Here is a 56,565-nt window from a genome sequence, read left to right on the forward strand (position 1 = left end):
TGTTCGCGCTGAACATTCAGAGCGTGCCCTGGCCGATGGTGGTGGGTGGCCCATGCAGCGAAATAAAGGAGGAGGCCGCAGGCCGGGGGACATTCGCGGAAGGGGCCACCCGCCGCCAGCGGCCCACCACCCGGTATCACCCGTGGCACTCAGGCCCGTCGTTTCCAGAGCAGCAACAGCACGCCGGCCAGGATCACGACCACGGCACCCCACTCGAAACCGGTGACTGTTTCCCCGGCGATCAGCACGCCGAGCAGCATCGCAATCACCGGGTTGACGAGGGTGTAGCTCGAAGCCAGCGCGGCCGGTGCGCGCGCGAGCAGCACCATGTACGCGTTGAACGCGATCAGCGAGCCGAACACCACCAGGTAGAACCAGGCGGCCACCGCAAGCGGCTGCGGGGGCCAGACCAGCGTTTCGCCGGCCAGCGCGGAGAGCACCAGCAGCACCACGCCGCCACAGATCATCTCGCTGGCAAAACCCATCGCCCCAGTGGCGAGCGGCAAGCTGCGTTGGCTCAGCACGCTGCCGACCGACCAGCAGACGCAGGCCACGGCAATCGCCACCAATCCCTCGCGCGAGGCCTGGAAACCGCTGCCTTGCGTCAGCATCAATACGCCGGCGAGCCCGAGCGCGATGCCGACGGCTTCAGTCAGACGCGGCACCACGCCCCAGAACAGATTGAGCAGCGCGATCATCAACGGAATCACGGCGATGAAGGCAACCACCAGCCCCGAGCCGACCGTGACCTCCGCACTGGCTGTGCCACCCATGCCGCCACCCAGCATCAGCGCGCCGACGACGAATGCATTGCGCCACTGCAGCGCGCTTGGCCAGGCTGCACCGCGCCAGCGCATCCAGGCCGCCAGCAACACGCCGGCGAACACGAAGCGCGAGCCCATCTGCAGAAAGGGTGCGAAGCTCAGCAAGGCGTACTTGATCGCCAGATAAGTCGAGCCCCACACCACCCAGGTGGCGGCGAGACACAGAATGATGATCGGCGGCAGACGGGAACGCGCCGGACGCTGCGTGGCGGCACTGGAGGATGCGAGCGTGTTCATGAACTCGATGTTATGAAGGCGAGCACCGGTTTTCCATGGCTCTTTCATGGTTCTGGCGCCAGAATGCCTTTGATTCAAAGGAGTTTCATGGACACCACCTTGAACCCCGCGCTCGACGCGCACGACACCCGCATCCTGGCCGAACTGCAGGCCGATGCGCGCCTCACGATGGCCGAACTTGGCCGCCGCGTGCACCTGAGCCAGCCGGCCGTGACCGAGCGCGTGCGCAAGCTCGAAGCCTCGGGCGTGATCAGCGGCTACCGCGCCACCGTCGACCTGACCCGGCTGGGTTACGGCATCCGCGCCATCATCCGCGTCGGCCGGGCCGAGTACGCGCGGGTCGTCAAGCTGGTGCAGCAGACGCCCGAATGCGTCAATGCCTACAACGTGACCGGCGACGACAGCTGGGTGCTCGAGATCGCGGTGATCGACGTGGCGCACCTCGACGCCGTGGTGACGAAGTTCTGCATCCTCACCGAGACCGCGACCTCGATCATCCTGAACCCCGCGCGCGAGCACCAGCCGATGCTGCCGCCGCAGCGCGCGGACGTGAAGCCGCCGATCAGGAAGGTACTGAACGCATGAAGTGGCTCACCCCCAGGCTTCGCGCACTGCGTGTCGCTTCGCCAACCCCCTTCCGGGGGCAACACCTGTGGCCCGGCAAAGCCGGTTCCACGGTGTTCTGAATCAGATCAGGCCGAAGGCAACCGCGAACTGTTCAGAAGCGCAGCAAAAGCCTTCACTACCTCGGGCGGCGCCTGGACCATCTCGATCAGCACGCCCTCCCCCGCGATGGGGAATTCGTCATTCGCTTTCGGGTGCAGAAAGCAGATGTCGAAGCCGGCCGCGCCCTGGCGGATGCCACCCGGCGCAAAGCGCACGCCCTGCGCGGTGAGCCACTCGACCGCCCGCGGCAGGTCGTCGATCCACAGGCCGATGTGGTTGAGCGGCGTGGTGTGCACCGCGGGCTTTTTCTCGGGATCGAGCGGCTGCATCAGGTCGACCTCGACCTTGAACGGCCCGCTGCCGATGGCGCAGATGTCCTCGTCGACGTTCTCGCGCTCGCTGCGGAATGTGCCGGTCACTTCGAGCCCGAGCATGTCGACCCAGAGCTTCTGCAGGCGCAGCTTGTCGGGCCCGCCGATCGCGATCTGCTGAACGCCCAGCACCTTGAAAGGCCGCGTCATGCGCAGCGCTCCGGCCCGCTGGTTCGGCGGGCGTGCAGGCCCAGCTTGCGCAGCAGCTGCACGTCGGCTTCCACGTCGGGGTTGCCGGTCACGAGCAGCTTGTCGCCGTAGAAGATCGAATTGGCGCCGGCCATGAAACAAAGCGCCTGCACCGCCTCGCCCAGTTGCTGGCGGCCGGCCGACAGGCGCACGCGCGCGGTCGGCATCGTGATGCGGGCCACCGCGATCATGCGCACGAAGTCCAACGGGTCGATCGGCTCCGAATCGGCCAGCGGCGTGCCGGGCACGCGCACCAGGCTGTTGATCGGCACTGATTCCGGGTACGGGTCGAGGTTGGCCAGCTGCGCGATCAGCCCGGCGCGATGCACCGGCGCCTCGCCCATGCCGACGATGCCGCCGCAGCACACGCTGATGCCGGCCGCCCGCACCCGCGCGAGGGTGTCGAGCCGATCCTGGTAGGTGCGCGTGCTGACCACGTCGTCGTAGTACTCGGGGGCGGTGTCGAGGTTGTGGTTGTAGTAGTCGAGCCCCGCGGCCTTCAGCTGCGTCGCATGGTGCGACTCGAGCATGCCGAGCGTGGCGCAAGTCTGCAGGCCCAGCCCCTTGACCGCTTCGACCAGCACCGCGACCTTCTCGACATCGCGATCCTTCGGCGCGCGCCAGGCGGCACCCATGCAGAAGCGCGTGGCGCCGGCGTCCTTCGCGGCCTGCGCGGCGCGCACCACCTCGTCGACCTCCATGAGCTTTTGCGCCTGCACGCCGGTGTCGTACTCGGCCGCCTGCGGGCAATAGCCGCAGTTCTCGGGGCAGCCACCGGTCTTGACCGACAGCAGCGTGGCCAGCTCGATATCGCCCTCGGGGAAATGCGCGCGATGCACGGTCTGGGCCTCGAACAGCAGTTCGTTGAAGGGCTTGTCGAGCAGCGCCTGCACCGCCTCGACGGGCCAGCGGACTGGCGTTGCCGCAGGCGTCCTGGCGGGTCGATGCAGCGTCACCGGCACCGAAGCGGCGTCCGCGAACAAAAGATCATTTGCAATCTGCATATCAATAGTTCTTCATCGTTGGTCAGGCGCGAGCCTACACAAACTCCAAGATGATCTGGTCGACCGCGAGCGATTCGCCCTTGCCGGCCGAAATCTTGCCGACCACGCCGTCGTGCGCGGCGAACAGCACGTTCTCCATCTTCATCGCTTCGATCACTGCGAGTTTCTCGCCGGCCTGCACCTGCTGGCCCGGCTGCACGGCCACTTCGACCAGCAGGCCGGGCATCGGCGACATGAGGAACTTGCTCATGTCCGGCGGCGCCTTGTAGGGCATGAGCTTCTGCAGCCGCGCGCCGAGCGGCGACAGCACCATCGCCTCAATCTGCGTCCCGTTGTGCGATACGCGCAATGCCAGCGGATTCTTGCCGGCGCCGCGCTCGACCTGCGCGGTGAAGGGCTTGTCGTTGACGAAGCCTTCCACGCGCACGCTGCCGAGCTGCCCGTTGCTGCTGATCTGATAGCTGTTCGCGCCGACGCGGATTGCGCTGGCGCCCGAGTTGCCCTTGAAGTCGGTGACCGACACGGGCGTGTGCACATGCTCGCCACCGGCGCCCAGCGTGACCACCACGAACTGCTCGCCCACCTTGACGCCATGCCCGTTGAGCTGGCCGCTGATGCCCGAGGCGCGCGCGCGGTAGCGGCGGTGCATGTACGCGACCAGGGCGACCAGCAGGTCGGGATCGTCGTGCGGCACGTCTTCCGCACGGAAGCCCCGGCCGTAGTGCTCGGCGATGAAGCCGGTGTTGAAGTCGCCCGTGACGAACTTCGGATGCGCGAGCAGCGCCGCCTGGAACGGGATGTTGCTGCTGACGCCGCGGATCACGAAGCCGTTGAGCGCCTCGCGCATCATCGCAATGGCGTGCGCGCGGTCGCGTCCGTGCACGATGAGCTTGGCGATCATCGAGTCGTAGAACATCGGGATCTCGCCGCCGTCGTAGACGCCGGTGTCGACCCGCACGCCATAGAGGTGCTCGGTATCGGCCGAGAACATGGTTTCCTTCGGCGGCTGAAAGCGCGTGAGCCGGCCTGTCGAGGGCAGGAAGCTGCGGAACGGGTCTTCAGCATTGATGCGGCACTCGATCGCCCAGCCTTCGCGCTTCACCTCGGACTGCCGCAGCGGCAGCTTCTCGCCTGCGGCGACGCGGATCATGAGTTCGACCAGGTCGAGGCCGGTGATGCACTCGGTCACCGGATGCTCGACCTGCAGCCGCGTGTTCATCTCGAGAAAGTAGAAGCTCTGATCCTTGCCGACCACGAACTCCACGGTGCCGGCGCTCTGGTACTTCACGGCCTTGGCCAGTTGCACTGCCTGCTCGCCCATCGCGCGGCGCGTGGCCTCGCTGATGAACGGCGAAGGCGCCTCTTCGATCACCTTCTGGTGCCGGCGCTGGATCGAGCATTCGCGCTCGTTCAGGTAGATCACGTTGCCCTGCGAATCGCCCACCACCTGGATCTCGATGTGGCGCGGCTCGATCACGAATTTCTCGATGAACACGCGGTCATCGCCGAAGCTGTTGCGCGCTTCGTTGCGGCAGGCGGTGAAGCCCTCGAACGCTTCCTTGTCGTCGTGCGCCACGCGCAGGCCCTTACCGCCGCCGCCGGCCGAGGCCTTGATCATCACGGGGTAGCCGATGTCCCTGGCGATCTCGACGGCGCGCTCGGCCGTCTCGATGGCATCGTTCCAGCCCGGGATGGTGTTGACCTTGGCCTCGTTCGCCAGCTTCTTGGACGCGATCTTGTCGCCCATCGCCGCGATCGAATAGTGCTTGGGGCCGATGAAGACGATGCCCTCTTCCTCGACCTTGCGCGCGAAGGCCTCGTTCTCCGAGAGGAAGCCGTAGCCCGGGTGCACCGCCTCGGCGCCGGTCTGCTTGCAGGCCGCGATGATGCGGTCGGCCTGCAGGTAGCTCTCACGGCTCGGCGCGGCGCCGATGTGCACGGCCTCGTCGGCCAGCTCGACATGGCGCGCGTCCTTGTCGGCATCGGAATAGACGGTGACCGTGAGGATGCCCATCTTCTTCGCCGTCTTGATGACGCGGCAGGCGATCTCGCCGCGGTTGGCGATCAGGATTTTCTTGAACATGTTCTTGTTCTCCGTGCTCACAGGGGAATATTGCCGTGCTTGCGCCACGGGTTCTCGAGCTTCTTCTCGCGCAGCATCACCAGCGAGCGGCAGATGCGCTTGCGCGTCTCGCTCGGCAGGATCACATCGTCTATGTAGCCGCGCGTGCTGGCCACGTAGGGATTCGCGAAGCGCGCCTTGTACTCGGCCTCGCGCGCGGCCAGTTTTTCGGGGTCGTTCTTGTCTTCGCGGAAGATGATTTCCACTGCGCCCTTGGCGCCCATCACCGCGATCTCGGCGCGCGGCCAGGCCAGGTTGACATCCCCGCGCAGGTGCTTGGAGGCCATCACGTCGTAGGCGCCGCCATAGGCCTTGCGCGTGATCACCGTGATCTTCGGCACCGTGCACTCGGCATATGCGTAGAGCAGCTTGGCGCCGTGCTTGATGATGCCGCCGTATTCCTGCGAGGTACCGGGCATGAAGCCGGGCACGTCGACGAAAGTGATCACCGGAATGTTGAACGCATCGCAGAAGCGCACGAAGCGTGCCGCCTTGATCGACGACTTGATGTCGAGGCAACCGGCCAGCACCAGCGGCTGGTTGGCCACGATGCCGATGCTCTGCCCTTCCATGCGCGCGAAGCCGATCACGATGTTCTTCGCGTAGTCGGGCTGCAGCTCGAAGAACTCGCCGTCGTCGACCACCTTGCCGATCAGCTCCTTCATATCGTAGGGCTTGTTCGGGTTGTCGGGCACCAGCGTATCGAGCGAGAGATCGGCGCGGTCGGCCGGGTCGCCGCTCGGGCGCACCGGCGGCTTCTCGCGATTGTTGAGAGGCAGGTAGTTGTACAGGCGGCGCAGCATCATCAGCGCCTCGACATCGTTCTCGAAAGCCATGTCGGCCACGCCACTGCGGGTGGTGTGGGTCGAGGCACCGCCGAGCTCTTCGGCCGTCACGTCCTCGTGCGTCACGGTCTTCACCACCTCGGGCCCGGTGACGAACATGTAGCTGCTGTCCTTCACCATGAAGATGAAGTCGGTCATCGCGGGCGAATACACCGCGCCGCCAGCGCACGGGCCCATGATCATGCTGATCTGCGGCACCACGCCCGAGGCCATCACGTTGCGCTGGAACACCTCGGCATAGCCGCCGAGCGAGGCCACGCCCTCCTGGATGCGGGCACCGCCCGAGTCGTTGAGCCCGATCACCGGTGCGCCGACCTTCATGGCCTGGTCCATCACCTTGCAGATCTTCTCGGCGTGCGCTTCGCTCAAGGCGCCGCCGAACACGGTGAAGTCCTGGCTGAAGACGAACACCAGGCGGCCGTTGATCATGCCGTAGCCCGTCACCACGCCATCGCCGGGGATCTTCTGCTCGGCCATGCCGAAGTCCACCGAACGGTGCTCGACGAACATGTCCCACTCTTCGAAAGTGCCGTCGTCCAGCAGCAGTTCGAGCCGCTCGCGCGCCGTGAGCTTGCCCTTTTTGTGCTGCGCGTCGATGCGCTTCTGGCCACCGCCGAGACGCGCCTGGGCACGGCGCTTTTCAAGGACTTCGAGGATTTCTTTCATGGCGTTCCGTCAGGAGGTTGAATCGTGTGGGCAGCCTGCGCCGAGAGCAGGTTTCGCGCTGCGGTCGAGGCGGGCAGCTTGCCCGCCGCCACCTGGGCGATGGTTTGCGGCAGCAGTTCGCGCACCTGCGGGTGCTGGCGAAAGGCCTGCTTCAGTCCGGCATCGATGCGCTCCCACATCCAGGAGAGCGCCTGTTTTTCGCGGCGCGTGACAAGCTTGCCGTTGGCGCTTTGTAGCGCGCGGAACTCGGAAACCGAGGCCCAGAACGCATCGACGCCAGTGCCGAGCAGTGCGCTGAGCTGCATCACGCGCGGCAGCCAAAACCGCACTTCGGCTTCGGGCGAGCCGGGCGGCGCATGCGCCGCGTTCATCGCATGCGCGTGGGCCGGGTTGCCATGGTGGCCGAACAGCCGCAGGGCCGAAGTGATCTGCGCCTGCGCACGCGTCGCGGCCGCCATGTCGAGATCGGACTTGTTGATGACGACCAGGTCGGCCAGTTCCATCACACCCTTCTTGATCGCCTGCAGGTCGTCGCCGGCATTGGGCAACTGCATCAGCACGAACATGTCGGTCATGCCGGCCACCGCTGTTTCGCTCTGGCCGACGCCCACCGTTTCGACAATGACCACGTCATAGCCGGCCGCTTCGCAGACCAGCATCGCTTCGCGTGTTTTCTCGGCGACGCCACCGAGCGTGCCCGAGGACGGGCTGGGCCGGATGTAGGCGCGCTCGTGCACTGAGAGCTTTTCCATGCGCGTCTTGTCGCCGAGGATCGAGCCGCCCGACACGCTCGACGACGGGTCGATCGTGAGCACCGCGACGCGATGCCCTTTGTCGATGAGGAACAGGCCGAGCGCTTCTATGAAGGTCGATTTGCCGACACCAGGCACGCCGGAGATGCCCAGCCGGAACGAGTTGCCGGTGCGCGGCAACAGCGCCGTAAGCAGTTCGTCGGCCTGCGCGCGATGGTCGGCACGGGTGGATTCGAGCAGCGTGATGGCTTTGGCGATGGCGCGGCGCTGCACAATGGCGGTCGCGTCGAACAACGCGCGCTCCAATGCAGGCGTCGCCATCAACACACCGACTCCCTGGCGCGCCAGCGATAGTGCACGTCCACGCCTTCCCGGCCATCCCGCACCGGCTGGAACGAAAGCCGCGACCAAAGATCCTCCACGTCGGCCGTCCCGCTCAGGCCGCAACCGCCGCGCGAATCTGCTCCAGCACGTCCTTGGCGCTGGCAGGGATCGGCGTGCCCGGGCCGTAAATGCCCTTGACGCCGGCCTCGTACAGAAAGTCGTAGTCCTGTCGCGGAATCACGCCGCCGACGAACACGATGATGTCGTCTGCACCCTGCTTCTTGAGTTCCGCGATGATCGCCGGCACCAGTGTCTTGTGGCCGGCCGCGAGGGTGCTAACGCCGACCGCATGCACGTCGTTCTCGATCGCCTGGCGGGCGCACTCCTCGGGCGTCTGGAATAGCGGGCCCATGTCGACGTCGAAACCGAGGTCGGCAAACGCCGTGGCAACGACCTTCGCACCCCGGTCGTGCCCATCCTGGCCGAGCTTGGAGATCATCACGCGCGGACGGCGGCCCTGCTCTTCGGCAAAGGCGGCAATCTCGTGTTGCAGCGCTTCCCAGCCTTCGGCCGAGTCGTAGGCCGCGGCGTAGACGCCGGTGACCTTCTGCGTATCGGCGCGGTGGCGGCCATAGACCTTTTCGAGTGCGTCGCTGATCTCGCCGACCGTGGCGCGCAGGCGCACCGCGTCGATGCTGAGCGCCAGCAGATTGCCTTCACCGCTCTCGGCAGCGGCCGTCAGTGCATCGAGCGCGGCCTGGGTGGCTGCGGTGTCGCGCCTGGCGCGGATCGCCTCGAGCTTGGCGATCTGCCCATCGCGCACCTTCACGTTGTCGATCGACAGGCTGTCGATCGCGTCTTCAGTCTTGAGCTTGTACTTGTTGACGCCGACGATCACGTCGCGCCCCGAGTCGATGCGCGCCTGCTTGTCGGCCGCGGCCGCCTCGATCTTGAGCTTGGCCCAGCCGCTGTCGACCGCCTTGGTCATGCCGCCCATCGCCTCGACTTCTTCGATGATGGTCCAGGCCGCATCGGCCATGTCCTGCGTGAGCTTTTCCATCATGTAGCTGCCGGCCCAGGGGTCGATCACGCTGGTGATGTGGGTCTCCTCCTGGATGATGAGCTGCGTGTTGCGCGCGATGCGCGAGCTGAACTCTGTCGGCAGCGCAATGGCTTCGTCGAGAGCGTTGGTGTGCAGCGATTGCGTGCCGCCGAAAACCGCGGCCATCGCCTCGATGGTGGTGCGCACCACGTTGTTGTACGGATCCTGCTCGGTGAGCGACCAACCCGAGGTCTGGCAGTGCGTGCGCAGCATCAGGCTCTTGGGGTTCTTGGGATTGAAATCCTTCATGATTCGGCACCACAAGAGGCGCGCCGCGCGCATCTTGGCGACTTCGAGGTAGAAGTTCATGCCGATGGCCCAGAAGAACGAGAGCCGCCCGGCGAAGCCGTCAACGTCCAGGCCCTTGGCCAGCGCGGTCTTCACATATTCCCTGCCATCGGCCAGCGTGAAGGCCAGTTCCAGCGCCTGGTTGGCGCCGGCTTCCTGCATGTGATAGCCGCTGATGCTGATCGAATTGAACTTCGGCATCTTCTGTGCCGTGTATTCGATGATGTCGCCGATGATCCGCATGCTCGGCGCGGGCGGGAAGATGTAGGTGTTGCGGACCATGAACTCCTTGAGGATGTCGTTCTGTATGGTTCCGCTCAACTGGTCTTGCGCCACGCCCTGCTCTTCGCCCGCCACGATGTAGCCCGCCAGCACCGGCAACACGGCGCCGTTCATCGTCATCGACACCGAGACCTTGTCGAGCGGGATCTGGTCGAACAGGATCTTCATGTCCTCGACCGAGTCGATCGCCACGCCGGCCTTGCCGACGTCGCCGGTCACGCGCGGATGGTCGCTGTCGTAGCCGCGGTGGGTGGCCAGATCGAACGCAACCGACACGCCCTGCCCGCCGGCGGCCAGCGCCTTGCGATAGAACGCGTTCGACTCCTCGGCCGTCGAGAAGCCCGCGTATTGACGAATCGTCCACGGCCGCACCGCGTACATCGTGGCCTGCGGGCCGCGCAGGTAGGGCTCGAAGCCGGGCAGCGTGTCGGTGTACTTGAGGCCCTGCAGATCCGCCGCGGTGTACAGCGGCTTGACCGTGATGCCATCGGGCGTACGCCAGTTCAGCGCGTTCAGATCGCCGCCAGGCGCGGACTTGGCGGCAGCCTTGGCCCACGCGTCGAGGTCGGCCGTCTTGAAGGTGGGTTCGGGTGATGTGCTCATGTGCGCCGCCTGGATCGGATCGTCAGTAAGCTGCGAGTCTACCCGATCCATAATTATTAATTCAAACTCGATTCTTGCGGTACATTTCGCCCATGTCCGCCCTCACCCTCACCCCTCGCGCCCTTTATGAAGAGGTGGCCGAACTGCTGCGCCAGCGCATCTTCCAGCGCGAACTGGAGCCCGGCAGCTGGATCGACGAACTCAAGCTCGCCGAGGAATACGGTATCAGCCGCACGCCTCTGCGGGAAGCCCTCAAGGTGCTGGCGGCCGAGGGACTGGTGACGATGAAGGTGCGGCGCGGGGCCTACGTGACCGAGGTGTCAGAGAAGGATCTCTCGGATGTCTACCACCTGCTGAGCCTGCTCGAAAGCGATGCCGCCGGCGTGGTGGCGGAGCGCGCCAGCGCTGCGCAGCTCGACGAACTGAAGGCGCTGCATGCCGAACTCGAGGCCGCGGCCAGGCCGGGCCACGTGGACCGCGAACATTTCTTTGCGGTCAACGAACGCTTTCACATGCGATTGCTGGCCATCGCCGACAACCGCTGGCGCGACCAGATGGTGGCCGACCTGCGCAAGGTGATGAAGCTGAACCGCCACAACTCGCTGCTCAAGTCGGGCCGCATCAACGAGTCGCTGAAGGAGCACCGCGCGATCCTGGCGGCACTGGTCGAGAAGGACGCACCGACTGCCATGGCCCGCATGCGCGAGCATTTCAGGAGCGGCCTGGAGGCCGCGAACTAGGCTTCCTGCGCGACCGGCTCGTGCGCCAGCGCCATCACGGCATGTGCGTCCAGGCCCTTGAGCTTGTGGTCGCTCCATACCTGGCGCCAGCGCCGAGCGCCGGGCAATCCGTTGCGCAAGCCGAGCATGTGGCGCGCAATGTTCGACCAGGGCGTGCCGTGCTCGGCCGCCTCGCGGGCCATGTAGTCGCACATCTGCGCTTCGATGTCTTCGCGCGTGAGCTCGCGTGGCGCTTCGCCGAAGAACGCTGCGTCCCACCCGGCCAGCCACCAGGGGTTGTGGTACGCCTCGCGGCCGATCATCACGCCGTCGAGCAGGCGCAACTGGCCGTGCACCGTGTCCGCATCGGCAATACCGCCGTTGATCGAAAACCGCAACGCCGGAAAGTCGTGCTTCAGCCGGTGCACGAGCTCGTAGCGCAGCGGCGGCACTTCGCGGTTCTGCTTGGGCGACAGGCCCTTGAGCCAGGCATTGCGCGCATGCACGATGAAGGTCTTGCAACCCGCCTCGCTCACCGCGCCGACGAAGTCGCGCACGAACGCGTAGCTCTCGGTCTTGTCGATGCCGATGCGGTGCTTGACCGTGACCGGCACGCTCGCCGCGTCGACCATGGCCTTCACGCAATCGGCCACCAGTTGCGGCTCGGCCATGAGACAGGCGCCGAAGGCACCGCGCTGAACGCGCTCGCTCGGGCAACCGCAGTTGAGATTGATCTCGTCGTAGCCCCACGTCTGGCCCAGCTTTGCGCAATGCGCGAGATCGGCAGGCTCGCTGCCGCCCAGCTGCAGCGCAACCGGGTGCTCTTCGGCGTTGAAGCGCAGGTGCCGCGGCACGTCGCCATGCACCAGCGCGCCGGTCGTCACCATCTCGGTGTAGAGCAGCGCGCGGCGCGTGAGCAGGCGGTGGAAGTAGCGGCAGTGCCGGTCGGTCCAGTCCATCATCGGGGCGATGGAGACGCGGTCGGCGGCGGGCTTTGCCGGGGAATCGGGCATGGGAAGCAAAAAGGGCGAAGAGGCGCGCCCGTCGGCGACGGGCAGCCGCCTATTTTCGCCTACAGGCCGCCGAGGGAGGTGCGCAGGCCCGCATAGTCCGTGGGGCCGCTGACTTCCGGCGGATTGCCGGTGGCCGAGAGCCAGCCCGCAATGCTCGGCAGGCGCTTTTCGAAGTACAGCTGCAGCGGTGGCCAGTTGCCGTCGCCACCGTGCAGCTCGGTCAGCTCAAGCGCCTCGACCGCCAGCGAGCGCAGGCTGGTCACCATGGCGAGCGACCGGCCGTCAAGCAGCTGCAGGGTGATTTCGCGGCCTTGCGCCAGAATTTCTTCGAGGATGCGGCGGTTCACCTTGTAGTCGGCCCAACTGCGCTTGCCGCTGGCGTCGTTGAGTTTCCGAAAGGCCCAGTGCAGGTTCGACGCAAACGCCGCCGCGACCTGGGCCGCCTGCCGCTGCGCTTGGCGCGAAGCCTGTGCCTGCAGCCGCAGGCTCCAGCCGACCGCCAGCAGCACCCCGAAAACCTGAACCCACGCGGCCCATTCGCCTGCCGTGGTGGGCCGGAACCACCAGCCGACAGCTGCGAGACCGATTGCGATGGCGACCAGAGCCGTGAGTATCTTTTTTTCCATGTCGATTTTTCCCGGGCGCCGCCGCACGCGCTCAGCCGCGCGGACCGTTGGGGCCGAACATCCGGCGAATCGCGGCCACGCCCGCTACCAGCGCGTTCGCGTAGGTGGTGTACGGCTCGACAGCAGCCTCGAGCGGCAGGTAGGGCATTGACTCCTCGGCCGCCGCCGGCGCGTCGTTGTCGGCGCCTTCCATCAGCACCCAATAGAACTCGCCCTGCTCGAGCTCGTGCACGGTCAACGCAATATTTCGCAGCTGATTTGACGTGGAGTTGGACAAAACGGTGGTGAATAGATTGAAAGTAGGCCGATCCTATGCAGTCGTTTGCACAACGCCTAACCACAATTTCACGTTTAAGTCGAAATGTGACATTGCGTAAGAGAATAAACGTAAGTATTACACGAGACCGGTTATTTTCAGCAGCGCATGTGCACACCTTTTGTTGCTTCTCCTACAGCGCGTGCGATGCCGCAAGCCTAGGCTGGTGCGGTTAATCCCAGCAGAAGGAGCAGCACCATGAAGCAGTTCACACTCGACTCGCACATGCTCGCCACCTTTGGCGGCGCGTTCTACCCGACCGGCTATTCCATGGTGATGTTTCCGGATCGCGACAACGCCGAGCAGGTCGGCAAGCAACTGATCGCCAGCGACGTCAGCGCCGACGAGGTGTACCTGGTGCCTTCCGCAACAATCCTGGCCGAGATTGCGCCGACGGTCAGCCATGCCGACGACCCCCTGCCCTCCGCCGGCACCGAAGGCGCCACGGTGCGTGCCTACGCCAAGCTGGCCCGCGAAGGACACACGGGCCTGCTGGTCAAGACGCCGGACGCCAAGGTGGTCGAACGGATGATGGCGGTGGTGCGTACGGTGCCCTACTCGATGGCGCAGCGCTATCGCACGCTGGTGATCGAAGACCTTTGAGCAGGTTCGCCCGGTTCGCCCGGCTCAGGCCGCGTGGCTACCAGCACGCGGGGCCCGCGCGCGATGTGCGCCTGGCATTTTTCAAGATCGATGCCAACCTTTTCAGGTCGCCATCTTCTCGGTCTTCGCGTTGATGAGCTCCTCGGGCTCCTGCGCCTCGATCCAGGTCTCGTTGTCGAGGCCTGCGTGCAGCCGTTCCATGTCGAGCTCGTTCGTCCACTTGGCCACCACGAGCGTCGCGACGCCGTTGCCGATCAGATTGGTCAGCGCCCGGGCTTCCGACATGAAGCGGTCGATGCCGAGGATGAGCGCGAGGCCGGCCACCGGCACGTGGCCCACGGCGGACAGCGTGGCGGCCAGTACGATGAAGCCGCTGCCGGTGACGCCGGCGGCGCCCTTGGACGTGAGCAGCAGCACCGCGAGCAACGTGAGTTCCTGCGTGAAGGTCATCGGCGTATTGGTCGCCTGGGCAATGAACACGGCCGCCATCGTCAGGTAGATCGAGGTGCCGTCGAGGTTGAACGAGTAGCCGGTCGGGATCACCAGGCCGACACAGGTCTTCCTGGCGCCCAGGTTCTCCATCTTCTCCATCATGCGCGGCAGCACCGACTCGGACGACGAGGTGCCCAGCACGATCAGCAGCTCTTCCTTGATGTACTTGATGAACTTCCAGATGCTGAAGCCGTGGAAGCGCGCGATCGCGCCGAGCACCACGAAGATGAAGATCAGGCAGGTCAGGTAGAACACGCCCATCAGCTTGCCGAGCGAGAACAGCGAGCCCACGCCATATTTGCCGATCGTGAACGCCATCGCGCCGAAGGCGCCGATGGGCGCGAGCTTCATGATGTAGTTAACGATGGTGAAGAGCACATGGGAGCCCTTTTCGATCACGTCGAATATCAGCGTGCCGCGGCCGCCGAACTTGTGAAGCGCAAAGCCGAACAGCACCGCGATCAGCAGCACCTGCAGGATCTCGCCCTTGGCAAAAGCGTCGACCAGCGTGTTGGGAATGACGTGCAGCAGGAAGTCGACCGTGCCTTCCATCTTGCCGGGGCCGGTGTAGGCGGCGATCGACTTGGTGTCGATGCTGGCAGCATCGATGTTCATGCCGGCGCCGGGCTTGAGCAGGTTGACCAGAAGCAGGCCGACCACCAGCGCGATCGAGCTCACGACCTCGAAATACAGCAGCGCCAGGCCGCCGGTCTTGCCGACCTTCTTCATGTCTTCCATGCCGGCAATGCCGACCACGACGGTGCAGAAGATGATCGGCGCGATGATCATCTTGATGAGCTTGATGAAGCCGTCGCCGAGCGGCTTCATCATTTCGCCGACCGAGGGATAGAAGTAGCCGAGCAACACGCCAAGGATCACGGCGGTGATCACCTGCAAGTACAGCGATTTGTACAGTGGCGGCTTTGTCGTTGTTGGTGTTGTTGTAGCGGACATCGCGAGGTTTCCTGGAAAGTGCGTCGCGCCCGCCGAAGGGCGAGGTGTACGACCGGTGCACTGTAGGCGCCGTGGCACGCCGCGCGCATGTGGGTTTCCACAATCTCACGAGTGAAACGCCCATGAAAAAACCCGCCGAAGCGGGTCTTGTACTGACGGGAAGCTGACCCCTCTTCAGTGCATGTGCAAACCGCCGTTGACCGAGAAATCGGCACCGGTCGAGTAGCCGCCCTCGTCGGTGGCCAGCCACGAAATGATCGAAGCGATTTCGCTCGGCTTGCCCAGGCGCTTGACCGGAATGGTGGCGATGATCTTGTCGAGCACCTCCTGGCGGATCGCATTGACCATGTCGGTGCCGATATAGCCCGGGCTCACGGTGTTGACCGTCACGCCCTTGTTGGCCAGTTCCTGCGCCAGCGCCATCGTGAAGCCGTGCATGCCGGCCTTGGCAGCGGAGTAGTTGGTCTGGCCGGCCTGCCCCTTCGCGCCGTTGACCGAGCTGATGTTGATGATGCGGCCCCATCCCTTTTCGACCATGTCGCTAACCACCTGCTTGGTGACGTTGAACATGCTGTTGAGGTTGGTTTCGATCACCGCGCTCCAGTCTTCCGGAGACATCTTCAGGAACATGCGGTCGCGCGTGATGCCGGCGTTGTTGACCAGCACGTCGATGGTGCCGTGCTCGGCTTTGGATTTGGCGAATGCATCGACCGTCGAGGTCCAGTCGCCCACATTGCCGACCGACGCGAAAAACTCGTAGCCCTCGGCTTTTTGCTCGGCCAGCCACTTGGCGTGGTCACGGGTCGGGCCGCAGCCGGCGATCACCGTGAAACCGTCCTTGTGAAGCCTCTGACAGATCGCGGTACCGATGCCACCCATCCCTCCGGTGACATATGCGACTTTTTTGCTCATGAATTTTCCTTGGTTGTAGAGCCGTTCAGGCGCATGAACTGTACCGAAGAACGGCCTTCCGCCCGCTGAGGAAAACACTGACGCCAACGTGCAACCACCTGTCACAACGGCTTTCTATACTCCCCCGATACCATCGCCTCCGGCTCGTTCTGCGTGTTGCCCGGCCCTTCCGGCTTCCCACACCTGAGCGTGACCGACAAGATCACCTCCGGCCGGCCGGAGGTGCCAAGCTTCATGCAGGCGGGCATCAAGCAATGAAAATGGTTAGGCCATGGCACACCCTCCCATGAAACATGAAGCCGACTCACGCTACGCGATGTGGCGGCTCTTCGTCACGCTGCTGATCATGACGGTGGGCAGCAGCGGCATGTACGTGGTGTCGGTCATGCTGCCTGCGATACAGGCCGACTTCGGCATTGCGCGGGCCGAGGCCTCGCTCCCGTATACCCTGCTGATGATCGGCTTCGGCCTGGGCGGGGTGGTGATGGGCAAGCTGGCTGACCGCTACGGCGTGATGTGGCCGCTGCTGGCGGGCGCGGGGTGCGTGGGGCTGGGCTACATCGCGTCCAGCTTTGCCGGCAGCATCCTTGCGTTTTCGCTGGTGCAGGGCCTGCTCGTCGGGCTGGGCAGCGGCGCCGTGTTCGCGCCGCTGGTGGCCGACACCTCGCTCTGGTTCGTCAAGCGCCGCGGCATGGCGGTGGCCGTCTGCGCCAGCGGCAACTACGTCGCGGGGGCAGTGTGGCCGCCCATCGTCCAGCACTTCGTGGAGGTCGCCGGCTGGCGCGCGACCTACGTGGGCCTGGGGATCTTCTGCGGGCTCGCGATGGCGGGGCTGGCGCTCTTCATGCGCCCCCGGCCGCCGGCGGTGGTGATGGCGGCCGCCCCCGCCACCGCGGCCGGCCGCCGGGTGACGATGCCGACCCTGCGCCCATTCGGCCTGAGCCTCGGCGCGGCACAAGGCATGTTGTGCGTGGCCGGCGTGGCCTGCTGCGTGGCAATGTCGATGCCGCAGGTGCACATCGTCGCCTACTGCACCGATCTGGGCTACGGCGCGGCGCGGGGCGCGCAGATGCTGTCGCTGATGCTGGCCTGCGGCATCGCCAGCCGCCTGATCTCGGGCGCGATCTGCGACCGCATCGGCGGACTGCGCACGCTGCTGCTCGGCTCGGTGCTGCAATGCGTGGCCCTCTTCATGTTCCTGCCCTTCGACGGGCTGGTGCCGCTGTTCCTGGTGTCGGCGCTGTTCGGGCTGTTCCAGGGCGGCATCGTGCCCTCGTACGCGATTATCGTGCGCGAGCACTTCCCGCCGGCGGAAGCTGGCGCCCGCGTGGGCACCATCATCGGCTGCACCCTGCTGGGCATGGCGCTGGGCGGCTGGATGTCCGGCAAGGTGTTCGACCTGACCGGCAGCTACCACGCGGCCTTCATCAACGGCATCGCGTGGAACCTGTTGAACATGGCCATTGCGGTCACGCTGCTGGTGCGGGTGCAGCGGCGCATCGCCGGCAACGCCGTCGCGGCCGGCCGTTGAACGGGTTCAGGCCGGCCGCGCTCACTCGCTGGTCGACTTGAACTCCTCGGCCGCGATACCGAGTTTGCGCACCTTGTCGTGCAGCGTCTGCCTCGGGATGGAAAGTGCGCTGGCCGTCGCCGGCTGGTCGCCCTGGTGGCGGCGCAGTTCCTCGACGATCACGGCCCGCTCGAACGATTCGACCTGCTGCGGCAGCCCGCGCGGAAGACCGGCCAGCGCCTCGAAGTTTCCGCGGGTCTGCGTCAGGCGTTCGCCCAGCAGGCCGAGCACGAAGCGATCGGCCACGTTGCGCAATTCGCGCACGTTGCCCGGCCAGGCGTAGGCCATCAGGTCGGCCAGCTGGGCGCGGCTCGGTGCTGGTGCTGAACGTTCATAGCGGCTGGCCGCCAGCAAGGTGAAATGCTCGAACAGCAACGGGATGTCTTCACGGCGCTCGCGCAACGGCGGAAGCTCGATGAAGGCGACCCCGATCCGGTAGTACAGGTCGGCCCTGAACTTCTGCCGATCGCTCAGATCCTTGAGGTCGTCCTTGCTCGCCGCGACAACGCGGCAGTCGAACGAAATGGCCTTGTTCGAGCCGATGCGCTCCACGGTACGCTCCTGAAGGGCGCGCAAAAGCTTGATCTGCACCGCCATCGGCATGCTCTCGATTTCGTCGAGGAACAGGGTGCCGCCGTTTGCGTACTCGAACTTGCCCACCCGCATCCGGTTGGCGCTGGTGAAGGCCCCGGCCTCGTGCCCGAACAGCTCGCTCTCGGCCAGCGACTCGGGCAGGCCGCCGCAGTTGAGCGGCACGAAATGCTGTCGCCGGCGCTCGCTGTGGTCGTGCAGGCAGCGGGCGACGAGTTCCTTGCCGGTGCCGGTCTCGCCGTAGATCAGCACGTCCGCCGAGGTTTCCGCCAGCGTCATCACGGTGCGTCGAACCTGCTGCATCTGCGCGGAACGGCCGATCAGCACGGCCTGGATGCCGTGCCAGTTCTCGAGCGCATCGCGCAGCGAGCGCACCTGCAGCGTCAACCGCCGGCGCTCGATCGCATGGCGCACGATGGCGATCAGGCGCTCGGAGCTGAAGGGCTTCTCGATGAAGTCGTAGGCGCCTTCGCGCATGGCTTCCACGGCCATGGCGATGTGGCCGTGGCCGGTCACGAGGATCACGGGCAGCTCGGCATCGATGGAGCGCACCTCGCGCAGCCAGTCGGTGCCGCTGACACCCGGCAGACGCACGTCGCAGACCACGACCGTCGGTGCGCCGAAGCTGATATGGGCGCGCGCCCGTTCGACGCTCGGAAACGGTTCGACCTCGAAACCGGCCAGGGTCAGCGCCTGGGTCACGCTGAGACGGACGTCTGCGTCGTCTTCGACCAGCAGCACCCGAATGGCGGTTTTTTCGCTCACTTGTTGTTCACTCCTTATTCAATCCTGTCTCGCGGCAGCGGGCAGATCGATGACGAAGCACGCGCCGCCTTCGGGCTGGTTGGATGCACGCAGCGTACCGTCCATCGCCCGCACCAACTCGGCCGAGATCAGCAGGCCCAGGCCCAGCCCCGAGCCCGCCGGCTTGCTCGTGACGAAGGGCTCGAACAGGCGCGGCAGGATGTCGGCAGGGATTCCGGAACCAGTGTCGCTCACGGCCAGCAGCACGCGCCCATTTTGCGATCGCGCGGCGAGTCGCAGCGTGCGCCGTGGCGCCTGCTGCATGGCTTCGACAGCGTTTCTCATCAGGTTGACGAGCACGCTGCCCAGGGCCGCCTCCTCGGCCATGACGCCCAGCGTAGGAGGCTTCAGGTCGACCTCGACCGCAATGCCGTGCTCTTTCAGTGCCTCGGCGACGATGAGCTGTGCATCGGCAATGCTGCGCGCAAGCTGGATCGGCGCACGGGGTAGCTCGCTCTTGTGCGCAAAGGTCTTGAGTTGCGACGTCAGGCGCGCGAGACGATCCACCATGCCGCGGATGCGCTGCAGGTTGCCGCGCACGTCGTCAAGGCGATCGTGGTCGAGCAGGATGCCGGCGCTTTCGGACAGCGTGCGCATGGCCGTCAGCGGCTGGTTCAGCTCATGCACCACGCCCGCCGACATCTGGCCGAGCGCCGCCATCTTGCCGGCATGCACCAGCTCGCCCTGGGCCGCGCGCAGTTCCGCGGTGCGCGCGATCACGGTGGATTCGAGGCTGTCGTGCGCCGCCTGCAGCGCGGCCTGGTTGGCCAGCTTCTGCCGCTCGGCGCGGCGGCGCTGCCGCAGCGTGACGGCCACCAGCAGCAGCACCGCCATCGCCAGGGCTGCCGTGATGGCGCCATTGCGCGCCGCCACACGCAGCGGCGCCATCTCGTCGAGCACCACCAGTTGCCACGGCGCGCCCCGGAGCGAACGCGCCGAGGCGAGCTGATCGTGCCCGTCGAGCGCGACGACCTGCACGTCGCGGGCCAGGGCTTCCGTGCGGAGCCACTGCAGCGGCTGCAGGGCCGCTTCGCCATAGGGCCGGGAACGCAGCACCTCGGCGCGCTGCAGGCCGTCGAGCGGCAGCAGCGGCCGGAACTTCAGGTTCTCCCGCGTGGACAGGATCACCACGCCGCGCTGGTCGATCAGCAGCACGTCGCCCGGCAGCTTGCCCCAGGCGCGCTCGGTTTCCTCGAGGTTGACCTTGACGGCGACCACGCCGCGCGTGGGCTGGTCACGGCGCAGCGCATAGGAGAGGTAATAACCCGGCCGCCGGCTGGTGATGCCGACGCCGTAGAAGCGGCCGCGGCCCTGGCTCAACGCATCGATCACGTAGGGCCGGAACGACAGATCCTGGCCGACCGTGGTGCCGGGGCGATCCCAGTCGGACGCGGCCAGCGAGGTTCCCGCGCCATCGAGCACATAGAGCATCTCGGCGCCGGCCGCGGCGCCGACGCCGTCGAGGTAGCGGTTGACGGCATTGCGCAACCCCGCGTCGGTGGGCGCGCCGAGCAGCGCCGGAACGATCGGCGTCATCTCCAGCAGCGCGGGCAGGTAGTCGAAGCGGGCCAGGTCGGCGTCGAGTCCGGTCGCCAGCATGTCGAGCCGGTGGTCGGCCGCCTCGCGCAACCGCGCCAGCCCGGTCTGCATTGCCACCTGATGGCCGGCCAGCGCCACCAGGGCCACGAGGGCCAGCCCGCCGCACCAGCGCGGCAGGGCCCGCCAGCGGCTTGTTTTTTCAAAAGGCATGAGCCCGTTATTGCACAAGGCCGGGCGGGCCGCATCAGTGGGAGCCCGGTGGTGCGCAGGCAGGCTCAGCATTTGCTGCTCAGGCATAGCTCAGTTCACAGTCTTGCCGCGGAAGACCCGGTAAGAGAAGACGGTGTAGGCCATGATCGCCGGCACCGAGATGCACTGTCGCGGGCCTCGACCCGGAAGTCGGGATCTGGGCGTCCATCGTCGCATGTCAGCGCTTGGCGGCACCGCCCTGCTTCAATGCCTCGGACATGCCGATGAGCACGCCGCTGACCAGCGTCGAGTAGCTGTCGATCAGCGCCTGCGATGCACGCAGGCCCATCGCGCGTCCGTCGCGCATGCTCTTCTGCGCGTCTTCCATCAGACGCTCGATGGTTGCGGTGGCGCGCGCACCGGTGTCGGTGCCCTTGCCCTGCGCGGCCTTGAAAACACCGGCCCACGGCCCCTCCAGCGGCGCACCGGGGCCCGCACCGGCTGCCGTCGCCGCCTTGCGCACGGTGGCGAACAGCGCGTCTTCCATCTTCTCGATGTCGGCCACCGCCTTCTTGAGCTGCGTCTCGCGCAGGCTCACGCCCTGATCGACCAGCTGCTGCAGCGCGCGCTGGTTGGCCAGCACGGCCTGCTCCAGCGCACCGTCCATGCCGGCAAAGACCTTGCCGAGCAGGTTTTCCACGTCGGGCGCCGGCAGCGGGCTGCCCGCCGCACCGGCCGAGGCCGCCTTGGTGACCGAGCCCAGCACCTGCCGGATGTTCGCCAGCGTCAGCTCGCGGCCCTGCAGGGCCTTGAGCGTCGCTTCGTGCACCGTCTTGCGGATCGACTCGCCCTGCTTGGCCGAGGCTTCGGTGAATTTGTTGATCAGCGCGACCTGATCGATGCCGTTCTTGAGGATCATGATGGCTTGCTCATTGCATGTGCTGACCGCCGTTGATGGCGATGTTGGCACCGGTGACGAATGCCGCTTCTTCCGATGCGAGGTAGATGATCAGGCCCGCCACTTCCTCGGGCTTGCCGAGCCGGCCGACCGGGATGTGCGGCAGGATCTTGCTGTCCAGCACTTCCTTGGGGATCGCCGTGACCATCTTCGTGCCGATGTAGCCAGGCGAGATCGTGTTGACGGTAACGCCCTTCTTCGCCACCTCGAGCGCGAGTGCCTTGGTGAAACCGTGCACGCCGGCCTTGGCCGCGGAATAGTTGGTCTGGCCGAACGCGCCCTTGGAGCCGTTCACCGACGAGACATTGATGATGCGGCCCCAGCCGCGATCGACCATGCCGTCGGCGACCTGCTTGCTCATGTTGAACAGGCTGTCGAGGTTGGTGCGCAGCACGGCGTCCCAGTTGACGCGATCCATCTTCTTGAAGGTCATGTCGCGCGTGATGCCGGCGTTGTTGACCAGCACGTCGACCGGGCCCAGCTTCGCGACCACCGCGGCCACCGCCTGCGTGCACGATTCGTAGTCGGCCACGTCGCAGGGCACGGCCAGGATCTCGTAGCCGCGCCCCTTCATCTGCGCCACCCAGTCCGCATGCGTCTTGTTGCCCGGCGAGTAGGTCACCGCGAGCTTGTAGCCCGCGTCCACCATCTTGGTGGAGATCGTCTCGCCGAGGCCCCCCATGCCACCGGTGACCAGCACCACTTGCTGCTTGCCTTGTTGTTCGCTCATTGATGTGCTCCTCGTTGTGTGACAAAAAAACTGGTTCAGGCGCGTTCAACCGCTAGCGCCACGCCCATGCCGCCGCCGATGCAGAGCGACGCCAGGCCCTTGTTCGCGCCGCGGCGGCGCATCTCATGCAGCAGCGTCACCAGCACGCGGCAGCCCGAGGCCCCGATGGGGTGACCGATGGCGATGGCGCCACCGTTGACGTTGATCTTGCTGGTGTCCCAGTCCATCTCGCGGTTGACCGCGCAGGCCTGCGCCGCGAAGGCTTCGTTGATCTCCATGAGATCCAGGTCTTGCGCCTTCCAGCCGGCTTTCTTGAGGGCCAGTTGCGAGGCGGGCACTGGGCCCATGCCCATCAGCGACGGGTCGAGGCCGGCGGTCGCATAGGCGCGGATCGCGGCCAGCGGCTGCAGGCCGAGCGCAGCAGCCTTCCTGGCCGTCATCACCATCACGGCGGCAGCGCCGTCGTTCAGGCCCGAGGCGTTGCCGGCGGTCACGCCGCCGGCCTTGTCGAACGCCGGGCGCAGGCCGGCCAGGCCATCGGCATTGGTCTTGCGGTTAATAAACTCGTCTTTGTCGAAGACGATCGGGTCGCCCTTCTTCTGCGCAATGCTGAAGGGCAGGATCTCGTCGCCGAAGCGGCCGGCGTCCTGCGCCGCCGCGGCCTTCTCCTGGGAGGCCAGGGCCAGTGCGTCCTGCATGTCGCGCGTGATGCCGTACTTCTTGGCCACGTTCTCGGCCGTGATGCCCATGTGGTACTGGTTGTAGACGTCCCACAGGCCGTCCACGATCATCGTGTCCACCAGCTTCCAGTCGCCCATGCGCTGGCCGTTGCGCGAGTTCGGCAGCACGTGTGGCGCGGCGCTCATGTTCTCCTGGCCCCCGGCGATCACGATCTCGCTGTCACCCGTGGCAACCGCTTGCGCTGCAAGCATCACCGCCTTCAGGCCCGAGCCGCAGACGGCGTTGATGGTCAGGCCCGGCACGCCGATGGGCAGGCCGGCCTTGATTACGGTCTGGCGCGCCGGGTTCTGGCCCGCGCCGGCGGCCAGCACCTGGCCCATGATGACCTCGGAGACCGCATCACCCGGCACGCCGGCCCGGGCGAGCAGCCCCTTCACCACATGGGCGCCCAGGTCCACCGCCGAGGTACCGGCGAGCGCACCGCCGAACTTGCCCACCGCCGTGCGTTGGGCCGCCACAATCACGATATCGTCTGTCACGAGAGTCTCCTTGGGTTGCGAATGAAATGGCAGGCTGCACGGCTCAGTGCAGCTTGACGTGGGGTTCGGTGCGCCGCGTGATCAGGCGTGCGAGCGTGTCGAGCGCGACCTTGACGAAGCCGTGCAATGCCAGCTCGTGCATCTTGTAGAGCGAGATGTACATCAGGCGCGCGAAGCTGCCTTCGATCATCAGGTTGCCGCCGATCAGGCCGCCCATCATGTTGCCCACGGTGCTGAATTCGCCGAGCGACACGAGCGATCCGAAGTCGCGGTAGCGGTAGTTCTTGAGCGGCTTGCCGGCCATGCGGCGCCGGATCTGCATCGCGACGTGCGAAGCCTGCTGGTGGGCCGCCTGCGCGCGCGGCGGCACGAAGCCACCCTTGCCGTCATTGGCCTCGGGCCAGGCGCACTGCGCACAGTCGCCCATGGCAAAGATGTCCGGGTCGCGCGTCGTCTGCAAGGTCGGCAGCACCACCAGCTGGTTGCTGCGGTTGGTTTCCAGCCCCGCGATCTCCTTCAGCAAGTCGGGCGCCTTGACCCCGGCAGCCCACACCACCAGCTCGGCTGGCAAGGTTCTGCCGTCGGCCAGGCGCACGCCTTCGGGCAGAACCTCGGCCACCTTGGCCGAGGTGTGGACATCCACGCCGAGCTTGCGCAGCAGCGCTTCGGTCGCTGCCGACATGCGCGGTGGCAGCGCCGGCAACACGCGATCCGCGGCCTCGATGACGCTGACCTGGATGTCCTTCTCGGCATCCACGCGATCCAGCCCGTAGGCCACGACCTCGCGCGTGGTGCGGTGCAGCTCGGCGGCCAGTTCGACACCGGTGGCGCCGGCACCGATGATCGCCACATGCAACTGCTCCGGCCGCAACGGCGTGGTCTGGGCATGCGCGCGGATGCAGGCATTGACCATGCGCGCGTGAAAGCGCTGCGCGTCCACCTTCGATTCGAGCCTGAGCGCGTGGTCGCGCACGCCGGGCGTGCCGAAATCGTTGCTCAGGCTGCCAACTGAAACCACCAGCGTGTCGTAGGCGAAGGAGCGCGCGGGGGTGACCAGCCGGCCTTCGTCGTCCAGATAGGGCGCCACGTGCACTTCGCGCCGCTCGCGGTCGATCGCCGTCAGCTCGCCAAGCCGGAACCGGAAACGGTGCCAGTGCGCCTGGGCGAGGTAGTCGACTTCGTGCGCGCTCATGTCCATGCTGCCGGAGGCGATCTCGTGCAGCTTCGGCTTCCACACGTGCGTGCGGTTCTTGTCGATCAGCGTGATGTCCGCCTCGCCGTGCTTGCCCAGCGAATCGCCGAGGCGCGTGGCGAGCTCCAGCCCGCCGGCGCCGCCGCCGACGATGACGACCTGGTGCTTCGAATCAGGGTTGCGCATGGTGGGTGCGGCGCCGGAACGAAGGGATGACGGCGGTCAGCGGGCCGAACCGGCGGGCATGTGCGCCTCGGTCGCGTCGAGCACCTCTTCGGGCTCGTCCGCTTCGGCCGAGGTCTCCTGGTTCAGGTGCCGGTTCATGCGGTCGGTGTCGAGGTCGCCGGTCCACTTGGCCACCACGAGCGTCGCGACGCCGTTGCCGATCAGGTTGGTGAGCGCGCGCGCCTCCGACATGAAGCGGTCGATGCCCAGGATCAGCGCGAGGCCGGCCACCGGCACATGGCCCACGGCCGACAGCGTGGCCGCCAGCACAATGAAGCCGCTGCCCGTCACGCCGGCCGCACCCTTCGAGGTCAGCAGCAGCACCAGCAGCAGCGTGAGCTGCTGGCCGAGCGTCATGTCGGTGTTGGTAGCCTGCGCGATGAACACGGCCGCCATCGTCAGGTAGATCGAGGTGCCGTCGAGGTTGAACGAATAGCCCGTGGGCACCACCAGGCCGACCACCGACTTCTTGGCGCCCAGGTTCTCCAGCTTGGCCATCATGCGCGGCAGCACTGACTCCGACGACGAGGTGCCCAGCACGATCAGCAGCTCTTCCTTGATGTACTTGATGAACTTCCAGATCGAGAAGCCGTGAGCCCTCGCTATCCCGCCCAGAATGACAAAAATGAACAGCAGGCAGGTGAGGTAGAAGGTGGCCATCAGCTGGCCGAGCTGCAGCAGCGAGCTCACGCCGTACTTGCCTATGGTGAAGGCCATGGCACCGAAGGCGCCGATCGGCGCGACCTTCATGATGTAGCCCACGATCACGAAGAGCACATGCGAGCCCTTCTCGATCACGTCGAACACCAGCGTGCCGCGGCCGCCGAACTTGTGCAGCGCGAAGCCGAACATCACGGCGATCAGCAGCACCTGCAGGATCTCGCCCTTGGCGAAGGCGTCGACCACCGTGTTCGGGATCACGTTGAGCAGGAAGTCTGTGGTGCTCTGCATCTTGCCGGGGCCGGTGTAGGCCGCGATGCTCTTGGTGTCGAGCTGGCTCACGTCCACGTTCATGCCCGCGCCGGGCCGCACGATGTTGATGATCACCAGCCCGACGACGAGAGCGATCGAGCTCACGATCTCGAAGTACAGCAGGGCCAGGCCGCCGGTCTTGCCGACCTTCTTCATGTCTTCCATGCCGGCAATGCCGACCACGACGGTGCAGAAGATGATCGGCGCGATGATCATCTTGATCAGCTTGATAAAGCCGTCTCCCAGCGGTTTCATCGCCGCGCCGGTGTCGGGGTAGAAATGCCCCAGCAGGACGCCGATGACGATCGCCGTGATGACCTGGAAGTACAGGGACTTGTAAAAGGGCTTGGCTACGGGTTGGTGGTCCACGGGTGTCTCCTAGAAAATTTCAGACGCCGGCGGCTTGCGCCTGCCGGTCGGCGTGGTAACTCGACCGCACGAGCGGTCCGCAGGCGGCATGGGCAAAGCCCATGGCGTGCGCCTGCTGCGCAAGGGTTTCGAACTGCTCGGGTGCGACGTAGCGCTCCACCGGCAGGTTGCCGGGGCGCGGCTGCAGGTACTGGCCGACGGTGAGCATGTCCACGCCGTGGCGGCGCAGGTCGCGCATCACGTCGAGCACTTCGTCGTCGGTTTCGCCCAGGCCCAGCATCAGGCCGGACTTGGTGGGCACCGCGGGGCAGCGCGCGCGGAACGACTGCAGCAACTGCAGCGAGTGCAGGTAGTCGGCGCCAGGGCGTGCCTGGCGGTACAGGCGCGGCACCGTCTCGAGGTTGTGGTTCATCACGTCGGGCGGATCGGCCGCCAGGATGTCGAGCGCCACCTCGGCGCGGCCGCGGAAGTCGGGCACCAGCACTTCGATCTGCGTGCCGGGCGACTGCGCGCGCACCGCGCGGATGCATGCGGCGAAGTGCGCCGCGCCGCCGTCGCGCAGGTCGTCGCGGTCGACGCTGGTGATCACCACGTACTTCAGGCGCAGCCGCGCCACGGTGTCGGCCAGGTGCTGCGCCTCCTGCGGATCAGGCGGCTGCGGGCGGCCGTGGGCCACGTCGCAGAACGGACAGCGGCGCGTGCAGAGGTCGCCCAGCACCATGAAGGTGGCCGTCCCCTTGCTGAAGCATTCGCCTATGTTCGGGCACGAAGCCTCTTCGCACACGGTGTGCAGGCTGGCCTCGCGCAGCGTGCGCTTGACTTCGCGGAAGCTCTCGCTCTGCGAGACGCGCACGCGGATCCAGCCGGGCTTTGGCAGTGCCGGGCCCGCCTCGGCCACGCGGATCGGGATCCGGCGCGTCTTGGCGGCGCCGCGCTGCGGGCCGTGGAGCACTGCGGTGTCGTTCATGGCCGTGCCTTCGTCAGGCCGCGTTGCGCTGCGAGTTGGCATCGACCACCGCCAGCGCGGTCATGTTGACGATGCGGCGCACCGTGGACGACGGCGTGAGGATGTGCACCGAGCGTGCCGCGCCCAGCAGGATGCCGCCCACCGTGATGCCGCTGCCGGCCGCCATGCGCAGCAGGTTGTACGAGATGTTGGCCGCATCGACGTTGGGCATGATGAGCACGTTGGCTTCGGTCTGCAGCGCCGAGTCCGGGAACTCGTGGTCGAGGATCGACTTGGACAGCGCCGCGTCGCCGCGCATCTCGCCTTCCACCGCGAGCTGAGGATCGCTCGCCTTGATGAGCGCGAGCGCCTCGCGCATCTTCACGGCCGAGGCCGCGTCGGAGGCGCCGAAGTTCGAGTGCGACAAGAGCGCCACGCTCGGCGTCACGCCGAAGCGGCGCACCTCTTCGGCCGCGAGCAGCGTGATCTCGGCGATCTGCGCCGCGTCGGGGTCGCGGTTGACGTGCGTGTCACAGATGAAGAGCTGGCGGCCCGGCAGCATCAGCATCTGCATGGCGGCCATGGTCCTTGCGCCGGCGCGCAGGCCGATCACGTCGCGCACATGGCGCAGGTGGTCGCCGTAGCCGCCGAGCGTGCCGCACAGCATGGCGTCGGCACGGCCCTGGCGCACCAGCATCGCCGCGAGCAGCGTGCCGCGGCTGCGCATCTCGGTCTGCGCCACAAGGCGCGATACGCCGTCGCGGCGCTTGAGCTGGTAGTAGGCCTCGGCCGCATCGCCGTGGACGGCAGGGTCGAGCAGGTCGACAGCTTCGCAATCGGTGCCGAGCGTGAGGCGCAAGCCGAACTGGGAGATGCGCTCGGCGATCACGTCGGGACGCCCGAGCAGGAGCGGCCGTGCGAGGCCTTCGTCGACCACCACCTGCGCGGCGCGCAGCACGCGCTCGTCCTCGCCTTCGGCATAGACCACGCGCTTGGGCGACTGCTTGGCCGCCGCGAACAGCGGCTGCATGCTGCTGCCCGACTGGTAGACGAACTGCGACAGGCGCTGCCGGTAGGCCGGCATGTCGGCAATCGGCCGGGTCGCCACGCCGCTGTCCACCGCGGCCTGGGCGACGGCGGGCGCGACTGCCTCGATCAGGCGCGGGTCGAAGGGCTTGGGAATCAGGTAGTCACGCCCGAAGCGCAGGCCGACGGCGCCATAGGCCTGGGCCACGACTTCGGGGATCTCGGCATGCGCGAGCTCGGCGATGGCACGTACTGCGGCGAGCTTCATCTCTTCGTTGATGGTGGTGGCGCCGACATCGAGCGCACCGCGGAAGATGAACGGAAAGCACAGCACGTTGTTGACCTGGTTCGGGTAGTCCGACCGGCCGGTGCCGAGGATGGCGTCGGGGCGCACCGCCAGCGCGTCTTCCGGCAGGATCTCCGGCGTCGGATTGGCCATGGCCAGGATGATCGGATCGCGCGCCATCTCCTTGACCATCTCCGGCTTGAGCACCCCGCCGGCCGAGAGGCCGAGGAAGATGTCGGCCCCGCCGATGACATCGGCGAGCTTGCGCGCTGGCGTGTCCTGCGCATAGCGGGCCTTGTTCGGATCCATCTGCTCCTTGCGGCCGGTGTAGACCACGCCCAGGCTGTCGGACACGAAAATATTGCGCATCGGCAGGCCGAGGCTGACGATCAGATCCAGGCAGGCCAGGGCCGCGGCGCCGGCACCCGAGGCCACCAGCTTGACCTCGCCAATGTCCTTCTTCACATGCCGCAGCGCGTTGAGGATGGCGGCCGCCGCGACGATGGCGGTGCCGTGCTGGTCGTCATGGAACACCGGAATCTTCATGCGCTCGCGCAGCTTCTTCTCGATGTAGAAGCACTCGGGCGCCTTGATGTCTTCGAGGTTGATGCCGCCGAAGGTGGGCTCCATCCGCGCGATGGTGTCGATCAGCGCGTCCGGATCGTTCTCGTCGAGCTCTATATCGAAGACGTCGATGCCGGCGAACTTCTTGAACAGGCAACCCTTGCCCTCCATCACGGGCTTGCCGGCCAGCGGGCCGATGTTGCCCAGGCCCAGCACCGCCGTGCCGTTGGTGATCACGGCCACGAGGTTAGCGCGCGAGGTGAGGTTCATCGCCTCCGCCGGGTCGCGCACGATCTCCATGCACGCGTCGGCCACGCCGGGCGAGTACGCGAGCGCGAGGTCGCGCTGCGTGGCCATCGGCTTGGTCGGGTTCACCGAGATCTTGCCGGGCGTCGGGTAGCGGTGGTAGTCGAGTGCGGCTTCGCGCAGGTTGTCGGACATGGGTTGTCTCCGTGTTTTTTGGTTGTCAGTGGCATCCGGCTCGGCGCGGGGATTCAGTGAAGGCGATGGCGCACGCATCGCCCAGCCACTCGTGCAGTCCGCACGACAGCGCCTGCGGCTGGTCTGCGTGCACCCAGTGGCCGGCATCGGCGATGCGCTCCAGCTGCGCACCGGGGAAGCACGCCCGGATGCCGGCCAGCGAGTCGGGCCGCACGTAATCGGAATCCGCGCCGGCGAGGAACAGCGCCGGGCCGTCATAACTCTCCTGCCGCAACGCCGCGGGAAACCCGCAGAGCTCGCGCATGCACACGGCGGTGGCCAGCAGGTTGAGCCGCCAGTCGAAGCGGTCGCCCTGGCGCCGCAGGTTCTGCATCAGGAAGTCGACCGGCGCCTCGGGGCTGAGGCTGTCCGCCAGGGCCTGGCGGATTTCGCGGCGCCGGGTCGCTGCCGCCAGATCCAGACCGCGCATGGCAGACACGTAGGACGAGAACTGGTCCGCATAGTCCTCGGGCGCAATGTCGATCACCGCGACACCGCCGACGGACTGTGGATGGCCGAGCGCCAGGGCCATCGCGGTCTTGCCGCCCATGCTGTGGCCGATCACGAACGGCTGCTGCAGTTGCTCGCGTTCGATCAACGCCGCCACGTCGAGCGCCATCTCGGGGTACGACATGGTTTCGGCCCACGGCGAGGCACCGTGGTTGCGCGCGTCGGGCAGGTAGACACGGTAGTGCGCCGCCAGCGATTGCGCGACGTGCATCCAGTTGCGGCCGGCACCGAACAGCCCGTGCAGGATCACCACCGGCGGCCCCGCACCGAGCGCCTCGAAGGCAAGTTGAAGCGCCATGGCGTGCGGCCTACTTCTTCTTTACCGGCGGCAGGTCGGTGCACACGCCTTCGAACAGTTCGGCCGCCATGCCGATCGATTCGCCCAGCGTCGGATGCGGGTGGATGGTCTTGCCGATGTCGCCCGGCTCGCAGCCCATCTCGATGGCCAGGCAGACCTCGCTGATCAGGTCGCCCGCATGAGTGCCGACGATGGCGCCGCCGACGATACGGTGCGTGGCCTCGTCGAACAGCAGCTTGGTGAAACCCTCGTCGCGCCCGTTGGCGATGGCCCGGCCCGAGGCCGCCCACGGGAACACCGCCTTGCCGATCTTGATGCCCTCCGCCTTGCACTGCTCCTCGGTTTTGCCGGCCCAGGCGACTTCCGGGTCGGTGTAGGCCACCGATGGAATCTGCCTCGCATCGAAGAAGGCTGCCTCGCCATGCGCCGCTTCGGCCGCCACATGCGCTTCGTGCACCGCCTTGTGGGCCAGCATCGGCTGGCCGACGATGTCGCCGATGGCGAAGATGTGCGGCACGTTGGTGCGCATCTGCTTGTCGACATTGATGAAGCCGCGATCCGTCACGGCCACGCCGGCCTTGTCGGCCCCGATCTTGTTGCCGTTCGGGCTGCGACCCACGGCCACCAGCACCAGGTCGTAGTGCTGCGGCTCCTTGGGCGCTTTCTCGCCTTCGAAGCTGACCTCGATGCCGGCCTTGGTCGCCTTGGCGCCGACGGTCTTGGTTTTGAGCATCACGTTGTCGAAACGCGGGGCATTGACCTTCTCCCACACCTTGACAAGGTCGCGGTCGGCGCCCTGCATCAGGCCGTCGAGCATCTCGACCACGTCGATGCGCGTGCCGAGCGTGGAGTAGACCGTCGCCATCTCCAGCCCGATGATGCCGCCGCCCACCACCAGCATGCGCTTCGGAATGCTCTTGAGCAGCAGCGCACCGGTGGAGTCGACCACGCGCTCGTCCTCGGGCATGAACGGGAGCTTCACGGCCTGGCTGCCGGCGGCGATGATGGCCTTGGCAAACCTGACCACCTTCTTCGCGCCGCCCTCGCCCACCACTTCGACGTGGTGCGCATCGAGGAAGCTGCCGACGCCGGTAGCGACCTCGACCTTGCGCGCCTTGGCCATGCCAGCCAGGCCGCCGGTGAGCTTCTTGATGACGCCGTCCTTGAAACCGCGCAGCGCATCGATGTCGACTTCGGGTGCCGCGTACTTGATGCCGTGATGGCCGAGCGACTTGACCTCGTCCATCACGCTCGCGGTGTGCAGCAGCGCCTTCGACGGGATGCAGCCGACGTTCAGGCACACGCCACCGAGCGTGGCGTAGCGCTCCACCAGCACGGTCTTCATGCCGAGGTCGGCGCTGCGGAACGCCGCCGAGTAGCCGCCGGGGCCGGCGCCGAGCACGAGCACCTCGCATTCGACGTCGACCTTGCCGGCGTAGCTACCCGCGGCTGCGGTTCGGCTCCCACCCCCTCCAGTTGAAGGTGGGGGCACCTGCCCACCAGTCGCGGCCTGTGTAGAAGCAGTTGCCCCCACCCTGCCCTCCCCCGCAGGGGGAGGGGAAGATGAAGAAGCACCCGCGGCCTCCACCACCAGGATCACCGAGCCCTCGCTGACCTTGTCGCCGAGCTTGACCTTCAGTTCCCTGATGGTGCCGGCATGGGTGGACGGAATCTCCATCGACGCCTTGTCGGACTCCACCATGATCAGGCCGGTATCGACCGCGATGACTTCGCCGGGCTTGACCAGCAACTCGATGATCGCGACATCCTTGAAGTCGCCGATGTCGGGGACTTTGACTTCCACCAGATTGACCATTTGTCAGCCCCCTTCAGAACAGCACGCGCCGCAGATCGGCGAGCACGTTGGCGAAATAGACGTTGAAGCGCGCGGCGGCAGCGCCGTCGATCACGCGGTGATCCCATGACAGGGACAGTGGCAGCGTGAGCCGCGACGCATAGGTCTTGCCATCGACCGAGTGCTGCTTCCAGTAGCTCTTGCACACGCCCATGATGGCCACCTCGGGCGCGTTGATGATCGGCGTGAAGTAGATGCCGCCGATGCCGCCGAGCGAGCTGATGGTGAAGGTGCCGCCCGACATCTGGTCGGGCTTGAGCTTGCCGTCGCGGGCGAGCTTGGCGAGCTCGCCCATCTCCTTGGCGATGTCGGGCACGCTCTTCTTGTCGACGTCGCGGATCACCGGCACCATCAGGCCGTTGGGCGTGTCGGCCGCGAAGCCGATGTGCCAGTAGTTCTTCAGCACCAGCGCGTCGCCGTCCAGGCTCGCGTTGAACTCGGGGAACTTCTTCAGCGCAGCGACCGCCGCCTTCATCATGAAAGGCAGCATGCTGATCTTGACGCCCGACTTCTCCAGCTCCTTGTTCATCTGCACGCGGAACTGCTCGAGATCGGTGATGTCGGCCTCGTCGTGCGTCGTCACGTGCGGAATGACGACCCAGTTGCGATGCAGGTTGGCGGCGCTGATCTTCTTGATGCGTGACAGTTCCTTGCGCTCGGTAGGGCCGAACTTGGCGAAGTCGACCTTGGGCCACGGCAGCAGGTCGAGGCCGCCACCTCCGCCGCTACCGGCGGGCGCGGCGGCCTTGCCGGCAGCAGGCGCGGCGGCTGCAGCGCCACCGCCCTTGGCAAAGGCCTCGACGTCGGCACGCACGATGCGCCCGTGTTCGGCACTGCCCTTGACCCTGCCCAGATCCACGCCGAGTTCGCGCGCCAGCTTGCGCACGGCAGGGCCTGCATAGGCCAGCGCGAACGCCGCTTCGTCGATTGCGGCGCCGGCGGATGCGGGCGCCGCGGCCGGTGCGGCGGCGGCCTGTGCAGCGGCGGCAGGTGCCGTCGCCGCGGACGCCACCGGCGCATCGCCGGTCGCCAGCGAAAGGATCACCGAGCCTTCGCTGACCTTGTCGCCGATCTTGATGGTGATTGCCTGCACCACGCCGGACAGTGGCGCAGGCACGTCCATCGTCGCCTTGTCGGATTCGAGCGAGACCAGCGGATCCTCGGCCTTCACCGTGTCGCCGACCTTGACGAAGATCTCGATCACCGGAACGTCCTTGAATTCGCCGATGTCGGGCACCCGCACCTCGGCCAGCCCGGCCGGCGCATTCACCGGCGAAGGCGGCGCGCTGACACTGGGCTTGACGGCCACGGTCGGCGCCGCTGCATCGCCCTCGGCCGCGAAGCTCATGATCACGCTGCCTTCGCTGACCTTGTCGCCCAGCTTCACGGCAATGGACTGCACCACGCCGCCGCGCGGCGCGGGCACCTCCATCGTCGCCTTGTCGGATTCGAGCGAGACCAGCGCGTCCTCGGCCTTCACCGTGTCGCCGGGCTTCACGAAGATTTCGATGACCGGCACATCCTTGAAGTCACCGATGTCCGGAACCTTGATTTCGATTGAGTTGCTCATGTCTTGCCTCGCCTCAGACAGTCCAGGGGGCCGCACGTTCGGCGTCGAGTCCGTATTTCCTGATCGCGTCGGCCACGACGGCGGGCTTGATCACCCCGTCGTCGGCCAGCGCCTTGAGCGCGGCCACGGCAACGTGCCAGCGGTCCACTTCGAAGAAGCGGCGCAGCTTCCGGCGGTAGTCGCTGCGGCCGAAGCCGTCGGTGCCGAGCACGGTATAGCGGCGGCCCGAAGCCTGGATGTACTCGCGCACCTGGTCGGCATAGTTGCGCATGTAGTCGGTGGCGGCGATCACGGGGCCCTCGTGCCCTTCGAGGCATTGCTCGACATGGCTCTTGCGCGCGGGCTCGGTTGGGTGCAGCCGGCTCCAGCGTTCGGCCGCCATGCCATCACGGCGCAGCTCGTTGTAGCTGGTGGCGCTCCACACGTCGGCAGCGATGCCGAAGTCGTTTTTCAGCAGCTCGGCGGCGAACATCACCTCGCGCAGGATGGTGCCGCTGCCCATGAGCTGCACGCGGTGGCCTTTCTTCGCCGTCTTGCCGCCATCGCTCAGCTGATAGAGCCCCTTGAGAATGCCCGCCTCGCTGCCCTCGGGCATGCCGGGGTGCGGGTAGTTCTCGTTCATCAGGGTGATGTAGTAGTACACGTCCTCCTGCTGCTCGTACATGCGACGCATGCCTTCGCGCACGATCGTCACCACCTCGTAGGCGAAGGTGGGGTCGTACGAGATGCAGTTGGGGATCGTGCCAGCCAGGATGTGGCTGTGCCCGTCTTCGTGCTGCAGGCCTTCGCCATTGAGCGTGGTGCGCCCGGCCGTGCCGCCCAGCAGGAAGCCGCGGGCACGGATGTCGCCGGCCAGCCAGGCCAGGTCGCCTACGCGCTGCAGCCCGAACATCGAGTAGTAGATGTAGAACGGGATCATCGGCACGTTGTTCGTGCTGTACGAGGTGGCCGCCACGATCCAGCTGGACATCGCACCGCCTTCGTTGATGCCTTCCTGCAGCACCTGGCCGTCCTTCGACTCGCGGTAGTACATCAGCTGGTCGGCATCCTGAGGCTTGTAGAGCTGGCCGACGGACGAGTAGATGCCGAGCTGGCGGAACATGCCTTCCATGCCGAAGGTGCGTGATTCGTCCGGCACGATCGGCACCACGTGCTTGCCGATGGTCTTGTCGCGCACCAGCGTGCCGAGCATCTGCACGAAGGCCATGGTGGTCGAGATCTCGCGCTCGCCGGTGGCCTTGAGCAGCCGCTCGAAGGTGGCCAGCGGCGGAATCTCGAGCGAAGCCGACTTGCGCCGGCGCTGTGGCAGGTAGCCACCGAGCGCCTCACGCCGCGCGCGCAGGTACTTCATCTCGGGGCTGTCTTCGGCGAGCTTGATGAACGGGATGTTCGGCAGGTCTTCGTCGGACACCGGTATCTGGAAGCGGTCGCGAAAGCCGCGCAGCGCGTCCTGCGTCATCTTCTTGGCCTGGTGCGCGATCATCTGGCCTTCGCCCGATTCGCCCATGCCGTAGCCCTTGACGGTCTTGGGCAGGATCAGGGTGGGCTGGCCCTTGTGTTTGACCGCCGCCGCATAGGCCGCGAACACTTTTTCGGGGTCATGCCCGCCTCGCGTGAGGCCCCAGATCTCGTCGTCACTCATGTCGGCGACCAGCGCCTTCGTCTCGTCGTACTTGCCGAAGAAGTGCTCGCGCACGTAGGCGCCGCTCTTGCTCTTGAAGTCCTGGTACTCGCCGTCGACGCACTCTTCCATGCGCTGCAGCAGCTTGCCGCTCTTGTCCTTGGCGAGCAACTTGTCCCAGCCACTGCCCCACAGCACCTTGATGACGTTCCAGCCGGCGCCGCGGAACACGCTCTCGAGTTCCTGCACGATCTTGCCGTTGCCGCGCACCGGGCCGTCCAGGCGCTGCAGGTTGCAGTTGATGACGAACACGAGGTTGTCGAGGTTTTCACGGCCCGCGAGCGAGATCGCGCCCAGCGATTCGGGCTCGTCCATTTCGCCGTCGCCCATGAAGGCCCAGACCTTGCGCGGCGTGGTGTCGGCCAGGCCGCGGCCGTGCAGGTACTTCAGAAAGCGCGCCTGGTAGATCGCCATCAAGGGCCCGAGGCCCATCGACACGGTCGGGAACTGCCAGAAGTCCGGCATCAGCCATGGATGCGGATAGGACGGAATGCCGTCGCCATCGGCCTCCTGGCGATAGTTGAGCAACTGCTGCTCGCTCAGGCGCCCTTCGAGGAAGGCGCGTGCGTAGATGCCAGGCGAGCTGTGCCCCTGGATGAACAGCAGATCGCCACCGTGCGTGTCGGTCGCCGCGTGCCAGAAATGGCCGAAGCCGATGTCGTAGAGCGTGGCCGCCGACTGGAAGCTCGCGATGTGGCCGCCGAGTTCGGACGAGTCCTTGTTGGCCCGCAGGATGATCGCCATGGCGTTCCATCGGATGATCGAGCGCAGGCGATGCTCGATCTCGCGGTCACCGGGCGATTTCTCTTCCTGCTCGGGGGGAATCGTGTTCTTGTAGGCCGTGTTCAGGGATCGCGGCACAAACACGCCTTCGCGGCGCCCTTCATCCACCAGGCGGTTCAGAAGGAAGTTGGTTCGCTCGTTGCCACGGTGTTGCTGGACCGCTCCCAGCGCTTCCAGCCATTCGTTGGTTTCGGTAGGGTCGAGGTCGCCCGTCGTGCTCATTGCTGTCTCCTTTGTCATGGTCGGGGCCTGCATCCGGTGACGCGGCCGACCTTGTTCTTCAGCAATGGGCATGCCATGGCGCGCAGGCACGCCATGGCGCTCTAAGTCATTGATTTTTCAGGGGCGCGGCCGTGCGGCTGCCCAACGCTCTGCCGGAGCTTCGGACTTCGGGCCGGCCGCTCGTCCGGTGCGCCGGACGACCGCGTCCGCACAAACCCTCATTCGCCGCGCCGGCTCAAAATCCGGGCTTGTTCAGATGTCCACCAAGGAGCTGCTTCCATGTCCCGCTACTGGCTGATGAAATCCGAGCCCGACGAGTGCTCGATCGACGATGCGCTGGCGGCACCCGATGCCACCGTCCCGTGGACGGGGGTGCGCAGCTACCAGGCGCGCAACTTCATGCGCGATGCCATGCAGGTCGGCGACGGCGTGCTGTTCTATCACTCGAGTTGCGCCGAGCCGGGCATTGCGGGCATCGCGCGCGTGGCGTCGGGCACGCGGCCCGATCCAACGCAGTTCGACCCGGCCTCGCCCTACCACGACGCCGCGTCCAAACGCGAAGCCCCGCGCTGGCTGCTGCTGGACATCCAGGCGCTGCGCAAGACCCGCCTGCTGGCCCTGCCGGAACTGCGCGCGACGCCGGCACTGGCCGACATGCTGGTGCTGCGCAAGGGCAACCGCCTGTCGATCACGCCGGTCGATGCCGCGCACTGGCACCTGATCGTCGACCAGATGCTGGCTTGATGCCGGGCGTCGGGCGCCGGGCGGCGTTCTTGCAACAGTCAACCCATCAGGCATAGGGTTAATAATTACGCATTTATTTTAGTTTGTGCACAAAATAGCTTCATCGCCAGGCGGCCGCTCCGCGCGCCGCCGCCCTCCTTCTTTTTTTCTCAAGGAACCCCGATGAAGCTGATGTCCTACCAACATGCCGGTCGCGAAACATGGGGCGTCGTTGTCGGCGACGGTGTCGCCGAACTGGCCACCCGCACCGGCTGCGCCACGCTGGCCGACTTCATCGGCAGCCCCGGCTATGCGCAGCGTGACGCGCTGGCCGCCGGACTCGCTGCCGAGGTCAAGCTGGCCGACGTGGTCTTTCTGCCGGTGATCCCGCGGCCCGAGAAGATCGTCTGCGCGGTACGCAACTACATGGATCACCATCAGGAGGTGCTGGCGGCCGGCATGCAGCGCGAGCTTTCCGAGCAGCCGCCGATCTTCCTGCGGGTATGGCGCTCGCAGACGGCGCACAACGCGCCCATCGTGCGGCCGCGCGTGTCGGAGTCGCTCGACTGGGAGGGCGAGCTGGCGGTGATCATCGGCCAGGGCGGCCGCGACATCAGCGAGGCCGATGCATGGAAGCATGTGGCCGGCTACAGCTGCTACAACGATGCGAGCGTGCGCGAATGGCAGTTCCATGCCAAGCAGATCGCCTCGGGAAAGAACTTCGAATCGACGGGCGCCTTCGGCCCCTGGATGGTGACCGCCGACGAGATCGCGCCAGGCCGCGAGCTCAAGCTCGAGACGCGGCTCAACGGCGAGACGGTGCAATCCAGCCACACCGGCCACATGATCTTTTCGGTGCCGCGCCTGATCCAGTACGCCTCGACCATCTTCACCCTGGTGCCCGGCGACGTGTTCGCCACCGGCACGCCTGCCGGCGTGGGCTGGAGCAAGAAGCCGCCCCGGTTCATGAAGCCCGGCGACACGGTCGAGGTCGAGATCGAAGCCGTGGGCCTGCTGCGCAACCCGGTCACCGCGCAGGACTGAGCGCGCGCCCGAGGAGACAAGTCACATGAACAAAAGAAACTTCGTTGCGGCCTGCGCCGTCGGCGCGGCGTTCGCCACGCTGCCCGCGCTGGCGCAGCCGACCTATCCCGATCGCGCCATCAAGATCTACCAGGGCTTTGCGCCGGGCGGCAACGCGGACGCCATTGCCCGCGCGATCGGCGTCGAGATGGGCAAGGCGCTCGGCCAGCCGATCGTGGTGGAGGCGCAGTCCGGCGCCGGCGGCACGATCGCATCGACCACGGTCGCGCGCGCCAAGCCCGACGGCTACACGCTGCTGCTTGCTACTGGCGGCCATGCCGTGGCCGGCGCGCTCTACAACACGCTGCCCTACAAGACCGTGGCGGACTTCGACATGGTCTCGACGGTCACGTACTTCCCGTTCCTCATCGTCGTCAACGCCAACTCGAAGTTCCAGAGTTTCCCCGAGGTGGTCGCCGCGGCACAGGCCGCCCCTGGCACCGTGGCCTATGGCACGGCAGGCATCGGCTCGACCCACCACCTGGCGGGCGAACTGCTCGCCCGGATGGCGAAGGCGCCGATGATGCACGTGCCCTACCGCGGCGACGCCGCCGCGCTGACCGCGCTGCTCGCGGGCGACGTGCCGTTCATCATCGCGCCGCCGACCGCGGTGATGTCGAACATCCAGGCCGGCAAGCTGCGCGCGCTGGCGACCACGGGGCCGCAGCGCTGGCCCGGCCTGCCGAGCGTGCCCACGGTGGCCGAACAGAACGTCGCCGGCTACGACGTGCGCTCCTGGGCCGGGCTGATGGCGCCGGCCGGCACGCCGCGCCCCGTGATCGATCGCCTCAACGCCGAGACCGGCAAGGCCCTGCAGGTGACCACGGTGCGCCAGCGCCTGGAAGACATGGGCGGCGAGGCGCGCGGCAGCACGCCGGACGAAATGAAGGCCATGGTGGCCCGCGAACTCGACCGGTGGACGCAGGTCGTGGCCGACGCGAAGATTCCCAAGCAATGAAACAAGGATCGCGCTGAGCCATGGCAAACGCCACCACCATGAAAGCCATCCAGCTGCAGGCGCCCGGCGGCCCCGAAGTGCTGTCGCTGGTCGATCTGCCGCTGCCCGAGCCCGGCCCCGGCGCAGTGCGCGTGAAAGCGCATGCGATCGGCGCCGGTGGCCCCGACGTGCTGATCCGCAACGGCACCTACAAGTGGATGCCGCCGATGCCGGCCATCCCCGGCAACGAGATGGCCGGCGTGGTCGATGCGGTCGGCGCCGGCGTCAGCGCGATGCGGCTCGGCCAGCGCGTGCTGGTGAGCGCGCGCGAGTTGCCGCAGCGCGGCAGCTGCTATGCCGAGTACATCTGCGTGCCCGAGTCTGCGCCGTTCGTTCTGCCCGAGTCGATCGCCTTCGACGACGCGGTGAGCCTCGGCAACTTCCAGCTCGCGCTGGCGCTGCTGGCCAGCAACGGCAACTTGCCTGCCCGGTCGATCCTGGTGCCGGGTGCCGCGGGCGGCGTCGCAACCGCACTGGTGCAGGTGGCGCGCGAACGTGGCCTGCGCGTGATCGGCACCGCCTCGTCGGAGGCCAAGCGCGCATTCGCGCTTGCCAACGGCGCCCATGACGTCATCGACGGGGACCCGCGAACCCTGACCGAAGAGGTGATGCGCCTCACCGAGGGACGCGGAGTCGACATGGCTTTCGACCACATCGGAGGCGCGCTGTTCGTCGCCTGCCTGCGTGCGCTGGCGCCGTTCGGCATGGTGGTGTCGTACAACATCGTCAGCGGCCCGCCCAGCGGCGACGTGTTCGATGAACTGCGCAAGCTGCTCGGCAAGAGCCTGGCGGTGCGCACCTTCTCGATCCACACCGTGGATGCCGACATCGTGCAGCGCCGCGGGCTGATGGAATCCGCCATCGCGCTGATGGCGGCCGGCAAGGTGCGGGCGCCGCAGGCCACGCGCTTTGCGCTGGCCGATGCACGCCGCGTGCACGAGCTGCTCGACAGCGGCGGCACCCTCGGCAAGATCGTGCTGCAGCCATGACGGGCCAGGATCACTCCCCCCGCACTCCTGCCGCAACGCCGAGAGTTACGCAGGTGCGCCGAGCAGCATGCCAACCGAAGCGCTGCCCGCCAGCTGCCACAGTTGTCCGATGGCGCGCTGCGCCTCGGCTTCGGTTGCGGCCCCGCTGTAGGCCGCGAGCCGCAATGCCTTGGCGGTGATCTCCTCGCGGCTCAGGGTGTTGCCGGGATCGCCCTTCGGTTCGTCCACGCGGCCCTGCAGCACGCGGCCGTCGACGGTATGCACCGTGACCTTGCCGATCCAGCGGCGCGGATAGGCGCCATCGACTTCGGCATCGAGTTCCATGCGCACGCGCTCGCGCAACGCGCGGGTTTCAGGTTCGTTGAAATGCGCGTCGAACTCGGCCAGACCGGCCTGCCCGAAGCGCGCCACCAGCGCCAGCACCGTGCCCATCGAGAACTTGGACTGGTGCACCGTGGCCGGGTCGACCACCGGCCCCAGCACATCGATCGCACCCTGGTGCACATGGGTCACGACGCTGTCGATGTCCTCGGCGCGCAGCTGGTTCGCCGCCATCACGGCCAGCAGCGCGTCCGCGGCCGGATGCGTGTGGCGGCAGGCGGCATGGAACTTGAACGAGGTCTCGGCCAGCGCCCAACGCGTGCCAAGGCCATCGACCAGTTTTGCCGGGTCGGCGTCGCGCGACATGCCGGCCGCCAGGCCCTGCGGGCCTTCGAGGATCGCCTGCGCGCCGGTGAACCCGTCGCGCGCCAGGCTCGCCGCCATCAGGCCCGCGGCTGCCGCATGCGCGGTGTGCAGCTGCTTCGAGTCGGCGGCGGTTCGCATGAACTCCCAGAGGCCCGCGGCCTGCGTGCCGGCCGAGCCGAACGCATCCAGCATGCGCGCCGCATCGAGCCCGAGCAGATGCCCGGCCGTGGCGGCAGCCGCGAGCGTGCCGGCCGTGCCGGTGGTGTGGAACACCTTGTAATGGGAGCGCCCCAGAAATTCGCCGACGCGGATGCCGACCTCGTAACCCGCGACCGCGGCCGTCAGCAGCTGCGGCCCGCTCGCACCCAGGGCCTGCGCCCAGGCCAGCGCGACCGGAAACACCACGGTCGCGGGATGGAACACCGAACCGTTGTGCACGTCGTCCTGTTCGGCCACGTGCGAGGCTGCGGCATTCACCATCGCGGCGAAGTACGGGCTGCTGCGGCCACGGCCGACCAGCACTTCGCTGCCGCCCTGGGCCGGCCCCATTGCTCGCGCGAAGGCGGCGATGGTTTCGACCGGCCGCGAACCATGGCCTGCGAGCGCGGAGCCGAACCAGTCGACCAGCAGGTCTTCTGCGCGGCGCACCACCGGCGTCGGGATATCCGTGAAGCGGAGTTCGGCCGCGAAGCGGGCCAACGAAGCGGTGGTCGGCGTCATGCGTTGTCTCCTGAAGACCCGCATGGTGGCGGCAGCCCTGTCCGCGCGCAATCTGCCTTTTCAGAACGAAGCCTTCTGGAATTCCGAAGGCTTGGATGAGCGCCTCCCTGCGCCCACCGGCGTAGGGCCAGCATAGGGCCGGCGTGCAGCCGGCATGCAGCCGGCATACAGCCGCCGTGCGGCCGACGTACCGGCCGGCGATCAGGCCGCCACGGCGCTGCCGGCCACGGCGTACCGGCGCACGAGCTGGATCAGTTCCTCCGGCGCGTAAGGCTTGCCGAGGTAGTGGTTCACGCCGATCTGGCGCGCGTATTCGCGATGCTTGTGGGCGATGCGCGACGTGATCACGATGATCGGCATATGCGCCAGCGCGCCGTCCGCACGAATGTGGCGGGCGAGATCGAACCCATCCATGCGCGGCATCTCGATGTCTGCCAGCACCACGCTGGGCCGCTCTCCCTTGAGCCGCTCCAGCGCATCCAGGCCGTCTTCCGCCAGCACCACGCGGTAGCCTGCCGCCTTCAACAGGCGCTGGGCAAACACGCGAACGGTGACCGAGTCGTCGACCACCATGATGAGCGGTGCCGGTGTCGCCGACGCGCGCGCCGGTGGTGTCGGTGGCGTCGCCACCTCGGCAGTTGCCGTCGGCAGCCTTTCGACGGGCGCGGGGCGGCGCTGCGGCTGCGCGGCGCTGGCATTGCGCGCCAGCGCCGCCTCCACGACGCGCGCGACCAGAGCGTGCTCGATACCTGTCTCGCGCGCGATCGTTTCGACCAGCCGCTGGCTATCGGCCGCAGGCCGGATCGCAACCGTTGCTGCGGCGAACCGCGCCTCGGTGCGCGGCGGCTCGGGCTTTGCCGTCGAGGGTGCGCTGTCAGCTTCCGGGGGCCTGGCCGGGCGGGACGTTCGCGCGGGCGGCGGCGGCGCACGGCGCCTGAAAATCAACCAAGCCACAGCGGCGGCCAGCGCAGCCCCGAGCAGTGCGAACTCCAACGCAAGATAAAGCTGATCCATACACCCCCGCCATGACAACCGGAAGATGCAATTGTTTCCTATTGTGGCCTGCAGATACACCCGGTTGTGCACTGCAACGGCGGTTTTCTCAAAAAAAACACGGCCGCGGCACCCCGAGGGGTACCGCGGCCGCGCCGGATGCTGGATTTGGGGGCGTACCCCCAGGCTCAACGCTCGATCGTCAGCGCCACGCCCATGCCGCCGCCGATGCACAGCGAGGCGATGCCCTTCTTGGCGTTCTGGCGCTGCATTTCGTGCAACAGCGTCACCAGGATGCGGCAGCCGGACGCGCCGATCGGGTGGCCGATGGCGATGGCGCCGCCGTTCACATTGACCTTGCTCACGTCCCAGCCCATCTCGCGGTTCACGGCGCAGGCTTGTGCCGCGAAGGCTTCGTTGATTTCGAGCACGTCGAGGTCGGCGGCCTTCCAGCCGGCGCGTTGCAGCGCCTTGGTCGAGGCCGGCACCGGGCCCATGCCCATGATCGCCGGGTCGAGGCCGGCGGTGGCGTAGCTGGCGATGCGGCCCAGCGGCGTCAGGCCCAGCGCGGCAGCCTTCTTGGCCGTCATCACCATCACGGCGGCAGCGCCGTCGTTCAGGCCGGAGGCGTTGCCGGCGGTCACGCCGCCGGCCTTGTCGAACGCCGGGCGCAGGCCGGCCAGGCCTTCGGCGTTGGTCTTGCGGTTGATGAACTCGTCCTTGTCGAAGACGACCGGGTCGCCCTTCTTTTGCGGAATGTTGACGCCGACGATCTCGTCCTTGAACTTGCCGGCGTCCTGGGCGGCGGCCGCCTTGGTCTGGCTGCCGAGCGCAAGTTCGTCCTGCGCGGCGCGGTCGATGTTGTACTTCTTGGCCACGTTCTCGGCCGTGATGCCCATGTGGTACTGGTTGTAGACGTCCCACAGACCGTCCACGATCATCGTGTCCACCAGCTTCCAGTCGCCCATGCGCTGGCCGTTGCGCGAGTTCGGCAGCACGTGTGGCGCGGCACTCATGTTCTCCTGGCCGCCGGCAATCACGATCTCGCTGTCACCCGTGGCAACCGCTTGCGCCGCCAGCATCACCGCCTTCAGGCCCGAGCCGCAGACGGCGTTGATGGTGAGCGCGGGTGTTTCCTTGGCACCGCCGCTCTTCAGCCAGGCCTGGCGCGCCGGGTTCTGGCCAGCCGCGGCGGCCAGCACCTGCCCCATGATGGCTTCGCCGATCTGGTCGGGCGTGAGCTTGGCGCGCGCGATCACTTCCTTGATCACGAGCGCGCCCAGTTCGGTAGCCGAAATGCCGGCGAGCGAGCCGCCGAATTTGCCGACAGCAGTGCGGGCAGCGGCAACGATGACGATGTCTTCCATGGTCTTTCTCCTAGAGAGTGGTAACTGACATTAAACGGGTGTCTGTTCGCAAAACACCGCGGAACCGGCTCTGCCGGTCCGCTGGTGTTGCCCCCTGCAAGGGGGTTGGCGCAGCGACACGAAGTGCGCGAAGACTGGGGGTGCGCTCATGTTCAAGCGCGAGCCTTGACGTAGCGGCCGGGTGCTGGCTCGGTGGCCTGGTAGGCGCTGCCCTTGCCATAGGTCTTCGGGGCCGCGATCTGTTTGCCCGCATGCCCCTTGAGCCAGTTCGACCAATCGGTCCACCAACTGCCCGGGTGCTCGGTCGCACCCTGGAGCCACTCGGCCTGGGACGCCGGCAGTTTGCCGTCCTCGCGGATCCAGTGGCTGCGCTTTTTCTTGGCGGGCGGGTTGATCACGCCCGCGATGTGGCCCGAGGCGCCCATCACGAAGCGCTTCTTGCCCTTGAGCAGTTGCGTCGAGGCGTAGGCGCCCTCGATCGGCACGATGTGGTCTTCGCGCGAGCCGTAGAGGTAGACCGGCGCGTCGATGGCGCCGAGGTCGATCTTGGCGCCGCACACCGTGAGCGCGTTGGGAATCCTGAGCTTGTTCTCGAGGTAGGTGTTGCGCAGGTACCAGGCGTAGAACGGGCCCGGCAGGTTGGTCGAATCGCTGTTCCAGTAGAGCAGGTCGAACGGCGGCGGCGTCTCGCCCTTGAGGTAGTTGCCGACCACGTAGTTCCAGAACAGGTCGTTGGGACGCAGGAAGCTGAAGGTCGAGGACAGGTCGCCGCCCGGCAGCAGGCCGCCCTTGCCCATCTGCATCTCGCGGTAGCGCACCATCGGCTCATCGATAAAGATGTCGAGGATGCCGGTGTCGCTGAAGTCGAGCAAGGTGGTGAGCAGGGTGACCGACGCCACTGGGTGCTCGCCGCGCGCTGCCAGCACGGCCAGTGCGGTGCTGAGGATGGTGCCGCCAACGCAGAAGCCCAGCGCATTGATCTGCTCGCTGCCGCCGATCTCCTGCGCAAGATGGATAGCCTTGATGGCCGCGTCCTCGATGTAGCGATCCCAGGTAAACTCGCGCAGCGATTCGTCGGGGTTGCGCCAGCTCACCACGAACACGCGGTGCCCCTGCTCGACCGCATAGCGGATCAGCGAGTTCTCGGGCTGCAGGTCGAGGATGTAGAACTTGTTGATGCACGGGGGCACCAGCAGAAACGGCCGCTGGTACACCTTGGCCGTGAGCGATTTGTATTCGAGCAGCTGGAACAACTCGTTCTCGAACACCACGGCGCCCTCGGTGGTCGCCACGTTGCGGCCGACCTCGAAAGCGCTTTCGTCGGTCATGCTGAGGTGGCCCTGCTGCACGTCCTTCAGCAGGTTCTGCAGGCCTTTGGCAATGCTCTCGCCTTGTGTTTCGATCACCCGCTTCTGCGCCTCGGCATTGAAGGCCAACGAATTGCTCGGCGCCGAGGCTGCCATCCACTGCTCGACCGCGAAGCGCAGCCGGGCCTTGGTCTTGGGATCGGCTTCGACCGCATCGGCCATGCCCATCAGCGTGCGGGCGTTGAGCAGGTAGACCGCAGCCGAAAAAGCCGACACCGGGTTGCTGCCCCAGGCCTCGGCGGCAAAGCGCTTGTCGGCGGCCGGCGGCTTGCTGAAGCCCTGACGCCAGAGCTCGGAAGCTTCTTCCACGTATTGCTGCTGCAGCGCCTGCAGCTTTTCTGGCTGCAGGCTGAGCTGAGGCAGCTCCATCGGCATGCCGGGCGTCGACACGCCGCCCATGCCGCCCGACTGGAACGACTCCAGCGCCTTGCTCCAGCCCTGTGTCAGCGCCTGCTGCATGGACGCGAAGGCGTCCGTGGTGGCAGCTTGTGGTTTCATGATGTCTCCTTCAGCGGCCGGAAAGCCTGGACGGATTTTGAGTATCCTGCATTCGACAGCGCAAGTTTCAAGCGCGCCGGCCATCCTACCCGCACTCGCCCGCGGGTTCTCCTCCATTCACAGCCCCTCACATGTTCGTGCACCTGATCGTCATCGGCTGGCTCTACGTGGTCGTGATGATGGCCGTCGCCGAGGCCACCGCCAGCAACGGCACCGTGCTGGGCGCCATCATCACCTTTCTGCTGTACGGGCTGGCGCCGGTGGCGCTGGTGGTGTACCTGCTCGGCGCGCCAGGGCGGCGGCGCGCCGTCAGGGAGCGCGAACTGGCGGCGCAGGAGGCTGCGCGGCGCGCTGCGGCCGAAAAACCACGCCATCCATCAGGCCTTCCAGATGCAGGCGGCGAGTCTTCCGCTGACACCGTCGCGCCGGTGGGAAAAGAATCTTGACGGGTTGCCGACAGTGCACCACGCATCGCTGCTGTCGTTGCCGTAGATGCCGGTCACCCCCCGGGCCGCCAGCCGCTGGCGCGCGAGCGCGGGCAAATCGGCCAGCCATTTGTGGTCGGTGCCGCCCGGCCGGAAGCACGCGGCGCTCGATGGGTTCTGCGCCTCGAACGCTGCCTTGACTTCGGCGCCGACCTCGAATGCCTTCGGGCCAATGCAAGGGCCCAGCCAGGCCATGACCTTGACCGGCCCGAACGATGCCAGCGTCTGCTCGAGCACCCCGGCCGCGAGCCCGCGCCAGCCGGCATGCGCCGCCGCCACCTGGCGCCCCTCGACGTCGCTGAACAGCACCGGCAGGCAGTCGGCCACCATGATCGTGCAGGCGATGCCGGATTCCGTGCTGACGCAGGCATCGGCGGTCTCGCCATCCGGGCTCGTGGCATCGAGCCGGTGCACCGCAACGCCATGCACCTGCTGCAGGAACACGGGGCGCACGCCCAGAACGGCCTGCCATCGGTGCCGGTTCCCAGCCACCGCCGCGGGCTCGTCGCCGACATGGTCGCCAAGGTTCAGGCTCTCGTAGCGGCCCTGCGAAACGCCGCCGGTGCGCGTGCTGCAGGCGGCCCGGACGCCGGCCGGCGCCGGCCAGTCCGGCACCATTGGTTCAGGCTTCGGCATCCGGGCAGCTGGAGGGTTGCGCGCGGCGGAAGGCATCGAGTTGCATGCATGCTTCGAACGCGGCCATGGTGCGCGGCAGATCGCTGAGGTCGCAGTCGAAGCGCTGCGCATTGAAGATTTGCGGCACCAGGCAGCAGTCGGCCATGGTCGGCGTGTTGCCGTAGCAGTAGATGCCCGCCGGCAGCTGGTTCAGTTGCCGCTCGAAGGCCTGCATGCCCTCGCGCACCCAGTGGCGATACCAGGCGTTCTTGGCCGCATCGTCGAGTTTGAGCTCGCGCACCAGGTACTTGAGCACCCGCAGGTTGTTGACTGGATGGATCTCGCAGGCGATCGATTCCGACAGGGCCCGCACCTTTGCTCGGCCGACCGGGTCGTGCGGCAGCAGCGGCGGCTCGGGGTTGGTTTCGTCGAGGTATTCGATGATGGCCATCGACTGCGAGAAACGCTCGCCCTCGTCCTCCAGCAGCGGCACCAGCATGTCGGCCGAGATCGCAGGGTACGACCCCGCGAGATGCTCGCCGCGGGCGATGTGCACCGGAATGTAGTTGAAGGGCAGGCCCTTGAGATTGAGCGCGATGCGCACCCGGAACGAGGCCGAAGAGCGGAAGTAGTTGTGGAGCTTCATCATGGGGCAAGCATAGCGCCCGGGGCCGGCGCAAGACAGCCCCGGCAGCGCGCCCTGCCCTCTGGCACACTGCCGCTTGTATCCGAAAACCCCATCCCCCGAAGGACGAATTTCCATGGCTTCCGAGTATGTTTTTTCCGCGCCCCCCGTTGTGTCGATCCCGGTGGTCGGCAAAGGCACGCGCTTTCCGGTTCACCGCATCTACTGCGTGGGCCGCAACTACGAAGAGCACGCCAAGGAAATGGGCTTCACCGGCCGCGAACCGCCGTTCTTCTTCATGAAGCCGGCCGATGCCATCGTCGTGGTGGACGCCGGCCAGACCGGCACCATGGCCTACCCTACGCTCACCAAGAACCTGCACCATGAAATCGAACTCGTGGTGGCGATCGGCACCGGCGGCAAGAACATTGCGGCCGCCGATGCGATGAAGCACATCTACGGCTACGCCGTCGGCCTCGACATGACGCGGCGCGACCTGCAGAACGACATGAAGAAGCAGGGCCGCCCCTGGGACATCGGCAAGGCGTTCGAGCAAAGCGCCCCGATCGGCCCGATCGTGCCGGTGGCCGATGCCGGCGATGTCGAAAAGGCCGAGATCTCGCTGCAGGTGAACGGCACCGACCGCCAGCGCAGCAACGTGAGCAAGCTGATCTGGAACATTGCCGAGACCATCGAGCAGCTCTCGGCCGCATGGGAGCTGGCACCCGGCGACCTGATCTTCTCGGGCACGCCCGAAGGCGTGGCGGCCGTGGTGAGCGGCGACACCCTGGTCGGCGCCGTCGCCGGCCTGCCCACGCTGACCGTCAAGATCGCCTGAGCGTGTTCGAGCGCCCGCTGATCAAGCACTGCAAGAACTGCGGCAGCGCCGTGGTTTACCGCGTGCCCGACGACGGCGACACCAAGCCGCGCGCGGTGTGCCCGGTGTGCCACACCATCCACTACGAGAACCCGCTCAACGTGGTCGGCACGATCCCGGTGCTGGGCGAGCGGGTGCTGCTGTGCAAGCGCAACATCGAGCCGCGTTGGGGCAAGTGGACGCTGCCGGCCGGCTTCATGGAGCTCGGCGAAACCACGGCGCAGGGCGCGGCCCGCGAGACCGACGAGGAGGCCGGCGCCGAGTACGAAATGCAGGACCTGTTCGCGGTGATGAGCGTGGTGCGGGTCGGCCAGGTGCACATGTTCTACCGCGCGAAGCTGCTCAGCGACCGGTTCGACCCGGGGCACGAAACGATCGAGGCAAAGCTCTTCACCGAGGCCGAGATTCCCTGGGACGAGATCGCCTTTCGCACGGTGCGTGAAGCACTGCTGCGCTTCTTCGAAGACCGGCGCAACGGCGGCACCTTCAGCCGCGTGCACACCCTCGACATCGTTTGAAAAAACCTCAATGAAAAAATTCGCCCTGCTTCTTGCCACGGCCGCCTGCATGCTGACCGTGGCGGCACGCGCCGAAACGGTGGGCGATGTCGACACCGCCTTCAAGCTGATCGGCCCCGACCACAAGATCGTGGTCGACGCCTACGACGACCCCAAGGTCAGCGGCGTGACCTGCTACGTGTCGCGCGCCAAGACCGGCGGCGTGTCCGGCGCGCTCGGCCTCGCCGAAGACAAGGCCGAAGCCTCGATCGCCTGCCGCCAGGTCGGCCCGATCAGCATCAAGGAGCCGCTGCCCAAGCGCGAAGAGGTCTACAGCGAGCGCTTGTCGATCCTGTTCAAGCGCCTGCGCGTGGTGCGCATGGTCGACGCCAAGCGCAACACGCTGGTGTACCTGACCTACTCCGACCTGCTGATCGACGGCTCGCCCAAGAACGCGATCACCGCCGTGGCGGTCGATCGCGGCACGGTGATTCCGGTCAAGTAATCCGGCCGCGCAACGATGCTCCTGGCGCCCGGCCAGCCCTTTCGCGTTCTGTACTCGGCGCTGTGGCGCTTCGCGCTCGGCGCGCGGGTGCAGCTGGTCGGCGCCTTGTCGCTGCTCACGGCCTCGCAAGTCATCCGCCTCGGCATGCCCTGGCTCGCGGGCCAGGCCATCAACGCGCTGCAGCATGGCGCGCTGGGCACTGCGTCGCGCTGGATCGCGCTGCTGGTCGGCGTGTACCTGTTGTCGTGGGCCGTGCACGGGCCCGGCCGCGTGCTGGAGCGCAACGTGGGCGTGCGGGTGCGCGAAACGCTGGCCGATACGCTCTACGCCCGCATTGCCGCCGCGCCCCTGCCCTGGCACGACGCGCACCACTCGGGCGAACTGCAGCATCGCGTGCACCAGGCCAGCCGGGCGCTGTCGGACTTTGCGCAGAACCAGTTCGTCTACCTGGCCAGCGCGGTGAGCTTCGTCGGCCCCGTGGTGGCCCTGATGCTGCTGTCGCGCGCCAGCGGCGTGCTCGCGCTGGTGGGCTACGTGCTCATCGGCCTGGTGATCCTGCGCTTCGACCGCGCGCTCATGAAGCTGGCGCGCACCGAGAACGACGCCGACCGGCGCTACGTGGCCGCCCTGCTTGACTTCGTCGGCAACGCGTCGACCGTGATCGGCCTGCGCCTGCAGGCGGCCTCGCGCGTGCTGCTGCGCCGGCGCATGGAGGCGGTGTCGGCGCCGCTCAAACGCACGGCGCTGCTGAACGAAGGCAAGTGGGCCTCGGTCGATCTGCTCGGCCTGGGCCTCACCTGGGCGCTGGTGCTGGTGTACGTGTGGGGCCAGCGCGCGCCCGGCCAGGCCGTGCAGCTCGGCACCGTGTTCATGATCTACCAGTACGCGCAGCAGGCTGCGGCCGTGGTCGGCTCGATGGCAGCCAACTTCCAGGGCTTCGCGCGGATGTTCACCGACTACCAGAGTGCCGCGCCGCTCTGGGAAGCGCCGGGCGACCCGGCCGATGGGCGCAGCGACACGCCGATCGCGCGCGACGCCGGCTGGCAACGCATCACCATCGACGGGCTGGCCTGGGGCTATGCGGATGCTGCACGCGGCGGGGGGCTGCACGAGCTTGCGCTGAGCCTGCGCCGCGGCCAGCGCATAGCGCTGGTCGGCCCGAGCGGCGGCGGCAAGAGCACGCTGCTGCGCGTGCTGGCCGGGCTCTACATCCCGCAGCACGGCAACCTGCGCTTCGACGGGCAGCCGCAGGACTGGGCCTCGCTGCGCAGCCTGGCCACGCTGATCCCGCAGGAGACCGAGGTGTTCGAAGCCAGCGTGCGCGAGAACCTCACATTCGGCCAGCCCTGCGACGATGCGCCGCTGCAGGCCGCACTGCACGCGAGCGCGTTCGACGAGGTGCTGGCCACCATGAAAGGCACGCTCGACAGCCCGCTGACCGAGCGCGGCTTCAATCTTTCGGGCGGGCAACGCCAGCGCCTGTGCCTGGCGCGCGGCGTGCTCGCGGCAGAGGGCAGCTCGCTGCTGCTGCTCGACGAGCCCACCAGCGCGCTCGACGCCGCGACCGAAGCGCGCGTGCTGGAACGCATCGGCGCCGCGTTTCCGCAGGCGTGCATGATCGCGTCGATCCATCGCCTCAGCGTGCTGGACCGTTTCGACACCGTGGTGCTGATGGAGGCCGGCCGCATCGTCGACGCGGGCCCCCGCGCGGAACTGCTACAGCGAAACCCGCAGTTGCAACATACGGTTCAGAGGTAAAAAACTGCTGCAGCGCCCGTTCGATGGGCCCGACCAGCTACTATTTCGATAGCAAGCCAGACAAGCAACCGGGAACGAATCGGTTTCTGCCGGGAACATCTCGCGACCCATTCGTTCCAAAAGAACGCCATGCACAAGACAAAGACATCCACCTCCTTCTTCTCCACCCGCTTCGCCCTGCCGGTGCTGCTCGTCGCGGCCAGCCTGCTCGCGGCCTGTGGCACGCCGTCCGGCCCCGCCGGGCCGGGCACCGGCAGCACGGCAACGCCTGCGCGTCCGCGGGCGGAATTCATCCGCCCTGCCCCCGGCGCCACGCTGTCGCGCTTCGACGGCAATCGCAACAAGGGCATCGACATCGCAGGCGACCTGGGCGATCCGGTGATGGCCTCGGCCGACGGCCGCGTCGTGTACGTGGGTGGCGAACTGCGCGGCTACGGCAACATGATCATCGTCAAGCACAACGAGACCTATCTGACCGCCTACGCGCACAACAACGTCATCCTCGTGAAGGAAAAAGACGTGGTGCGCCAGGGACAGAAGATCGCCGAGATGGGCAAGAGCGGCGCCGATCGCGTCAAGCTGCACTTCGAGATCCGCAAGCAGGGCGTGGCGGTGAACCCCGAGCCCTATCTGGACGGGCGCGCCAAGTAAGACTCAGGAAGACTGGGGCGCCGCTTCGGCACTGCGCAGGATGGCAGCGCGCAGGTCTGCCGGAACATCGACGGCGCGGTGGCTCTCCAGCGAGGTGGTGACGAGCACCTGCCGCACTTCCATGCGCGTCTGCCCGGCAGCGTCGAAGCAGCGCAGCAACAGCGTCAACGAACGCGTTCCCAGGCGCTCCACCGCGAGCGACAACGTCACCAGGTCGCCCATGCGGCTCACGGCGCGAAAGTCCGCCTCCAGCCGAACGGTCGGCAAGCCGATGCGCCGGTCGCCCACCAGCGCGTGGTAGCTGATGCCGAGGCCCTCGCTGACCCAGTCTTCGACCAGCCCGTTGAGCATCACGAAATACTGCGGATAGAAAACGATGCCGGCTGGATCGCAGTCGGAAAAACGGATCAGCCGGGGGCGGCGGAATTCACCCGGTGCGGGGGGAACGGGTTCGCTGGTCATCAGCTCTCCTCGCCCGCCGGTTCGCCGCGCATCACATGCACGCGCAGTGCGCCCAGCTGGCTGTGCATCAGCCGCACGGTTTTCATGTCGAGCCCCGAGAACATTTCGAGAATCCATTGCTCGTGTTCGCTCGCCATGGCCTCGAAGGCGCTGACGCCCTTGGGCGTCAGGCTGACGATCCAGGCGCGGCGGTCTTCGGGGCTGGCGGTGCGCAGGACGACGCCCTCGCGCTCCAGCTCGTCGGTGAGGCCGGTCACGTTGCCGCCCGTCACCATGAGATAGCGTGAGAGCACGCGCATCTTGAGCCCGTCGCGGTAGCGGTAGAGCTGCGCCATGTAGTCGAATCGCGCCAGCGAAATCCCGAAGCGCGCGCGCAGGCGCCGCCGGATCTCGCCCTCGATCTGCGTGGTGCTGGCCAGCATGCGCAGCCACAGCTTGAGCATCGCATGGTCTCCGCGGCCGGCGCGCGCTTCATGGCCCAGTTCCTCGGCATCGCTGAGTGCGGCGTGCGAGGCGTCGTTGCGCGTCATGTGACCTCGCCGCCCGACACCGAGATCGACTGGCCGTTGATGGAGGCCGCAGCCTCGCCGCAGAGCCAGCGCACGGCGTCGGCCACCTCGGCCGGCTGCACGATGCGCTGTTGCGGGTTGACGCCGGCGAACCCGGCCATCGCGTCGGCCTCGCTGCGGCCGGTCTTGCCGACCACGTTGGCCACGCTGGCGCGCAGGATGTCGGTGTCGGTATAGCCCGGGCAGACCGCGTTCACGGTTATGCCCTTGCGCGCCACCTCCAGTGCCAGCGACCGCGTCAGCCCGATCACGCCGTGCTTGGCCGCCGCATAGGCGGCCACGTAGGCATAGCCCTTTTGCCCGGCGGTGCTCGCGATGTTGACCACCCGGCCCCAGCCCGCGTCCAGCATGTCGGGCAGCGCGGCCTGCGTGCAGAGAAAGCTGCCGGTGAGGTTCACGGCCAGCATGCGCTGCCAGAGCGCGAACGAGGTCTTGAGGAACGGCGCGCTCTCGGCCTGGCCGGCGTTGTTGACCAGCACCGTCACCGGGCCCGAGGCGGCCCGGGCCGCGGCGAACGCGGCGGCAACCGCTGCAGGATCGCTCACGTCGGCCTCCGCAATGCCGTGCCGGCTGCCCGGCAATGCGTCGCGCACCAAAGCCAGCGCGGCGCCGTCGCGCCCGACCAGGGTGATGCGTGCGCCCTCGGCGGCCAGCGTCCTGGCGATTTCCGCGCCGATGCCGCGCGCGGCGCCCGTCACGAGCGCATGACGGCCCGCCATCGTTTGGGTGGCGGCCATCAACCGCGGTCCCCGCTTCTGTTTTTCTTCATCAAGTGTCCCGTAGCGGCGCCGCGATCCCATGTGGCCGGGGTCACGCCGCGTTCACGCAATCTGTATTTCTGCACCTTGCCATTCTCCGTGCGCGGCAGGTCGGCCAGCAGGTCGATGTAGCGCGGGATGGCGAAGTACGGCAGGCGGGATTCGCAGAAGCGCGCGAGCTCGGCCGGATCGACTGCCTGATCCGCACGTGCCACCAGCGCTGCCATCACCTCGTCTTCGGCCAGCTCCGAACGCACCGGGTACACAGCGCAGTCCGCCACGCCGGGATGGCTCAGCAACACCTGCTCGACCTCGAAGGACGAGATGTTCTCGCCGCGGCGCCGGATCGCGTCCTTGATGCGGTCGACGAAACGGAAAGCCCCGTCGTCGTCGCGCACCACGCGGTCGCCGGTGTGAAACCACAGGTTGCGCCAGGCCTCGACCGTCTTGGCGGGCATGTTGAAGTAGCCGGCCGCGAAGGCATGGGGCGCATCGGCGCGCAGCAGCAGCTCGCCGGCCTCGCCCGGTGCAACGGGCACGTCGTCCTCGTCGGCCACGCGGGCCTCGAAGCCGGGACGCAACCAGCCCATGACACCCGTGCGCGGCGAATCCGGCGCGGTGGCGATGACGAAGTTCGTCTCGGTCGACCCGTAGCCTTCGAGCAGCAGCACGCCGGTGCGCGCCCGGAATGCCGCGCCGGCCGCCGCAGGCACGCCCGGCCCGAGGCCGATGCGCACACGGTGCGCGCGCTCGACGGGCCCCTCGGGTTGCGCCACCAGGATCGGCACCATGGCGCCGAGCAGGTAGACCACGGTCGCGCCGCAGGCCTGCATGGCGGGCCAGAAGCCCGAGGCCGAGAAGCGCGCCTCGAACACCACTTCGCAGCCCGTGATCGAGGCCTGCGCGAGGGTGTTGAGTGCATTGATGTGGAACAGCGGCAGGGTCGTGCACAGCACGTCGTCGGCACGCACGCCGAGCACGTCGGCACTGTTCACGCCCCACGCGTAGTACTGCGCGTGCGGGCAGACCACACCCTTGGCGGGGCCGGTGGTGCCCGAGGTGTAGAGGATCGCGAGCGGGTCGCCGGGCTGAACCCCGGCGGCCGCGACCGCATCGGCGCCGGCCGGATAGGGCACGGTGCGCAGCGGGGCGGCGCCAACGTCGCCAACGTCGCCATCACCCGTGCCGACCACCCAGATTTCGCGCAGCTTCGTGCGGCCCAGGTCGGCCGTCTGCAGCCGCTCCAGAAACTGCGCCTCGATCACCAGCAGTTCGGCCTGGCTGTCGAACACGAAATACCCGATCTGCGGCCCCATCGACGCAGTGTTGACCGGCACAACCACGGCGCCGAGCCAGCCGCAGCCCAGAAAGACTTCCAGAAACTCGATGCGGTTGCTGGTCATCACGGCCACGCGGTCGCCGCGCTGCACACCGGAGCGGGAGAGCGCGCCCGCGCGCGTGGCGGCCGCGTGCGCGGCCATGCCGTGCGACCACTGCCCGCCCGCAAGCCGCAGCAGCGGCCGGTCGCCGAACAGATCGGCTTGCCGCCGCAGCATCTCGGGCAGCGTGCGCTGCGCGGGCGGCAGCGGATCGGTGACAGCGCCCGCCTCAGTCTTCATCCTGCGTACCCCCGCCGAGGTAGGTCGCCTGCACACGGGGGTCATCGGCCAGCGCATCGGAAGCGCCCGACAGCGCGATCTCGCCGGTTTCGAGCACATAGCCGTGGTCGGAGGTTTCGAGCGCGGCACGTGCGTTCTGCTCGACCAGCAGGATCGAGACGCCGTCGTCGCGCAGCTTGCGCACGATGGTGAGAATGTCGCGAACGATCAGCGGCGCCAGCCCCAGGCTCGGCTCGTCGAGCATCAGCAGCCGCGGCGCCGACATCAGCGCGCGCCCCACCGCGAGCATCTGGCGCTCGCCGCCCGAGAGCGTGTCGGCACGCTGGGCGCGGCGCTCGGCAAGCCGGGGAAAGCGGTCGTACACCGATTGCAGCTGCCGCTTCATGGCATCGCCGCGCAGCCGCCGCGCATAGGCGCCGAGCTGCAGGTTGTCGAGCACGCTGAGTTCGCCGAACAGCTCGCGCTTCTCGGGCACGAGGCACAGCCCGCGCTCCACGCGCGACTCGACATCCAGGCCCTGCAGGTCTTCGCCTTCGAAGCGCAGCGTGCCCTTGCAGGGCAACAGCCCCATCGCGGCGGCCAGCAGCGTCGTCTTACCCGCACCATTGGGCCCGATCACCGAGATGATCTGCCCGGGCTCCAGGCTCAACGAGACGCCGCGCACGGCCTCGACCTGCCCGTACGACACATGCAGATCGCCGATCTCCAGCATGGCGGTCATACAACGCTCCCCAGGTAGGCGGACTGCACGCGCTGGTCCGCGCGCACGGCGGCCGGCACGCCCTCGACCAGCTTGGAGCCGAAGTTCATGACCACCAGACGATCCACCAGTTTCATGACGAAATCCATGTCGTGCTCGACGATGAGAATGGTCACCCCCTCGTCGCGCAGCTTGCGCAGCAGGTCGCCCAGCGCCATCTTTTCCTTGCGGCGCAGGCCGGCAGCGGGCTCGTCGAGCACCAGCAGCACCGGGTCGGCGGCCAGCGCGCGTGCGATTTCCAGGATTCGTTGCGTGCCGAGCGGCAGGCTCCCCGCCAGCTCGTAGGCGCGGTCGCCGAGGCCGATGCGGTCGAGCTGGCGCTGCGCTTCCTGCAGGATCTGGCGCTCCTCGACGCGGTCGAGCCGCAGCCCGGCCTTCAGCACGCCGGCGCTCGTGCGCGAATGCGCGCCCAGCGCCACGTTGTCCAGCAGGCTCATGTGCGGCCTGAGCTTGACGTGCTGGAAGGTGCG

At 67.1% G+C, this 56,565-nt stretch carries 50 protein-coding genes and 1 pseudogene (1 of these 51 only partly in view); 14 read left to right on the forward strand and 37 right to left on the reverse strand.

Going from position 1 to position 56,565, the window contains the following annotated elements:
• Positions 1-149: 149 nt before the first annotated feature.
• Entirely contained in the window at positions 150-1,061 is a 912-nt protein-coding gene (locus ACSFA8_RS24015) for an EamA family transporter (protein WP_435481987.1), read from the reverse strand.
• An 87-nt stretch (positions 1,062-1,148) separates the two neighbouring features.
• On the opposite strand from ACSFA8_RS24015, the gene ACSFA8_RS24020 reads away from it, so the two are divergent.
• A complete protein-coding gene (locus ACSFA8_RS24020; protein ID WP_435481988.1) occupies positions 1,149-1,646 on the forward strand; it encodes an Lrp/AsnC family transcriptional regulator in 498 nt (165 codons plus the stop codon).
• Between the two features lie 107 nt (positions 1,647-1,753).
• Here ACSFA8_RS24020 and ACSFA8_RS24025 read toward each other — a convergent pair whose 3' ends face one another.
• From ACSFA8_RS24025 to scpA, 6 genes are all read right to left on the reverse strand, one after another.
• Positions 1,754-2,248, reverse strand: coding sequence for a VOC family protein (locus ACSFA8_RS24025; protein ID WP_435481989.1), 495 nt, complete (start codon positions 2,246-2,248; stop codon positions 1,754-1,756).
• Complete coding sequence (gene bioB / locus ACSFA8_RS24030) at positions 2,245-3,291, reverse strand: biotin synthase BioB (RefSeq protein WP_435481990.1); 1,047 nt, start codon at positions 3,289-3,291, stop codon at positions 2,245-2,247. The genes ACSFA8_RS24025 and bioB overlap by 4 nt, the downstream gene beginning before the upstream one ends.
• Before the next feature lie 34 nt (positions 3,292-3,325).
• The gene (locus ACSFA8_RS24035) at positions 3,326-5,374 is read right to left on the reverse strand and encodes an acetyl-CoA carboxylase biotin carboxylase subunit (protein ID WP_435481991.1); all 2,049 of its coding nucleotides are present in this window, start codon (positions 5,372-5,374) and stop codon (positions 3,326-3,328) included.
• Positions 5,375-5,391: 17 nt separating this feature from the next.
• Positions 5,392-6,924, reverse strand: a complete 1,533-nt coding sequence (locus ACSFA8_RS24040) for an acyl-CoA carboxylase subunit beta (protein ID WP_435481992.1) — start codon at positions 6,922-6,924, stop codon at positions 5,392-5,394.
• A complete protein-coding gene (meaB, locus tag ACSFA8_RS24045) occupies positions 6,921-7,997 on the reverse strand; it encodes a methylmalonyl Co-A mutase-associated GTPase MeaB (protein WP_435481993.1) in 1,077 nt (358 codons plus the stop codon). The genes ACSFA8_RS24040 and meaB overlap by 4 nt, the downstream gene beginning before the upstream one ends.
• 115 nt (positions 7,998-8,112) lie before the next feature.
• On the reverse strand, positions 8,113-10,275 hold the full coding sequence (scpA, locus tag ACSFA8_RS24050) for a methylmalonyl-CoA mutase (protein ID WP_435481994.1): 2,163 nt from the start codon (positions 10,273-10,275) through the stop codon (positions 8,113-8,115).
• Positions 10,276-10,367: 92 nt separating this feature from the next.
• On the opposite strand from scpA, the gene ACSFA8_RS24055 reads away from it, so the two are divergent.
• Positions 10,368-11,015, forward strand: a complete 648-nt coding sequence (locus ACSFA8_RS24055) for a GntR family transcriptional regulator (RefSeq protein WP_435481995.1) — start codon at positions 10,368-10,370, stop codon at positions 11,013-11,015.
• Here the strand turns inward: ACSFA8_RS24055 and dusA are convergent.
• From dusA to ACSFA8_RS24070, 3 genes are read right to left on the reverse strand one after another with little or no spacing between them, the layout of a single operon-like run.
• Positions 11,012-12,007: a tRNA dihydrouridine(20/20a) synthase DusA gene (gene dusA, locus ACSFA8_RS24060; protein ID WP_435481996.1), complete on the reverse strand. Its 996-nt coding sequence runs from the start codon at positions 12,005-12,007 to the stop codon at positions 11,012-11,014. The two genes, ACSFA8_RS24055 and dusA, sit on opposite strands and share 4 nt — an antisense overlap.
• Before the next feature lie 59 nt (positions 12,008-12,066).
• On the reverse strand, positions 12,067-12,633 hold the full coding sequence (locus ACSFA8_RS24065) for a hypothetical protein (RefSeq protein ID WP_435481997.1): 567 nt from the start codon (positions 12,631-12,633) through the stop codon (positions 12,067-12,069).
• Positions 12,634-12,664: 31 nt separating this feature from the next.
• Positions 12,665-12,865: a hypothetical protein gene (locus ACSFA8_RS24070; RefSeq protein ID WP_435482098.1), complete on the reverse strand. Its 201-nt coding sequence runs from the start codon at positions 12,863-12,865 to the stop codon at positions 12,665-12,667.
• A gap of 282 nt (positions 12,866-13,147) precedes the next feature.
• Between ACSFA8_RS24070 and ACSFA8_RS24075 the strand changes: the two genes are divergently transcribed.
• Positions 13,148-13,552, forward strand: a complete 405-nt coding sequence (locus ACSFA8_RS24075; protein WP_435481998.1) for a hypothetical protein — start codon at positions 13,148-13,150, stop codon at positions 13,550-13,552.
• Between the two features lie 102 nt (positions 13,553-13,654).
• On the opposite strand, the gene ACSFA8_RS24080 is transcribed toward ACSFA8_RS24075, so the two are convergent.
• Entirely contained in the window at positions 13,655-14,998 is a 1,344-nt protein-coding gene (locus ACSFA8_RS24080; RefSeq protein ID WP_435481999.1) for a dicarboxylate/amino acid:cation symporter, read from the reverse strand.
• A gap of 174 nt (positions 14,999-15,172) precedes the next feature.
• Positions 15,173-15,910: an acetoacetyl-CoA reductase gene (gene phbB / locus ACSFA8_RS24085; protein ID WP_435482000.1), complete on the reverse strand. Its 738-nt coding sequence runs from the start codon at positions 15,908-15,910 to the stop codon at positions 15,173-15,175.
• Positions 15,911-16,181: 271 nt separating this feature from the next.
• On the opposite strand from phbB (ACSFA8_RS24085), the gene ACSFA8_RS24090 reads away from it, so the two are divergent.
• Entirely contained in the window at positions 16,182-17,441 is a 1,260-nt protein-coding gene (locus tag ACSFA8_RS24090; protein WP_435482001.1) for an MFS transporter, read from the forward strand.
• A 21-nt stretch (positions 17,442-17,462) separates the two neighbouring features.
• On the opposite strand, the gene ACSFA8_RS24095 is transcribed toward ACSFA8_RS24090, so the two are convergent.
• From ACSFA8_RS24095 to aceE, 13 genes are all read right to left on the reverse strand, one after another.
• Entirely contained in the window at positions 17,463-18,836 is a 1,374-nt protein-coding gene (locus ACSFA8_RS24095; protein ID WP_435482002.1) for a sigma-54-dependent transcriptional regulator, read from the reverse strand.
• Positions 18,837-18,854: 18 nt separating this feature from the next.
• Positions 18,855-20,624 (reverse strand): sensor histidine kinase, encoded by a 1,770-nt coding sequence (locus tag ACSFA8_RS24100; RefSeq protein WP_435482003.1) that lies wholly within the window; start codon positions 20,622-20,624, stop codon positions 18,855-18,857.
• A gap of 217 nt (positions 20,625-20,841) precedes the next feature.
• Entirely contained in the window at positions 20,842-21,522 is a 681-nt protein-coding gene (locus ACSFA8_RS24105) for a DUF6781 family protein (protein WP_435482004.1), read from the reverse strand.
• A 10-nt stretch (positions 21,523-21,532) separates the two neighbouring features.
• Entirely contained in the window at positions 21,533-22,291 is a 759-nt protein-coding gene (phbB, locus tag ACSFA8_RS24110) for an acetoacetyl-CoA reductase (protein ID WP_435482005.1), read from the reverse strand.
• Positions 22,292-22,326: 35 nt separating this feature from the next.
• On the reverse strand, positions 22,327-23,511 hold the full coding sequence (locus tag ACSFA8_RS24115; RefSeq protein WP_435482006.1) for an acetyl-CoA C-acetyltransferase: 1,185 nt from the start codon (positions 23,509-23,511) through the stop codon (positions 22,327-22,329).
• A gap of 43 nt (positions 23,512-23,554) precedes the next feature.
• Positions 23,555-24,889, reverse strand: coding sequence for an NAD(P)/FAD-dependent oxidoreductase (locus ACSFA8_RS24120; protein ID WP_435482007.1), 1,335 nt, complete (start codon positions 24,887-24,889; stop codon positions 23,555-23,557).
• 36 nt (positions 24,890-24,925) lie between these two features.
• Complete coding sequence (locus ACSFA8_RS24125) at positions 24,926-26,269, reverse strand: dicarboxylate/amino acid:cation symporter (RefSeq protein ID WP_435482008.1); 1,344 nt, start codon at positions 26,267-26,269, stop codon at positions 24,926-24,928.
• Between the two features lie 19 nt (positions 26,270-26,288).
• On the reverse strand, positions 26,289-27,236 hold the full coding sequence (lipA, locus tag ACSFA8_RS24130) for a lipoyl synthase (RefSeq protein ID WP_435482009.1): 948 nt from the start codon (positions 27,234-27,236) through the stop codon (positions 26,289-26,291).
• A 13-nt stretch (positions 27,237-27,249) separates the two neighbouring features.
• The gene (locus tag ACSFA8_RS24135; protein ID WP_435482010.1) at positions 27,250-29,532 is read right to left on the reverse strand and encodes an NADP-dependent malic enzyme; all 2,283 of its coding nucleotides are present in this window, start codon (positions 29,530-29,532) and stop codon (positions 27,250-27,252) included.
• Positions 29,533-29,557: 25 nt separating this feature from the next.
• A complete protein-coding gene (locus tag ACSFA8_RS24140; protein ID WP_435482011.1) occupies positions 29,558-30,379 on the reverse strand; it encodes an alpha/beta fold hydrolase in 822 nt (273 codons plus the stop codon).
• A 10-nt stretch (positions 30,380-30,389) separates the two neighbouring features.
• Complete coding sequence (gene lpdA / locus ACSFA8_RS24145; protein ID WP_435482012.1) at positions 30,390-32,195, reverse strand: dihydrolipoyl dehydrogenase; 1,806 nt, start codon at positions 32,193-32,195, stop codon at positions 30,390-30,392.
• 13 nt (positions 32,196-32,208) lie between these two features.
• The gene (aceF, locus tag ACSFA8_RS24150) at positions 32,209-33,804 is read right to left on the reverse strand and encodes a dihydrolipoyllysine-residue acetyltransferase (RefSeq protein ID WP_435482013.1); all 1,596 of its coding nucleotides are present in this window, start codon (positions 33,802-33,804) and stop codon (positions 32,209-32,211) included.
• A 13-nt stretch (positions 33,805-33,817) separates the two neighbouring features.
• On the reverse strand, positions 33,818-36,490 hold the full coding sequence (aceE, locus tag ACSFA8_RS24155; RefSeq protein ID WP_435482014.1) for a pyruvate dehydrogenase (acetyl-transferring), homodimeric type: 2,673 nt from the start codon (positions 36,488-36,490) through the stop codon (positions 33,818-33,820).
• Between the two features lie 279 nt (positions 36,491-36,769).
• Between aceE and ACSFA8_RS24160 the strand changes: the two genes are divergently transcribed.
• From ACSFA8_RS24160 to ACSFA8_RS24175, 4 genes are all read left to right on the forward strand, one after another.
• Entirely contained in the window at positions 36,770-37,234 is a 465-nt protein-coding gene (locus ACSFA8_RS24160) for an EVE domain-containing protein (RefSeq protein WP_435482015.1), read from the forward strand.
• Between the two features lie 162 nt (positions 37,235-37,396).
• Positions 37,397-38,257: a fumarylacetoacetate hydrolase family protein gene (locus tag ACSFA8_RS24165; protein WP_435482016.1), complete on the forward strand. Its 861-nt coding sequence runs from the start codon at positions 37,397-37,399 to the stop codon at positions 38,255-38,257.
• A 25-nt stretch (positions 38,258-38,282) separates the two neighbouring features.
• Complete coding sequence (locus ACSFA8_RS24170) at positions 38,283-39,254, forward strand: tripartite tricarboxylate transporter substrate binding protein (RefSeq protein ID WP_435482017.1); 972 nt, start codon at positions 38,283-38,285, stop codon at positions 39,252-39,254.
• A gap of 20 nt (positions 39,255-39,274) precedes the next feature.
• Positions 39,275-40,282 carry a zinc-dependent alcohol dehydrogenase family protein gene (locus ACSFA8_RS24175; protein ID WP_435482018.1) on the forward strand — a complete coding sequence of 336 codons (1,008 nt, stop codon included), beginning with the start codon at positions 39,275-39,277 and terminating at the stop codon, positions 40,280-40,282.
• A gap of 45 nt (positions 40,283-40,327) precedes the next feature.
• Here ACSFA8_RS24175 and ACSFA8_RS24180 read toward each other — a convergent pair whose 3' ends face one another.
• The 4 genes and pseudogenes from ACSFA8_RS24180 to phaC form a co-directional block, all read right to left on the reverse strand.
• The gene (locus ACSFA8_RS24180; protein WP_435482019.1) at positions 40,328-41,689 is read right to left on the reverse strand and encodes an MmgE/PrpD family protein; all 1,362 of its coding nucleotides are present in this window, start codon (positions 41,687-41,689) and stop codon (positions 40,328-40,330) included.
• 201 nt (positions 41,690-41,890) lie between these two features.
• A pseudogene (locus ACSFA8_RS24185) lies at positions 41,891-42,277 on the reverse strand (response regulator); the annotation flags it as partial.
• 593 nt (positions 42,278-42,870) lie between these two features.
• Entirely contained in the window at positions 42,871-44,049 is a 1,179-nt protein-coding gene (locus ACSFA8_RS24190) for an acetyl-CoA C-acetyltransferase (protein WP_435482020.1), read from the reverse strand.
• Positions 44,050-44,201: 152 nt separating this feature from the next.
• Complete coding sequence (gene phaC, locus ACSFA8_RS24195; protein WP_435482021.1) at positions 44,202-45,914, reverse strand: class I poly(R)-hydroxyalkanoic acid synthase; 1,713 nt, start codon at positions 45,912-45,914, stop codon at positions 44,202-44,204.
• Between the two features lie 131 nt (positions 45,915-46,045).
• Between phaC and ACSFA8_RS24200 the strand changes: the two genes are divergently transcribed.
• On the forward strand, positions 46,046-46,360 hold the full coding sequence (locus tag ACSFA8_RS24200; protein ID WP_435482022.1) for a hypothetical protein: 315 nt from the start codon (positions 46,046-46,048) through the stop codon (positions 46,358-46,360).
• Here ACSFA8_RS24200 and pgeF read toward each other — a convergent pair.
• Both pgeF and maiA read right to left on the reverse strand, forming a co-directional pair.
• Complete coding sequence (gene pgeF / locus ACSFA8_RS24205; RefSeq protein ID WP_435482023.1) at positions 46,292-47,017, reverse strand: peptidoglycan editing factor PgeF; 726 nt, start codon at positions 47,015-47,017, stop codon at positions 46,292-46,294. The genes ACSFA8_RS24200 and pgeF overlap by 69 nt on opposite strands.
• A gap of 4 nt (positions 47,018-47,021) precedes the next feature.
• Positions 47,022-47,660 (reverse strand): maleylacetoacetate isomerase, encoded by a 639-nt coding sequence (maiA, locus tag ACSFA8_RS24210; RefSeq protein WP_435482099.1) that lies wholly within the window; start codon positions 47,658-47,660, stop codon positions 47,022-47,024.
• A 115-nt stretch (positions 47,661-47,775) separates the two neighbouring features.
• On the opposite strand from maiA, the gene ACSFA8_RS24215 reads away from it, so the two are divergent.
• The 5 genes from ACSFA8_RS24215 to ACSFA8_RS24235 all read left to right on the forward strand — a co-directional run bounded on the left by ACSFA8_RS24215 (position 47,776) and on the right by ACSFA8_RS24235 (position 51,927).
• Entirely contained in the window at positions 47,776-48,477 is a 702-nt protein-coding gene (locus ACSFA8_RS24215; protein WP_435482024.1) for a fumarylacetoacetate hydrolase family protein, read from the forward strand.
• Positions 48,478-48,479: 2 nt separating this feature from the next.
• A complete protein-coding gene (locus tag ACSFA8_RS24220) occupies positions 48,480-49,034 on the forward strand; it encodes an NUDIX hydrolase (RefSeq protein ID WP_435482025.1) in 555 nt (184 codons plus the stop codon).
• A gap of 10 nt (positions 49,035-49,044) precedes the next feature.
• A complete protein-coding gene (locus ACSFA8_RS24225; protein ID WP_435482026.1) occupies positions 49,045-49,518 on the forward strand; it encodes a CreA family protein in 474 nt (157 codons plus the stop codon).
• A gap of 15 nt (positions 49,519-49,533) precedes the next feature.
• On the forward strand, positions 49,534-51,276 hold the full coding sequence (locus ACSFA8_RS24230) for an ABC transporter ATP-binding protein (protein WP_435482027.1): 1,743 nt from the start codon (positions 49,534-49,536) through the stop codon (positions 51,274-51,276).
• Between the two features lie 129 nt (positions 51,277-51,405).
• The gene (locus tag ACSFA8_RS24235) at positions 51,406-51,927 is read left to right on the forward strand and encodes a murein hydrolase activator EnvC family protein (protein ID WP_435482028.1); all 522 of its coding nucleotides are present in this window, start codon (positions 51,406-51,408) and stop codon (positions 51,925-51,927) included.
• A gap of 3 nt (positions 51,928-51,930) precedes the next feature.
• On the opposite strand, the gene ACSFA8_RS24240 is transcribed toward ACSFA8_RS24235, so the two are convergent.
• The 6 genes in view from ACSFA8_RS24240 to ACSFA8_RS24265 are tightly spaced (each overlapping or abutting the next) and all read right to left on the reverse strand, a layout consistent with a single transcriptional unit that may run on beyond the window.
• Entirely contained in the window at positions 51,931-52,389 is a 459-nt protein-coding gene (locus tag ACSFA8_RS24240) for an acyl-CoA thioesterase (protein ID WP_435482029.1), read from the reverse strand.
• Positions 52,389-52,919, reverse strand: a complete 531-nt coding sequence (locus ACSFA8_RS24245; protein ID WP_286542871.1) for a MarR family winged helix-turn-helix transcriptional regulator — start codon at positions 52,917-52,919, stop codon at positions 52,389-52,391. The genes ACSFA8_RS24240 and ACSFA8_RS24245 overlap by 1 nt, the downstream gene beginning before the upstream one ends.
• Positions 52,916-53,695 carry an SDR family NAD(P)-dependent oxidoreductase gene (locus ACSFA8_RS24250; RefSeq protein ID WP_435482030.1) on the reverse strand — a complete coding sequence of 260 codons (780 nt, stop codon included), beginning with the start codon at positions 53,693-53,695 and terminating at the stop codon, positions 52,916-52,918. Before ACSFA8_RS24250 ends, ACSFA8_RS24245 begins: the two co-directional genes overlap by 4 nt.
• Positions 53,695-55,335 carry an ATP-dependent acyl-CoA ligase gene (locus ACSFA8_RS24255; RefSeq protein ID WP_435482031.1) on the reverse strand — a complete coding sequence of 547 codons (1,641 nt, stop codon included), beginning with the start codon at positions 55,333-55,335 and terminating at the stop codon, positions 53,695-53,697. Before ACSFA8_RS24255 ends, ACSFA8_RS24250 begins: the two co-directional genes overlap by 1 nt.
• Positions 55,325-56,056: an ABC transporter ATP-binding protein gene (locus ACSFA8_RS24260; protein WP_286619690.1), complete on the reverse strand. Its 732-nt coding sequence runs from the start codon at positions 56,054-56,056 to the stop codon at positions 55,325-55,327. The genes ACSFA8_RS24255 and ACSFA8_RS24260 overlap by 11 nt, the downstream gene beginning before the upstream one ends.
• Positions 56,053-56,565 carry the end of a branched-chain amino acid ABC transporter ATP-binding protein/permease gene (locus ACSFA8_RS24265; protein ID WP_435482032.1) on the reverse strand. 1,287 nt of this gene lie beyond the right edge of the window, so only the last 513 of its 1,800 coding nucleotides appear in the window; the start codon falls outside the window, past its right edge — the gene reads right to left on this strand; its stop codon occupies positions 56,053-56,055. Before ACSFA8_RS24265 ends, ACSFA8_RS24260 begins: the two co-directional genes overlap by 4 nt.

Source organism: Variovorax nitratireducens (assembly GCF_051216545.1).
GTDB lineage: Bacteria > Pseudomonadota > Gammaproteobacteria > Burkholderiales > Burkholderiaceae_C > Variovorax.

Bases quoted from the DNA above. Each gene is read 5' to 3' on its own strand.
- ACSFA8_RS24090 (WP_435482001.1), top strand. From the start codon at position 16,182: ATGGCACACCCTCCCATGAAACATGAAGCCGACTCACGCTACGCGATG.
- ACSFA8_RS24075 (WP_435481998.1), top strand. From the start codon at position 13,148: ATGAAGCAGTTCACACTCGACTCGCACATGCTCGCCACCTTTGGCGGC.
- ACSFA8_RS24200 (WP_435482022.1), top strand. From the start codon at position 46,046: ATGTTCGTGCACCTGATCGTCATCGGCTGGCTCTACGTGGTCGTGATG.
- dusA (WP_435481996.1), bottom strand. From the start codon at position 12,007: ATGCCCGATTCCCCGGCAAAGCCCGCCGCCGACCGCGTCTCCATCGCC.
- ACSFA8_RS24240 (WP_435482029.1), bottom strand. From the start codon at position 52,389: ATGACCAGCGAACCCGTTCCCCCCGCACCGGGTGAATTCCGCCGCCCC.
- ACSFA8_RS24215 (WP_435482024.1), top strand. From the start codon at position 47,776: ATGGCTTCCGAGTATGTTTTTTCCGCGCCCCCCGTTGTGTCGATCCCG.
- aceF (WP_435482013.1), bottom strand. From the start codon at position 33,804: ATGAGCAACTCAATCGAAATCAAGGTTCCGGACATCGGTGACTTCAAG.
- ACSFA8_RS24065 (WP_435481997.1), bottom strand. From the start codon at position 12,633: ATGGAAAAAAAGATACTCACGGCTCTGGTCGCCATCGCAATCGGTCTC.
- ACSFA8_RS24235 (WP_435482028.1), top strand. From the start codon at position 51,406: ATGCACAAGACAAAGACATCCACCTCCTTCTTCTCCACCCGCTTCGCC.
- ACSFA8_RS24140 (WP_435482011.1), bottom strand. From the start codon at position 30,379: ATGGCGCTTCAACTTGCCTTCGAGGCGCTCGGTGCGGGGCCGCCGGTG.
- ACSFA8_RS24040 (WP_435481992.1), bottom strand. From the start codon at position 6,924: ATGAAAGAAATCCTCGAAGTCCTTGAAAAGCGCCGTGCCCAGGCGCGT.
- ACSFA8_RS24120 (WP_435482007.1), bottom strand. From the start codon at position 24,889: ATGCGCAACCCTGATTCGAAGCACCAGGTCGTCATCGTCGGCGGCGGC.
- scpA (WP_435481994.1), bottom strand. From the start codon at position 10,275: ATGAGCACATCACCCGAACCCACCTTCAAGACGGCCGACCTCGACGCG.
- ACSFA8_RS24225 (WP_435482026.1), top strand. From the start codon at position 49,045: ATGAAAAAATTCGCCCTGCTTCTTGCCACGGCCGCCTGCATGCTGACC.
- ACSFA8_RS24160 (WP_435482015.1), top strand. From the start codon at position 36,770: ATGTCCCGCTACTGGCTGATGAAATCCGAGCCCGACGAGTGCTCGATC.
- ACSFA8_RS24020 (WP_435481988.1), top strand. From the start codon at position 1,149: ATGGACACCACCTTGAACCCCGCGCTCGACGCGCACGACACCCGCATC.
- ACSFA8_RS24025 (WP_435481989.1), bottom strand. From the start codon at position 2,248: ATGACGCGGCCTTTCAAGGTGCTGGGCGTTCAGCAGATCGCGATCGGC.
- phbB (WP_435482000.1), bottom strand. From the start codon at position 15,910: ATGAGCAAAAAAGTCGCATATGTCACCGGAGGGATGGGTGGCATCGGT.
- ACSFA8_RS24100 (WP_435482003.1), bottom strand. From the start codon at position 20,624: ATGCCTTTTGAAAAAACAAGCCGCTGGCGGGCCCTGCCGCGCTGGTGC.
- ACSFA8_RS24255 (WP_435482031.1), bottom strand. From the start codon at position 55,335: ATGAAGACTGAGGCGGGCGCTGTCACCGATCCGCTGCCGCCCGCGCAG.
- pgeF (WP_435482023.1), bottom strand. From the start codon at position 47,017: ATGGTGCCGGACTGGCCGGCGCCGGCCGGCGTCCGGGCCGCCTGCAGC.
- ACSFA8_RS24035 (WP_435481991.1), bottom strand. From the start codon at position 5,374: ATGTTCAAGAAAATCCTGATCGCCAACCGCGGCGAGATCGCCTGCCGC.
- ACSFA8_RS24230 (WP_435482027.1), top strand. From the start codon at position 49,534: ATGCTCCTGGCGCCCGGCCAGCCCTTTCGCGTTCTGTACTCGGCGCTG.
- meaB (WP_435481993.1), bottom strand. From the start codon at position 7,997: ATGGCGACGCCTGCATTGGAGCGCGCGTTGTTCGACGCGACCGCCATT.
- aceE (WP_435482014.1), bottom strand. From the start codon at position 36,490: ATGAGCACGACGGGCGACCTCGACCCTACCGAAACCAACGAATGGCTG.
- ACSFA8_RS24245 (WP_286542871.1), bottom strand. From the start codon at position 52,919: ATGACGCGCAACGACGCCTCGCACGCCGCACTCAGCGATGCCGAGGAA.
- ACSFA8_RS24260 (WP_286619690.1), bottom strand. From the start codon at position 56,056: ATGACCGCCATGCTGGAGATCGGCGATCTGCATGTGTCGTACGGGCAG.
- ACSFA8_RS24015 (WP_435481987.1), bottom strand. From the start codon at position 1,061: ATGAACACGCTCGCATCCTCCAGTGCCGCCACGCAGCGTCCGGCGCGT.
- phbB (WP_435482005.1), bottom strand. From the start codon at position 22,291: ATGAGCGAACAACAAGGCAAGCAGCAAGTGGTGCTGGTCACCGGTGGC.
- ACSFA8_RS24105 (WP_435482004.1), bottom strand. From the start codon at position 21,522: ATGATCCTCAAGAACGGCATCGATCAGGTCGCGCTGATCAACAAATTC.
- ACSFA8_RS24055 (WP_435481995.1), top strand. From the start codon at position 10,368: ATGTCCGCCCTCACCCTCACCCCTCGCGCCCTTTATGAAGAGGTGGCC.
- maiA (WP_435482099.1), bottom strand. From the start codon at position 47,660: ATGAAGCTCCACAACTACTTCCGCTCTTCGGCCTCGTTCCGGGTGCGC.
- ACSFA8_RS24170 (WP_435482017.1), top strand. From the start codon at position 38,283: ATGAACAAAAGAAACTTCGTTGCGGCCTGCGCCGTCGGCGCGGCGTTC.
- lpdA (WP_435482012.1), bottom strand. From the start codon at position 32,195: ATGGTCAATCTGGTGGAAGTCAAAGTCCCCGACATCGGCGACTTCAAG.
- ACSFA8_RS24165 (WP_435482016.1), top strand. From the start codon at position 37,397: ATGAAGCTGATGTCCTACCAACATGCCGGTCGCGAAACATGGGGCGTC.
- ACSFA8_RS24250 (WP_435482030.1), bottom strand. From the start codon at position 53,695: ATGGCCGCCACCCAAACGATGGCGGGCCGTCATGCGCTCGTGACGGGC.
- ACSFA8_RS24175 (WP_435482018.1), top strand. From the start codon at position 39,275: ATGGCAAACGCCACCACCATGAAAGCCATCCAGCTGCAGGCGCCCGGC.
- lipA (WP_435482009.1), bottom strand. From the start codon at position 27,236: ATGAACGACACCGCAGTGCTCCACGGCCCGCAGCGCGGCGCCGCCAAG.
- bioB (WP_435481990.1), bottom strand. From the start codon at position 3,291: ATGCAGATTGCAAATGATCTTTTGTTCGCGGACGCCGCTTCGGTGCCG.
- phaC (WP_435482021.1), bottom strand. From the start codon at position 45,914: ATGAAACCACAAGCTGCCACCACGGACGCCTTCGCGTCCATGCAGCAG.
- ACSFA8_RS24180 (WP_435482019.1), bottom strand. From the start codon at position 41,689: ATGACGCCGACCACCGCTTCGTTGGCCCGCTTCGCGGCCGAACTCCGC.
- ACSFA8_RS24080 (WP_435481999.1), bottom strand. From the start codon at position 14,998: ATGTCCGCTACAACAACACCAACAACGACAAAGCCGCCACTGTACAAA.
- ACSFA8_RS24135 (WP_435482010.1), bottom strand. From the start codon at position 29,532: ATGTCCGACAACCTGCGCGAAGCCGCACTCGACTACCACCGCTACCCG.
- ACSFA8_RS24190 (WP_435482020.1), bottom strand. From the start codon at position 44,049: ATGGAAGACATCGTCATCGTTGCCGCTGCCCGCACTGCTGTCGGCAAA.